Source organism: Paenibacillus sp. AD87 (assembly GCF_001659845.1).
Taxonomy (GTDB): Bacteria; Bacillota; Bacilli; order Paenibacillales; family Paenibacillaceae; genus Paenibacillus; species Paenibacillus marchantiae.
Genome location: NZ_LXQN01000007.1, coordinates 3,851,875 through 3,909,545 on the forward strand (window position 1 = coordinate 3,851,875; position 57,671 = coordinate 3,909,545).

At 47.3% G+C, this 57,671-nt stretch carries 54 protein-coding genes and 1 tRNA gene (2 of these 55 only partly in view); 17 read left to right on the forward strand and 38 right to left on the reverse strand.

Translation table 11 applies throughout. The features are described from left to right. Positions 1–169 carry the 3' portion of a site-specific integrase gene (locus tag gpAD87_RS16775; RefSeq protein WP_064639290.1) on the forward strand. It extends 959 nt beyond the left edge of the window, so the window shows 169 of its 1,128 coding nt (coding positions 960–1,128); its start codon lies beyond the left edge, outside the window; it ends in the stop codon at positions 167–169. Between the two features lie 191 nt (positions 170–360). Here the strand turns inward: gpAD87_RS16775 and gpAD87_RS16780 are convergent. Then, a tRNA-Ala gene (locus tag gpAD87_RS16780) sits at positions 361–433 on the reverse strand. Positions 434–617: 184 nt separating this feature from the next. Beyond that, positions 618–1,085, reverse strand: a complete 468-nt coding sequence (gene nrdR / locus gpAD87_RS16785) for a transcriptional regulator NrdR (RefSeq protein ID WP_064639292.1) — start codon at positions 1,083–1,085, stop codon at positions 618–620. A 115-nt stretch (positions 1,086–1,200) separates the two neighbouring features. Here nrdR and gpAD87_RS16790 point away from each other — a divergent pair, with 115 nt between their 5' ends. After that, positions 1,201–1,422 (forward strand): alpha/beta-type small acid-soluble spore protein, encoded by a 222-nt coding sequence (locus gpAD87_RS16790; protein WP_053783555.1) that lies wholly within the window; start codon positions 1,201–1,203, stop codon positions 1,420–1,422. A gap of 107 nt (positions 1,423–1,529) precedes the next feature. Here the strand turns inward: gpAD87_RS16790 and gpAD87_RS16795 are convergent, their stop codons facing one another. The 12 genes from gpAD87_RS16795 to gpAD87_RS16850 all read right to left on the reverse strand — a co-directional run bounded on the left by gpAD87_RS16795 (position 1,530) and on the right by gpAD87_RS16850 (position 14,682). Beyond that, on the reverse strand, positions 1,530–2,093 hold the full coding sequence (locus gpAD87_RS16795) for a lytic transglycosylase domain-containing protein (protein WP_064639294.1): 564 nt from the start codon (positions 2,091–2,093) through the stop codon (positions 1,530–1,532). Beyond that, a complete protein-coding gene (gene coaE / locus gpAD87_RS16800; RefSeq protein ID WP_064639296.1) occupies positions 2,090–2,686 on the reverse strand; it encodes a dephospho-CoA kinase in 597 nt (198 codons plus the stop codon). The genes gpAD87_RS16795 and coaE overlap by 4 nt, the downstream gene beginning before the upstream one ends. A gap of 9 nt (positions 2,687–2,695) precedes the next feature. Continuing rightward, on the reverse strand, positions 2,696–3,469 hold the full coding sequence (locus tag gpAD87_RS16805) for a manganese efflux pump (RefSeq protein ID WP_064639298.1): 774 nt from the start codon (positions 3,467–3,469) through the stop codon (positions 2,696–2,698). A gap of 154 nt (positions 3,470–3,623) precedes the next feature. Then, a complete protein-coding gene (gene mutM / locus gpAD87_RS16810; RefSeq protein ID WP_064639300.1) occupies positions 3,624–4,454 on the reverse strand; it encodes a DNA-formamidopyrimidine glycosylase in 831 nt (276 codons plus the stop codon). 116 nt (positions 4,455–4,570) lie between these two features. After that, positions 4,571–7,225, reverse strand: a complete 2,655-nt coding sequence (gene polA, locus gpAD87_RS16815; RefSeq protein WP_064639302.1) for a DNA polymerase I — start codon at positions 7,223–7,225, stop codon at positions 4,571–4,573. A gap of 220 nt (positions 7,226–7,445) precedes the next feature. Beyond that, entirely contained in the window at positions 7,446–8,105 is a 660-nt protein-coding gene (phoU, locus tag gpAD87_RS16820; protein ID WP_063568102.1) for a phosphate signaling complex protein PhoU, read from the reverse strand. A 63-nt stretch (positions 8,106–8,168) separates the two neighbouring features. After that, positions 8,169–8,924, reverse strand: coding sequence for a phosphate ABC transporter ATP-binding protein PstB (gene pstB / locus gpAD87_RS16825; protein WP_063568101.1), 756 nt, complete (start codon positions 8,922–8,924; stop codon positions 8,169–8,171). Positions 8,925–9,142: 218 nt separating this feature from the next. After that, a complete protein-coding gene (locus gpAD87_RS16830; protein WP_064639304.1) occupies positions 9,143–10,336 on the reverse strand; it encodes a methyl-accepting chemotaxis protein in 1,194 nt (397 codons plus the stop codon). Positions 10,337–10,487: 151 nt separating this feature from the next. Then, positions 10,488–11,216: a response regulator transcription factor gene (locus gpAD87_RS16835; protein ID WP_053783546.1), complete on the reverse strand. Its 729-nt coding sequence runs from the start codon at positions 11,214–11,216 to the stop codon at positions 10,488–10,490. 115 nt (positions 11,217–11,331) lie between these two features. Further along, positions 11,332–13,161, reverse strand: a complete 1,830-nt coding sequence (gene pnpS / locus gpAD87_RS16840) for a two-component system histidine kinase PnpS (protein WP_064639306.1) — start codon at positions 13,159–13,161, stop codon at positions 11,332–11,334. A 30-nt stretch (positions 13,162–13,191) separates the two neighbouring features. Beyond that, positions 13,192–13,536: a cupin domain-containing protein gene (locus gpAD87_RS16845; protein ID WP_064639308.1), complete on the reverse strand. Its 345-nt coding sequence runs from the start codon at positions 13,534–13,536 to the stop codon at positions 13,192–13,194. A gap of 276 nt (positions 13,537–13,812) precedes the next feature. Then, positions 13,813–14,682: an SDR family oxidoreductase gene (locus tag gpAD87_RS16850; RefSeq protein WP_063568097.1), complete on the reverse strand. Its 870-nt coding sequence runs from the start codon at positions 14,680–14,682 to the stop codon at positions 13,813–13,815. A 447-nt stretch (positions 14,683–15,129) separates the two neighbouring features. Between gpAD87_RS16850 and gpAD87_RS16855 the strand changes: the two genes are divergently transcribed. Beyond that, a complete protein-coding gene (locus tag gpAD87_RS16855; protein ID WP_064639310.1) occupies positions 15,130–16,689 on the forward strand; it encodes a histidine kinase N-terminal 7TM domain-containing diguanylate cyclase in 1,560 nt (519 codons plus the stop codon). 226 nt (positions 16,690–16,915) lie between these two features. Here the strand turns inward: gpAD87_RS16855 and gpAD87_RS16860 are convergent, their stop codons facing one another. From gpAD87_RS16860 to citZ, 4 genes are all read right to left on the reverse strand, one after another. Then, complete coding sequence (locus gpAD87_RS16860) at positions 16,916–17,341, reverse strand: hypothetical protein (RefSeq protein ID WP_231952601.1); 426 nt, start codon at positions 17,339–17,341, stop codon at positions 16,916–16,918. A gap of 138 nt (positions 17,342–17,479) precedes the next feature. After that, positions 17,480–18,421: a malate dehydrogenase gene (gene mdh, locus gpAD87_RS16865; protein ID WP_064639311.1), complete on the reverse strand. Its 942-nt coding sequence runs from the start codon at positions 18,419–18,421 to the stop codon at positions 17,480–17,482. A gap of 15 nt (positions 18,422–18,436) precedes the next feature. Next, positions 18,437–19,729, reverse strand: coding sequence for an NADP-dependent isocitrate dehydrogenase (gene icd, locus gpAD87_RS16870; protein WP_063568094.1), 1,293 nt, complete (start codon positions 19,727–19,729; stop codon positions 18,437–18,439). Positions 19,730–19,878: 149 nt separating this feature from the next. Continuing rightward, positions 19,879–20,991 carry a citrate synthase gene (citZ, locus tag gpAD87_RS16875; RefSeq protein ID WP_063568093.1) on the reverse strand — a complete coding sequence of 371 codons (1,113 nt, stop codon included), beginning with the start codon at positions 20,989–20,991 and terminating at the stop codon, positions 19,879–19,881. A gap of 478 nt (positions 20,992–21,469) precedes the next feature. Here citZ and ytvI point away from each other — a divergent pair, with 478 nt between their 5' ends. Then, complete coding sequence (gene ytvI, locus gpAD87_RS16880) at positions 21,470–22,588, forward strand: sporulation integral membrane protein YtvI (RefSeq protein WP_063568092.1); 1,119 nt, start codon at positions 21,470–21,472, stop codon at positions 22,586–22,588. 111 nt (positions 22,589–22,699) lie between these two features. On the opposite strand, the gene gpAD87_RS16885 is transcribed toward ytvI, so the two are convergent. The 8 genes from gpAD87_RS16885 to gpAD87_RS32590 form a co-directional block, all read right to left on the reverse strand. After that, complete coding sequence (locus gpAD87_RS16885; RefSeq protein WP_063568091.1) at positions 22,700–23,101, reverse strand: FxsA family protein; 402 nt, start codon at positions 23,099–23,101, stop codon at positions 22,700–22,702. A 6-nt stretch (positions 23,102–23,107) separates the two neighbouring features. Next, the gene (locus gpAD87_RS16890) at positions 23,108–23,614 is read right to left on the reverse strand and encodes an acyl-CoA thioesterase (RefSeq protein ID WP_064639314.1); all 507 of its coding nucleotides are present in this window, start codon (positions 23,612–23,614) and stop codon (positions 23,108–23,110) included. 130 nt (positions 23,615–23,744) lie between these two features. Then, positions 23,745–25,172, reverse strand: a complete 1,428-nt coding sequence (gene pyk, locus gpAD87_RS16895) for a pyruvate kinase (protein ID WP_064639316.1) — start codon at positions 25,170–25,172, stop codon at positions 23,745–23,747. 105 nt (positions 25,173–25,277) lie between these two features. After that, positions 25,278–26,309 carry an acetyl-CoA carboxylase carboxyltransferase subunit alpha gene (locus gpAD87_RS16900; protein ID WP_064639318.1) on the reverse strand — a complete coding sequence of 344 codons (1,032 nt, stop codon included), beginning with the start codon at positions 26,307–26,309 and terminating at the stop codon, positions 25,278–25,280. Then, positions 26,310–27,203: an acetyl-CoA carboxylase, carboxyltransferase subunit beta gene (gene accD, locus gpAD87_RS16905; RefSeq protein WP_063568087.1), complete on the reverse strand. Its 894-nt coding sequence runs from the start codon at positions 27,201–27,203 to the stop codon at positions 26,310–26,312. A gap of 406 nt (positions 27,204–27,609) precedes the next feature. Next, positions 27,610–27,798 carry a hypothetical protein gene (locus gpAD87_RS16910; protein WP_017689496.1) on the reverse strand — a complete coding sequence of 63 codons (189 nt, stop codon included), beginning with the start codon at positions 27,796–27,798 and terminating at the stop codon, positions 27,610–27,612. 285 nt (positions 27,799–28,083) lie between these two features. Further along, on the reverse strand, positions 28,084–28,575 hold the full coding sequence (locus gpAD87_RS16915; protein WP_024629130.1) for a phosphatidylglycerophosphatase A family protein: 492 nt from the start codon (positions 28,573–28,575) through the stop codon (positions 28,084–28,086). Between the two features lie 562 nt (positions 28,576–29,137). After that, positions 29,138–33,235, reverse strand: coding sequence for a DNA polymerase III subunit alpha (locus tag gpAD87_RS32590; protein ID WP_082935150.1), 4,098 nt, complete (start codon positions 33,233–33,235; stop codon positions 29,138–29,140). Between the two features lie 306 nt (positions 33,236–33,541). On the opposite strand from gpAD87_RS32590, the gene gpAD87_RS16925 reads away from it, so the two are divergent. The 3 genes from gpAD87_RS16925 (at position 33,542) to gpAD87_RS16935 (ending at position 34,821) form a co-directional block, all read left to right on the forward strand. After that, positions 33,542–33,871: a YtrH family sporulation protein gene (locus gpAD87_RS16925; protein WP_024629128.1), complete on the forward strand. Its 330-nt coding sequence runs from the start codon at positions 33,542–33,544 to the stop codon at positions 33,869–33,871. Between the two features lie 21 nt (positions 33,872–33,892). After that, positions 33,893–34,381 carry a hypothetical protein gene (locus tag gpAD87_RS16930; RefSeq protein ID WP_063564310.1) on the forward strand — a complete coding sequence of 163 codons (489 nt, stop codon included), beginning with the start codon at positions 33,893–33,895 and terminating at the stop codon, positions 34,379–34,381. A 98-nt stretch (positions 34,382–34,479) separates the two neighbouring features. Further along, on the forward strand, positions 34,480–34,821 hold the full coding sequence (locus tag gpAD87_RS16935) for a YtpI family protein (RefSeq protein WP_179132321.1): 342 nt from the start codon (positions 34,480–34,482) through the stop codon (positions 34,819–34,821). 123 nt (positions 34,822–34,944) lie between these two features. On the opposite strand, the gene gpAD87_RS16940 is transcribed toward gpAD87_RS16935, so the two are convergent. From gpAD87_RS16940 to gpAD87_RS16950, 3 genes are all read right to left on the reverse strand, one after another. Beyond that, on the reverse strand, positions 34,945–36,279 hold the full coding sequence (locus gpAD87_RS16940; RefSeq protein WP_064639320.1) for a DRTGG domain-containing protein: 1,335 nt from the start codon (positions 36,277–36,279) through the stop codon (positions 34,945–34,947). 237 nt (positions 36,280–36,516) lie between these two features. Further along, positions 36,517–36,804 (reverse strand): hypothetical protein, encoded by a 288-nt coding sequence (locus tag gpAD87_RS16945; RefSeq protein ID WP_064639322.1) that lies wholly within the window; start codon positions 36,802–36,804, stop codon positions 36,517–36,519. Positions 36,805–36,906: 102 nt separating this feature from the next. Next, a complete protein-coding gene (locus gpAD87_RS16950) occupies positions 36,907–37,254 on the reverse strand; it encodes a YlbF family regulator (RefSeq protein WP_024629123.1) in 348 nt (115 codons plus the stop codon). A gap of 280 nt (positions 37,255–37,534) precedes the next feature. Between gpAD87_RS16950 and gpAD87_RS16955 the strand changes: the two genes are divergently transcribed. The 5 genes from gpAD87_RS16955 to gpAD87_RS16975 all read left to right on the forward strand — a co-directional run bounded on the left by gpAD87_RS16955 (position 37,535) and on the right by gpAD87_RS16975 (position 43,896). After that, a complete protein-coding gene (locus tag gpAD87_RS16955) occupies positions 37,535–38,902 on the forward strand; it encodes a YheC/YheD family endospore coat-associated protein (RefSeq protein ID WP_064639324.1) in 1,368 nt (455 codons plus the stop codon). A gap of 30 nt (positions 38,903–38,932) precedes the next feature. Next, positions 38,933–40,123 (forward strand): YheC/YheD family endospore coat-associated protein, encoded by a 1,191-nt coding sequence (locus gpAD87_RS16960; protein ID WP_064639326.1) that lies wholly within the window; start codon positions 38,933–38,935, stop codon positions 40,121–40,123. Between the two features lie 61 nt (positions 40,124–40,184). Continuing rightward, complete coding sequence (locus gpAD87_RS16965; protein ID WP_064639328.1) at positions 40,185–41,558, forward strand: YheC/YheD family endospore coat-associated protein; 1,374 nt, start codon at positions 40,185–40,187, stop codon at positions 41,556–41,558. Further along, entirely contained in the window at positions 41,558–42,664 is a 1,107-nt protein-coding gene (locus gpAD87_RS16970; RefSeq protein WP_064639330.1) for a YheC/YheD family endospore coat-associated protein, read from the forward strand. Before gpAD87_RS16965 ends, gpAD87_RS16970 begins: the two co-directional genes overlap by 1 nt. Before the next feature lie 35 nt (positions 42,665–42,699). Next, positions 42,700–43,896 carry a YheC/YheD family endospore coat-associated protein gene (locus gpAD87_RS16975; protein ID WP_064639332.1) on the forward strand — a complete coding sequence of 399 codons (1,197 nt, stop codon included), beginning with the start codon at positions 42,700–42,702 and terminating at the stop codon, positions 43,894–43,896. A 93-nt stretch (positions 43,897–43,989) separates the two neighbouring features. Here the strand turns inward: gpAD87_RS16975 and gpAD87_RS16980 are convergent, their stop codons facing one another. Further along, positions 43,990–44,676 carry an HAD hydrolase-like protein gene (locus gpAD87_RS16980; protein ID WP_064640984.1) on the reverse strand — a complete coding sequence of 229 codons (687 nt, stop codon included), beginning with the start codon at positions 44,674–44,676 and terminating at the stop codon, positions 43,990–43,992. Between the two features lie 289 nt (positions 44,677–44,965). On the opposite strand from gpAD87_RS16980, the gene gpAD87_RS16985 reads away from it, so the two are divergent. Beyond that, complete coding sequence (locus gpAD87_RS16985) at positions 44,966–46,684, forward strand: methyl-accepting chemotaxis protein (RefSeq protein WP_064639334.1); 1,719 nt, start codon at positions 44,966–44,968, stop codon at positions 46,682–46,684. A gap of 122 nt (positions 46,685–46,806) precedes the next feature. On the opposite strand, the gene gpAD87_RS16990 is transcribed toward gpAD87_RS16985, so the two are convergent. Beyond that, entirely contained in the window at positions 46,807–47,778 is a 972-nt protein-coding gene (locus gpAD87_RS16990) for a Gfo/Idh/MocA family protein (protein WP_064639336.1), read from the reverse strand. A gap of 406 nt (positions 47,779–48,184) precedes the next feature. Between gpAD87_RS16990 and gpAD87_RS16995 the strand changes: the two genes are divergently transcribed. The 4 genes from gpAD87_RS16995 (at position 48,185) to gpAD87_RS17010 (ending at position 51,781) form a co-directional block, all read left to right on the forward strand. Beyond that, entirely contained in the window at positions 48,185–49,816 is a 1,632-nt protein-coding gene (locus gpAD87_RS16995; protein ID WP_064639338.1) for a thiamine pyrophosphate-binding protein, read from the forward strand. 12 nt (positions 49,817–49,828) lie between these two features. Beyond that, a complete protein-coding gene (locus tag gpAD87_RS17000; protein WP_024629113.1) occupies positions 49,829–50,197 on the forward strand; it encodes a carboxymuconolactone decarboxylase family protein in 369 nt (122 codons plus the stop codon). A 186-nt stretch (positions 50,198–50,383) separates the two neighbouring features. Further along, on the forward strand, positions 50,384–50,734 hold the full coding sequence (locus gpAD87_RS17005; RefSeq protein WP_063564300.1) for a hypothetical protein: 351 nt from the start codon (positions 50,384–50,386) through the stop codon (positions 50,732–50,734). Positions 50,735–50,788: 54 nt separating this feature from the next. After that, positions 50,789–51,781 carry a 3-oxoacyl-[acyl-carrier-protein] synthase III C-terminal domain-containing protein gene (locus tag gpAD87_RS17010; RefSeq protein WP_064639340.1) on the forward strand — a complete coding sequence of 331 codons (993 nt, stop codon included), beginning with the start codon at positions 50,789–50,791 and terminating at the stop codon, positions 51,779–51,781. Positions 51,782–51,999: 218 nt separating this feature from the next. Here gpAD87_RS17010 and gpAD87_RS17015 read toward each other — a convergent pair whose 3' ends face one another. The 7 genes from gpAD87_RS17015 to gpAD87_RS17045 form a co-directional block, all read right to left on the reverse strand. Beyond that, positions 52,000–52,569, reverse strand: a complete 570-nt coding sequence (locus gpAD87_RS17015) for a manganese catalase family protein (RefSeq protein ID WP_063564298.1) — start codon at positions 52,567–52,569, stop codon at positions 52,000–52,002. Between the two features lie 95 nt (positions 52,570–52,664). Further along, complete coding sequence (locus tag gpAD87_RS17020; protein WP_063564297.1) at positions 52,665–52,940, reverse strand: spore coat protein CotJB; 276 nt, start codon at positions 52,938–52,940, stop codon at positions 52,665–52,667. Beyond that, a complete protein-coding gene (locus tag gpAD87_RS17025) occupies positions 52,930–53,169 on the reverse strand; it encodes a spore coat associated protein CotJA (protein ID WP_063564296.1) in 240 nt (79 codons plus the stop codon). The genes gpAD87_RS17020 and gpAD87_RS17025 overlap by 11 nt, the downstream gene beginning before the upstream one ends. A 222-nt stretch (positions 53,170–53,391) precedes the next feature. After that, complete coding sequence (locus gpAD87_RS17030; protein ID WP_442950740.1) at positions 53,392–54,780, reverse strand: hemolysin family protein; 1,389 nt, start codon at positions 54,778–54,780, stop codon at positions 53,392–53,394. A gap of 52 nt (positions 54,781–54,832) precedes the next feature. After that, complete coding sequence (gene yfkAB, locus gpAD87_RS17035; protein ID WP_090808721.1) at positions 54,833–55,969, reverse strand: radical SAM/CxCxxxxC motif protein YfkAB; 1,137 nt, start codon at positions 55,967–55,969, stop codon at positions 54,833–54,835. A gap of 223 nt (positions 55,970–56,192) precedes the next feature. Continuing rightward, positions 56,193–57,311 (reverse strand): HD-GYP domain-containing protein, encoded by a 1,119-nt coding sequence (locus gpAD87_RS17040; protein ID WP_063564294.1) that lies wholly within the window; start codon positions 57,309–57,311, stop codon positions 56,193–56,195. Between the two features lie 69 nt (positions 57,312–57,380). Beyond that, positions 57,381–57,671: the final stretch of a bifunctional metallophosphatase/5'-nucleotidase gene (locus gpAD87_RS17045; protein WP_064639344.1), read on the reverse strand. It continues 1,140 nt past the right edge of the window; 291 of the gene's 1,431 nt are visible here — the last part of the coding sequence; its start codon lies beyond the right edge, outside the window; its stop codon occupies positions 57,381–57,383.

Below are 57,671 nucleotides of genomic sequence, written 5' to 3' on the forward strand. Positions count from 1 at the left end.
CACTGTCGCCTCCCTCATGCTTGCCCGGAACATTAACCCTAAAATTGTAAAAGAAATCCTCGGACATTCAGACATAAGAGTAACGTTGGATACGTACTCTCATGTCTTACCTATCGTCCATAAACAGACCGCTTCGCAATATGGGGAAATGTTATTCGGTTCTGAATAATAGTTCGCAACATGTTTCCGTAACTCTGGACAATATTATGCGCTACATTGGAGTCACTGAATCAAAAAAACAAAAAAAAAATCTTCACTGTGACCATTCGTGTGACCACAACCGTAAAAGCAAATCAATTTCTCATAGCAAAAACCCGCCAAACACTCGGAATTCCTTGTGTTTAGCGGGTTCTTTAGTTATGGAGCCTAGGGGGATCGAACCCCTGACCTCATCGCTGCCAGCGATGCGCTCTCCCAGCTGAGCTAAGGCCCCAGAATATATGAATGTAACATGTCCAACTCTGCAAAGCTCCGCAGGCGACTCCTATATCATATAAAATACAGCTTTTGCTGTCAACAACTTTTTCTTGAAGCTAAAGTGATTGGAGAAGAACAACCTTTTTACTGGAACACACAGATGGTAACCCCAGAATGCTCTTCCCCTTTTACCCGTTTCACTAATCCTCGTTATCGTCTTTGGACAATAAAGATTTCAGTTCTTTCATGAACATATTGATGTCTTTGAATTGACGGTATACCGAAGCAAAGCGCACATAGGCTACTTCATCCACTGGAAACAGCTGTTCCATCAGCAGTTCGCCAATCTGACGGCTCTCTACTTCTGCATCGGCTGTATTTCGCAGAGACTTCTCTACCTCAGATACCATCATTTCCAGTGTCTCCACAGAGACCGGACGTTTCTCACAAGCCCGAATCAGGCCACGGAGAATCTTGTCCCGGCTAAATTCCTCACGACTGCCATCTTTCTTGATGACGATCAGCGGTGTTTCTTCCACCATTTCAAAAGTTGTAAATCGACGGCTACATTGCTCACACTCACGACGACGACGAATCGATTTCGATTCATTGGCCGGCCTTGAATCAAGCACCTTTGTGCCCAGGTAGGCGCAATAAGGACATTTCAAATCAGATCACTTCCCATGTTTTACTTTTTACCAGAAATTGCCTGCATGCATTTAGTTATGAAAATCGTATTGCCGACACATAATACTTTTACCAACCGCGAGGAGGTGAACAGCAATGGCACAAAGCAATGGTAACTCCAACAACCTGGTGGTAACTAAAGCTTCCGCAGCTCTCGAACAACTGAAATATGAAGTTGCTCAAGAACTCGGAATCAGCATCCCACAAGACGGATACCAAGGTAACATGACTTCTTACGAGAACGGTTCGATCGGTGGATACATCACGAAGCGTCTGGTAACAATTGCAGAACAGCAATTGGCAGGTCAATACCAATAATATCTGCATCGTAATACGGTACACAGAGGAGCATGGAGCGGCCGGTGAATAACCGGCCTGCTCGGTGCTTCTACTTATTTTAGACTATGAATCCAGAGTATCTCATCTTAGAACGTATTATAGATCTTTACATACTGATTATAATAATAAATGACGCGTTGTACATAGTGCCGGGTTTCTCCAAACGGAATATCTTTGACCGCCTCGAACGAACCGTCCCATACGCCATCCCTTAACCATGAGTTCACTTTACCTGGACCTGCATTGTAAGCAGCAATCATAGCCGCTTCATTCCCGTCAAATTGATCTGACAGATTACGTAGATACCAGGTGCCCAGCTGGATATTCCTTTCAGGCTCGTGCTTCAATTCTTCCAATGAGGTGCCCGGAATTTTGGCTTGCTCCATAATCCAGTTCGCGGTGTCAGGCATCAGCTGCATCAATCCGATGGCACCTCTCTTGGATTCCTTGCTTGTCTTAAAATTGGTCTCCACCTTGATGATGGAAGCGATGAGAAACGGATCAACCTCATAACTCAGAGACTGGGCCCGAATCTCTTCCTTATAATGAATCGGATAGAACCATGACATCCAATTGGTATTCAGGAACAGCACCAATACAAAAGACACAAACATCAACAACAGTACCCGTTTCTTACGCAGCAATCTCATATTATGCCCTTACGATGCAAAAATGAAATGAGTTGCTGCTCCGTCTCTGACCACAAGCCGCTGTTATTGATAACCACGTCAGCACGCTGCTTCTTATCTTCAATATCCATCTGCACGTCTATACGGGCATCTGCCTGTTCCGCCGTCATTCCATCCCGGCTCATCAGTCGTTCCCGCTGCACAGACCTCGGAACATATACAACCATCACTTCTTCGAAGCCATCCTCCAGCCCTGACTCGTACAACAATGGAATATCCGATACGACCAGCTTCTCCGGATGTTCAAGCTCATACAGAGCAGCGCGCTCGCGCATCTCCTTGCGGATCGCTGGATGTGTAATAGCCTCAAGTGCCTTACGTTCCTCTGGATTCTGAAAAACAATACTGCCAAGCTTTTTCCGATCCAGTGTTCCGTCCTCATTCAATATGGCTTGTCCGAACCGCTGAACAGCCGCAGCCAAAACGGGATGCCCGGGCAGCATTACTTCCCGGGCAATAACATCTGCATCAATGAGCAACGCTCCCTTACTGGCGAGAAAGGCGGACACGCTGCTTTTGCCTGTCGCGATCCCGCCGGTTAAGCCAATATTCATTATTTCACCTCACAACAACTTCATTATTCCCATAAACATTAATAAAAGCGCAGGTAACACAGATAATCTTCGCATCCAACGCAGAGCAGCAAAGCGTAATCCAACCTTCATGCCCAGTGACAGAAATGCCCCGCTAAACAACGCAATAACTAATGCTGTCCACAAAGTCGGGAATCCCAATAATGCTGCCCCTAATCCTGCACCAAAAGCATCCAGAGAAAGGGCTATACCCAGCCACATCGCTTCTTGGACGGATATACTGCCCGAGTTATCCATATCCGCCTTCGAGGGACTACGCAGGATCTGAATAACCACACCCAGCTTCCGCAGCTCAAGTGTAAAGACCATTCGTTCCAGAGATCCTCCAGAAGCAGATGGCTCAAGCTCAAGCGCGAGCACCTGATTCCTGCCCTTCGACTGAGCTTCTGGTGAGGCTTGCGTACTACTGCGGATTGTTCCTGCTCCTGTTCCCTCACCCACTCCATTGTCCGTTTCCAGCTGTTCCTTGCCCCGTTTTCGAATGAGTTGCAGCAACGACCATGCGCCAATACCGATCAGAATAACCGCTCCAACAATTGAAGCTACGTCCGGAGATACGACATGAGACAGCAGCACACCTACTTGCATCGATAATGCAATAACCAGACCCGAACAGATGGAAATGACGACAATGGATAACAGCGGAATTTTAGTTCTCCGCAGCCCATATGTAATCCCGACTCCAAAACCATCTAAACTAAGCGCCAAAGCAAGCGCCAGTAATGAAATAAAATGATGCAGCACCCCGGATTCCTCCCCTGTGCGGAACTCGTTCCAACTGGCGGCAGCCAGTATGGGTATACGCCCGCTTATTTCTGCCATATCAGTATATGGAGGGAGGAATCCAAGGGTGCTACAATTTGACGATTTCGTTCATGCTGCCAAACCCATCAACGATTTAGAGCAGCGGTTGACAATTCGGACAGTAGTGCGTGCCCCTACCGCCTACTACACTCTTCTCGATTAATGTGCCACACGTTGCACAGGGCTCAGACTTGCGTCCATATATTTTCAACTGATGCTGGAACATTCCCATCTCGCCCTGTCCATTGACATAGGACTTAATGGAGGAACCACCTGCATCCACCGCATCCTGCAGCGTAACCACGATCGCTTCATGCAGCACGGTTAACTGGGCTTCGGTCAATGTCTTGGCAATGGTCTCGGGATGAATGCCTGCGCGAAATAGAGCCTCGTCCACATAAATATTCCCGATGCCAACCACATATGCCTGATTTAACAACACGGCTTTGATTTTGGTCGTGCGTTTGCCAACAGCATCACGAAATGCAGCTACGGTAAACGCAGGATCAAGCGGCTCCAGCCCCAGCTTTAACAAAGGTTTGGATACCAGTTCCTCCCCTGCATTAAAGAGATGCATTGTACCGAATTGACGGACATCCTTGTAACGCAATTCTGTACCATCGGTAAAGTGAAAGATAACATGGGTATGCTTCTCCACTTCCTCATGCTGTTGGTACACCCCGTACCTGCCTTCCATCCGCAGATGGGAGACAAGCACCAGCCCGTCCAGCAAAATACGCAAAAACTTGCCTCTGCGCTCCACACCGATCACGGTATGTCCCTTAAGTTCCATTGCAAATGCATCTATGTCGTCCGGCCGCTGAATAATCCGCGGCAAGCTAACGGTAACGGAGTCAATGGTCTTGCCAACAACAAGTTGATTCAATGTTCTTCTGACTGTTTCGACTTCCGGTAATTCCGGCATGATGTTCTCACCTCCCCTATATTATAACGGAAGATGGCTCTCAGCGGGACCCCCTGTTGTGTCGAAAACAGTTGAAAAATATTTTGTAAAATAACGAAAAACCCGTTTGGTATCTATTATTTAGCCTCGTACCAGTTTTCTCCATAGCTAACTTCCGCTTTTAGCGGTACCGACAGCTCCAATGCTTTTTCCATCACCGAAGGAACCAGCTCTTTCATCAGTTCCAACTCGTCCGCAGGCACTTCGAATACAAGTTCATCGTGCACCTGTAACAGCATACGGCTCTTCAACTTGCGTTCACGCAGTGCTTCATCCATCTGTACCATGGCAAGCTTGATGATATCTGCCGCAGTTCCCTGGATCGGTGTATTCATCGCTGTCCGTTCCGCGAAGGAACGCAGATTAAAGTTGCTTGCATTGATTTCTGGCAGATAACGACGGCGTTCCAGCAATGTTTTGACATAACCATCCTGACGGGCTTCCTTCACAATATCATCCATATATCGGCGAACACCCTGGAATACTTCGAAGTATTGATCAATGAACTGTGCCGCCTCCTTACGCGTGATGTGCAGGTTCTGCGAAAGGCCGTAATCGCTGATGCCATATACAATCCCGAAGTTAACCGCCTTGGCAGAACGACGCATGTCTCCATCCACCTCTTCTGGCTTCACACCAAACACATCTGAGGCCGTCTTCGTATGGATATCCATGTCCTGGACAAAAGCTTCCTTCAGCCGCTCATCATCTGAAATATGTGCAAGGACGCGCAGTTCAATCTGCGAATAGTCTGCTGCCAAAATGGACCAGCCCGGCTCGGAAGGAACAAATACCTTCCTGATTTTACGACCTTCCTCCATCCGAATCGGAATGTTCTGCAAGTTCGGGAACTGGCTGCTCAGACGTCCAGTAGCCGCGATCGTCTGACGGTAATACGTATGCACCTTGCCATCCTTATTTGAAATCTCTTTGAGCAGTCCTTCTACATATGTGGACTGCAACTTGGCAAGTTGACGATATTGCAGAATATGCTTGACCACATCATTATAGGGTGCCAGCTTTTCTAATACTTCGGCATCCGTAGAGTATCCTGTTTTTGTTTTCTTCACTACAGGCAGACCGAGTTTATCGAATAAAATCTCACCCAGCTGCTTCGGTGAATTCAGATTGAATTCCGTGCCGGAAAGCTTGTAGATTTCCGCCATCAACCTGCTGATATTTTCTTCGAACTCACTACCCAATGCCTGCAAATCTGCCGTATTAGCCTTAATGCCCTGTTTCTCCATATCTGCAAGAATACGTGACAACGGCATCTCCAGTTCATGGAAAAGAGCGTTCATCTCATTGCTCTCCAGCGCCTGCTCCTGGAGTGGAATAATGGCTGCTACTGCCGCCGCTTTGCGACACAGAAAATCGCCCAGTATATCCGCCTCAGGCACCCTGTATTTTGCACCTTTGCCCATAACCGTATCGTCCTCCACAAGGGAAGGCAGACCATACTTCGTGGTCAGGCCACTTATCGTCTGATTTGATTCGGTCGGATCAAGCAAATAGGCAGCCAGCTGCACATCAAAGGACGCTCCAGCAAACTCAATTCCATGCGCATGCAGTGCCAGATCAACACGATGCAGATCATAACCGCGCTTGGGTTGTTCTGTATTGCCAAGCCATTCTCGTACTGGGGCAGCTACATCAGACTGAAGCAATTCGGGAGACAGGAATGTATAGGTTCCGGCTGAACCAACAGCAAGTCCAATTAGTTTCGCCTGATGGGGGTTATCACCATGTGTCTCCACATGCAGCACATCAATGGATTCGAGTGAGCCGAATAGTTCACTAATCGTTTCTTCTGTTGCAATGGAGGATTCTACCGCGGCAGCTGGAACGGCTTCCTGTTCAGAAACTACACTTGCGCGGAATGACAGGCGTTCAAGCAAAGACTTGAATTCTAGCTTGGCCAAAGCTGGGCCTGCCAGCTCCTCTTTTAACCCGGCGAACTGCATATCTTCCCAAGTTTGTTCCAATGGAACTTCACGGTGGATCGTGGCAAGCTGCTTGCTCATACGTGCGTCTTCGGCGTGAGCCTCAATCTTTTCTTTCATTTTGCCCTTTAGCTCACCTGTGCCGTTAAGAACTTCCTCAACCGAACCGAACTGGTGCAGCAGCTTCAGAGCCGTTTTCTCTCCAACACCAGGAATGCCCGGAATATTGTCGGACGCATCGCCCATCAGACCTTTGAGGTCAATGATTTGCAGCGGGGTCAGACCATAGCGCTCCTTAATCTGAGCGGGATCGTATAACTCAATCTCGGTTACCCCTTTGCGCGTAAGCCCGATATGCACATGCTCAGAGGCAAGCTGCAGCATATCTTTGTCACCTGACACAACGAGAACCTGTCTTCCGGCTTCATCCGCACGTTTCGTTAATGTTCCGATAATGTCATCTGCTTCGAATCCTGCAAGCTCAAACTGGGCAATCCCGAAGCCCTGAAGCAGCTCCTTCAACAGCGGAAATTGCTCAGACAACTCCGGTGGTGTTTTCTCCCGACCACCCTTATACTCCTGGTAACCTTCGTGTCGGAACGTAACTTTGCCTGCATCAAATGCCACCATCACATGTGTCGGTTTATGCTCTTCCAGCAAGCGCAGCAGCATCGTGGTGAAGCCGTACACCGCATTGGTGTGCAAGCCTTTCGAGTTAGTTAGCGGTGGCATTGCAAAAAACGCCCTGTAAATAATGCTATTTCCATCTATAAGAATAAACTTGTCCATTCCAGCACCTCGCGTATCGTATGGTCAATCCTTCAATCACATCTACTCTCATGATACCATACACACCTGTTACAACAAAAAAATTAGTCATCTTTATAGGCCATGATCTGGCCTGCAAAAAAAGGAACTCCCTCCGCGGATGACCTGTTCACAGGCCGCCCGAGAGAAAGTCCCTTCATTTCGCTACGAATAATACCCCAATTCCACTAAAAACGGTTACCTATTGATTCAAATCAGGGCGTTTTCCTGTTACCAGATACACCGTGCTCTCACCAATGTTTGTTGCGTGGTCACCAATCCGTTCGATATAACGTCCTACCAACATCAAGAGCATCGCTTGGGAAGCCTTATTTGGATGGTCTGTCATAAACGAGTAGAGGTCACTGATCATATGACTGTACAATTGGTCAACCTGATCATCGGTCTGAGCCATTTTGTAGGCCAGATCCGTATTTTCTTTCAGGAAGGATTCAATGGATTCCTCAATCATGGACTTCACGATTTCCGCCATTCTTGGAATATCCACAAGCGGTTTAATGAGCTCCTGCCCATCCATACGAAGGGTCACTTTGGCCACATCCAGCGCAAGGTCACCCATACGCTCCAAGTCACTTGAGATTTTGAAGGCAACAATAATGCGTCGCAAATCCTTCGCTACCGGCTGTTGTGTAATGATGAGCTTGGAACCCAGTTCCATAATCTTGTCTTCCAGGGCATTCAGATTCGCATCATTCTTGATGATGACCTGAGCTTTCTCGGCATCCATCGTCTGTAAACTTTCAATAGCACCATCCAACGCTGTGCCAACATGCTCACCCATTTGCCGAAGCAGTGTGCGCAGTTCCTCAAGCTCCTGATCAAATTCTCTTCTGCGAATCATAGATTCCATGTCCTCCTTATCCATCATCTCCGGACACGCCGGGATCGTTCGAACTCAGCTAGCTTATCCGAACCGTCCGGATATATAATCCTCGGTTCTGGAATCTTGCGGTGTGGAGAACAACGTTTCTGTATCCGCTGCCTCCACCACTTCTCCGTTCAGGAAAAATACCGTACGACCCGATACACGAGCAGCTTGGTGCATGTTGTGGGTTACCATTACAATTGTGTATTTGTGGTGCAATTCCTTGACCAGTTCCTCAATTTTGAGCGTTGAGATTGGATCAAGTGCAGACGTTGCTTCATCCATCAACAGTACGTCAGGCTGCACGGCCAGAGCACGTGCAATACAGAGGCGCTGTTGTTGTCCACCAGAGAGACTGAGTGCCGATTTTTTGAGCACATCCTTTACTTCATCCCACAGTGCAGCATGAACAAGACTCTGCTCAACCAAACGATCCAGTTCGGCTTTTTGCGTCACCCCGTGAAGTCGTGGTCCGTAGGCCACGTTATCGTAGATCGATTTTGGAAAAGGGTTAGGCTGCTGAAATACCATTCCGACCCGCTTGCGCAGCGTCTCTACTTCAATCTCATTACTATAAATGTCGGAACCGTCCAACATAACTTGTCCTTCCACACGTACGCCTGGAATCATGTCATTCATCCGATTCAATGTACGAAGCAAGGTCGATTTACCACAGCCCGACGGACCGATAAACGCGGTAACTGTCTTCTCCGGCAGGTCCATCGATATATTTTTAAGCGCGTGATGCGTATCATAGTATAAATTAAGTCCTTCAATGTGAATGAGGTCCTTCATGGATGTTCACTTCTCCTTCGCGGCAGGGACAACCAGATTCCCTTACGTAGACCGATGCCAATGATTGAACTTGGCTCTCGGTCATCTATAATATCCTACCCTCTCATTGTAAAAACAGTATCACTTTCATGTTAACGGAATGTAAAAAGAGACATCTTTCACACCCACGACCCTCCTATCCGATCATTGTGTATGAATGATGTCCATCCTACCTTCATTTAGTCATCCGCCTGGACCATATCTTCCAGTCTCTCCCGAATGTGGTCTGCCAATTCACCAGCCGTTTTGCCTTCCATCGCAATATCCTCTGCGATATGGGACAGGCCCGCTACAGCCGTGTTCAGCTGTGTGAATGCAGCCCCTCCTTCGTTTACATGAACGGAGCTGCTGTTGATCTCTGCTGCGCTTGCTCTCACCAATTCTACCGTCTGCTTGGTCAAACCTCCGATATCATCCAACAAAGAGGACATCGTTCCCGCAACCTCACGGGTCTGTTTGGCCAGGGCGCGAATCTCACCAGCAACAACCTGGAACCCTCGTCCGTACTCCCCGGCATGTGCCGCTTCAATGGAAGCATTCATAGCCAGCAGGCCGCTTTGGTCAGCCAATGAACGAATGGAACGTGCCATCCCTGAACCCATATCGATGGAGCGAAGCATGTCATCCGCATGCTTCTGCTGACCCTCCATATGCTGATATACACGGTTATAGGAAGCATCAACCTGACTGAGACTGCTCGCTCCCCGTCCGGACAACTGCATGATCTGAGACGCTTCTTCCCCCGTTTTTCGAGCTGCTTGAACGAGTTTGGTGACGGAGTCGTTGATTCTCGTTATTTCCTGTCTGCTCTGTGTAATAATATGTACACGTTCTTCCGAAGCCACATGCTGCAGTTTACGGGAAAGGGACATAACATCCCTCATTGTCAACACACCCAGCAATCGGTCTTCTTCTGTAACGATCAAACAATCGTAGAAATATTGCTCACTGCGTGCAAGAGCGATGTCAATAATCGCGGTCGCTTCTGCATGCACATCGACAATAACAGGAGAAGAGTCCGCTGCGTGTACAACCGGCTTCCGATAAAAGAGATCTGCCGCGAAGCGTCCATTCAACATTCGGTATAAAGTCTCTCGCATCAACAAACCTAATGGCTGCATGTGATCATCACATAATACAATACACGGATATTCCTGATCCTGATTGAGAAGACTTGCCGCTTCCCCGCAGGTAGTGTGAACGTCAACTACAGGTATTTGACGGCAATAGTCCCGTAATGAGATTACATTCTCTTTGGTGACCCCAATTTCATCTTCATCTTTTTGTTCTCCCATGGGAGCTACAACTTGTTCCTGTTGCGTATTTATCATTTCTTCGGGCTGGTCGGGCTTCACTTCGAGCAACATGGGCATAAATGCGCAATCTCCTTTACGTATGAGCTCCGTCCTGAGGTGGGATTTATAGGTATAAAGTATCACTCAGACAGCTTCATCCTACTCCCTATACGTAAAGGAAAATAATTGTTTATGTTAACGGAATGTAAAAAAAACTCCCCGATCATTGTTAACTTGAATGATGGGGAGTTTTTCTTTTTACAACCAATTTATAACCTACACCGCGAATCGAATCAATATGAACCGATTCCGGGTCCAGCTCCAACTTTTTCCGCAATGAACTGACATGAACGTCCACCGTGCGCTGTCCTCCGATATAATCGAAGCCCCAGACCGCATTCATCAGGTCATCCCGTGTAAGCACAACACCTGGCTTCTTAGCCAGATAAAGCAGTACCTCGAACTCCTTGGGACGAAGACTGATGGATTGTCCACCCAGTGTCACTTCATACTTCAAAGGATAAATCTCAAGCTCTCCCAGAATAATACGGGAACCGTCTTTATCCTCTGGTTGCGGCAAATCTTCACCGTTCGAATAACGTCTTAACACTGCATCTACGCGAGCAAGCAATTCGGATACACCAAATGGCTTCGTAATATAATCATCGGCACCTGATTTTAAGCCTTGTACAACTTCGGCTTCACCGTTTTTGGCTGTGAGAATAATGACCGGAGTGCTAACACCCTGAATTCGTAACTTATTCAGAATATCCAGACCATTCATTCCAGGAAGCATCAGATCCAGCAGAATCAGATCAAACTCCTGGGACAACGCCCGATCATAACCTGAAGATCCGTGATCCTCAGCAATAACATCATAGCCCTCTTGTGTCAGGTTGTACGTAAGCAATCTTGATAATGTTGGTTCATCTTCAATAACGAGCAAACGCTGCGCCATGATACCCCTTCTCTCCTATAGGTTGTCTGTTGCCACAACACTTTCATTATCATAGCACCTAATTGTTAACTCTGTGTAAAACAGCACATTCCTTTTACATTTCACTTCCATCGCACTAGATTTCTTCATCCTGAATTAATGGAAGGATAACACGAAACGTAGTCCCCATGCCAAGTTCACTCTCTACAGACAGTTTGCCATGGTGCAATTCTACCAGATGTTTCACAATTGAAAGTCCAAGTCCAGTGCCTCCCGAGTTACGGGATCTGCCCTTGTCCACCCGATAGAAGCGTTCAAAAATCCGCGGCAAATCTTTCTTTGGAATACCAATTCCTGTGTCGGATACTGCAAATACAACTTCTTCTTCGTCCTCATTATGTTCAACCGACACTTGTAATTTTACCCGTCCGCCCTCAGGAGTGTAATTAATGCCGTTGGATAACAGATTAATAAAGATCTGCTTCATTTTATCCTCATCAGCTTCAATATACAATTCTTCGGGAACATTCATCTCCAGGCGAATCTCTTTCTTCTCCGCCACCTTGGACAGGGTACCTAGAACCATCTCGAAGAACGAATGCACATGCACAGGTGAACACTGCAGGGGAGCCCGTTTAGACTCAATTTTGGACAACTCCAGAATATCTCCGATTAATCGGTTCAATCTGTCGCCTTCATCATAGATAATCTGCAGGAATGAACGCTCCGTCTCTTTGTCCTGTACCCCGCCGCTGAGAAGTGTTTCGGCAAAACCTTTGACCGCAGCCACCGGCGTTTTGAGTTCATGAGATACATTCGCGACGAACTCACTGCGCATTGATTCCAGCCTGCGAATCGCCGTGACATCCTGCAGGAGGAAGAGCATCCCCCGATAAGCGCCGTCATCTTCGGACATCGGTACTCCATCAATCCGAATTAATTTTTCGACCGGATTGAACACACTTACTTCTTCATGCATCGGTTCTCGTAATGCAACACTCTCTTCAATCGTGCGTGTCAGCTCATAATGCCGCTTTAATTCAATATACGGTTTGCCAGTAACCCGCTCTGCCTGAATGCCAAGCATACGCTCCGCTTCCCGATTGACCAGCGCAATAGATTGACCAGCATCAATCATAATAATGCCGCCCGTCATGTTGGCAAGCACACTTTGCAGCAGCGCTTCATTATCCCTGATCGTCTTCAGTTGCATCTGAAGGCTGTCTGCCATTCCGTTAATGGCAAGTCCCAGTTGACCGATCTCATCATTACGAGTTACATCCACTCTAGCATCATAATCCAGCTTGGTGATCCGGTGAGCCACCTTCGTAATATGCTCAATGGGCGATGTCAGTCCCCGCGCAACCCGGTAACTTACCAGAGCCACAATCAGGAACAGAAGGCCCAAGGTGAAGAACATCAAAATCCAGCCCTGCTGAAGACCCTGATCAACAGCTTCAAGACTCATGGATAGTCGAATGTAACCATCAAATTTCCCACTGGGTAACTCGATCATGTCGCTTTGATCCGAATTCACAGGTAGCGCCACATACAGCATATCCTGTCCAAGTGTTGCACTATAACGAATCGACTGACCATAATTTTGCCCAACTGCTTCTTTAATCTCCTGACGGTTCAAGTGGTTGTCCATTGAATTGGGATCGCTCTCCGAGTCGCCAATGACCGTTCCGTCTTTATTGATAAAAGTTACCCGTGAATCCGTCAGTCGATCCAGTTCTACCGCACGTTCTGAGTAATATTTCTGTGTTTCTGCATTTTTTGGATTGGTTGCATCATGGAACGGGAACGTTGCTTTTAGCAAGTTGATCTCACGCACCATCGTTTGCTCCAGTGCATTAATGTGAGTAGTCTTAAAAACTCTACCCATCGTATACCCCGCCACAATGACGGAAATACCGATCAGCACCATCATAATGATGGCAAGGCGAATTCGGAACGGTCTCATCTATCTCTTCCTTTGTTATAAAATTAATAATTACATATCCATTTCTATTCGATCACCACGAGTGGTGGGTTGTGAAATGACAAGAAATTCTACGTCTGCTTCGCCCCGATTCTGCATCTGATGTGGCATGCCCGACGCAATTTCTATCCCTTCATGGAGTTCAAGCACAAACTCTTCCCCGTTAAGTTCCATACAAGCCTCACCGCTAAGAATAAAGAAAAACTGACGACTTATCGAATGGTAGTGCCGGGTTTCAGAAGTTCCTGCAGGCATACGTTCATGAATAATGCTCAGTGTTTCATTTTGAACGAGATACCAACCATCGCACTGTCCACCCCATATATAGTGTGCCGCATTTTGTTTGCTAATCTTCATGTGACCGCCTCCGAAGCTTACTTGTTCGGTCTATATCATATCACAGATAGCATGGAGACCCTCTCATTTTTGATATGCTGCAAACCGGCGATTGTTCTAGAACTATCCCTAGGCAAGCCTAATGATAAAATATCATGGTTGTATCAACGCCGATCCTGACTTTTGTAAACCGGATCAAAATCATATCCATTCCGCTATATGCTCATTGAAAAAAAGACGTACCGACCAGTCATGCTGGTAACGATACGCCTTCATTTGAAATACGTCGTCAATGGATTATCCGTTGACCACTTCGCCGCCATTAACGTGCATCACCTGACCGCTCACGTAGGAAGAATCATCCGAAGCGAGATACACGTAGGCCGGCGCCAGTTCATCCGGTTGCCCTGGACGTTTCATCGGCTGAGTAGCACCAAATTCACTCACCTTTTTCTCATCAAATGTGGATGGAATGAGCGGGGTCCAAATCGGCCCTGGAGCGACAGCATTCACACGAATTCCCTTCTCCACAACGTTCATCGACAAAGAGCGTGTAAAAGAAGTGATAGCTCCTTTCGTAGATGAATAATCAATTAACGTCGGATTTCCGCGATATGCGGTAATGGAGGTTGTATTAATGATTGTACTGCCTTTCTTAAGATGTGGCAGAGCAGCCTGTGTAATATAAAACATGCCGAAAATATTTGTGCGGAACGTACGCTCCAGCTGTTCTGGAGTAATATCCTCCAGCTGCTGCTGGGGATGCTGCTCCGCTGCATTATTCACGACAATATCCAGCTTGCCTAGTTGATCCACCGTCTGCTGCACGGATTTCTTGGCAAAGGCATTGTCACCAATATCACCAGGAATCAATATGCATTTGCGTCCTTCCTGTTCGACCTGACGCTTGGTCTCTTCTGCATCCTCATGCTCACTCAGGTATACAATCGCTACATCCGCGCCTTCCTTCGCATATGTAACGGCAACAGCACGTCCAATTCCACTGTCTCCACCCGTGATCAGAGCAACCTTATCTAACAATTTACCGGCTGCTTTATATTCAGGTTTCTCAAACTCTGGTTTGGGGTGCATCTCCGATTCGATACCCGGGCGCTGATCCTGATGTTGGGCAGGCATCGTCTTTTTGTTTTGTGTGTCGGTTGACATCTGGCATTTCTCCTCTCAAAATGGAATTCCTGATTCAGATTCATTCTGTAGGATGGCATGAACAATACAGATTATTCCCTTTTCCAATGCTCATGCTCCAAAGTCACTGTCTCTTGCCTCGATACATACTTACCACTCGCTTTTGGCGGTTAAACAGAAAAATTCCCAATACTCTAATGGCTGTTTCTTTATCGTTTCTCGCAGACATGCTGTCAACTGAGGCAAAGCCGCATTGAATTCGACCTATTATGCCAATCATTCGAAAATTTTATCGAAATTGAACGGATTCACCAACCAAATTGTATTCCTATGCCGTATGGGCTGATGTACAATGTACAGTATACAGATAAGCTTTAAATAAAATTAATCCAGTTTGGATGAAGCGCGGTCATGCAGTCATGCTTCCCAACTAAGCAAATATTCTGATCTAATATGGAGACCAAACCCATGGAATCGCACATTAATTCTTATATAACACTTGTAGCAACTTCAGCTGTGCTGAATGTTTTTCTGTGTTTATATACTTATGTTAGAAGAGCAGAAATCCCCAGTTCGAAAATATTCATTCTCTATACAGCAGCTCTGTCGGTTTACACCTTCGGTTACGCGATTGAACTCGCCAGCAATACACTGGAGCAGATGAAATTCTGGACGGTCGTCGAATACATCGGTATGCCTTTCTCCGCCTCTCTTGGGCTGATGCTCATGATGCAATACACGGGTAAAACGTTATCCAAAAAAGCTTCTGCTGCACTGTTTGTAATCCCTTCCATTACCTTGTTCATGGTGGCAACAAATGATTTTCATCATCTTTTCTATAAAAGAGTATGGTTAAGAGAAGACAGTTCCGTCCCTCTAATGGATATTGCCGTAGGGCAATGGTACGTTGTTCATGGTGCATTCACCTTTTCCTGTCTGTTATGTGCCTGCCTTATTCTCGTCGGACAATGGAAACATACCAAAAAGATGTATCGTCGTCAGTTACTCACACTGATCACTTCACAGCTTATTCCCATGGTAGCGGCATTTGTGTATTTACTTGGTCTGACCCCAGGTGGTATGGATCCTGTTCCGGTTCTCATGTGCATTACATCTGCAATGTATATCTGGGCTATTCTATCCTCCCGACTGCTAACCATCGTACCTATCGCCAAAGATAGTATCTTTGAGAGCATGCGTGAAGGCGTTATTGTGCTGGATAGTTCCAATCGTCTCGTCGATTACAACAAATCTCTGCGTGATATGCTGCCAGAACTTGATTTCAGCATGGTGGGTCAACACCTTAACGATGTATGGCTGTCGCTTGCCGGTGAGACCTTTCCAGTGGAATATGGCCGAGAAGGTCTGCAAACCGATCTGTACTGGCAATTGAACGGAGAGACCGTCTGTTATCAGGTGAGAACCTCTTATGTGTATAACAAAGAAGGACAAGCCGTTGGCACACTGATTATGCTGATTGATATTACAGAGCAACGTTTCCTACAAGAACAATTGAAGCAACTGGCTTACTTCGATGGTCTCACCAAAATATATAACCGCACACAGTTCCTGCTTAGAGGTCGAGAGATACTGAGTGAAGCCCAGCTTAATCTGCGGCCGACGGCCTTTATATTATTTGACATTGATCATTTCAAACGAATTAATGACACCTATGGACATGACGTTGGGGATCAGGCCATCATTCATGTGGTCTCTGTATGTAATCGTTATCTGAATTCGGAGATGTTGTTTGCACGTTATGGAGGAGAGGAGTTTGTTATCGCGGTACCCAATGCCTCCCTCCAAGACGGTGAGCAGCTTGCTGAGAAGTTACGCGTGGCTTTGTTGAATGACCCGCTGGAGGTACAAGGTACTCGTATTCCACTGACTTCAAGCTTCGGAGTGGCACAATATAATGGAGGGTCCGATTCTCTGGAATCCTTGCTTCGTGATGCCGATACGGCACTATATGAGTCCAAGCGTAACGGCCGTAACACCGTATTTGCCCACGCTGTGAGCCTGAGTTAACTAAATGTAGCGTTTAACTACGTGAGCCATATATGCCGTTATTTCAACACTAGCACCTTGTTGGTTGTCAGACATCACCCCAGACGGAGCGAACAAAAATAGACAGCCTCTGGGCTGTCTATTTCAATACGGTTCAAGACCTTACTTTCTTATTCAGCTTGTCCCAACGTTTGAAGTGCAAACGCTTTAAGTTCAGCTCTCAAATAAAACTCGTTCGCAGCTATTGTTAGATCACTTGGTTGTTCACCATCAGATACACCATAATGAGCAGGAATACGGCAAGCAATGTGCTGAACATACGAATCTTACTTTGTTCTGCACTGACATCACGATTGCTTTTCACAGCCTCTGCTGCCAAGCGTAACGGTTTACCCATAATGCCACCGATTGCTGCAATAGCCAGCAACAGAACCACTACCACGCCCATCCACAGATAGGAATACTCACCCTTGGTCATCAAGTAACCACCCGTAAGAAGCTGAATTACAAGTCCGTACTGTGCGATACGGTTTAATGAACGGAGCGATGCAAATGCTCCCTCTTGAGCGGCAGCACTCAATGTACGGATTTTGCCCACAACGAATGGCAAGATCAGATAGAAGCCCATCGCCAGTGCTCCAATAATATGGAGCAAATACATAATCATTGTCAAAATGTCCATCCTCCTCAGAAATTTCAGTCAGTGTGCTATACATCACATCTCATTATACTGGGGAACTTATCCAAAGAAAAGAAAACCTCCGGATGATCCGAAGGTTTTCTGTCTGTTCCTGTCAAAAAGTTTTCAAACTTACAAGTTAACTACTGAAATGACGTTACGAACCGAATCCGCAGATTTGTCGAGTCCCGCTTTTTCTTCCGCAGTCAGTTCCAGTTCAAATATTTTCTCAATTCCGTTACCACCCAGAACGGTTGGCACACCAAGGAACAAGTCGTTGTAGCCATATTCCCCTTCAAGGTAAGCAATAACCGGAATGATTCGTTTTTTGTCTTTCAAAATGGCTTCGGTCATTTGCACCAATGAAGCTGCTGGTGCATAATATGCGCTGCCGTTTCCGAGCAGGTTAACGATCTCACCCCCGCCAACACGTGTGCGTTGTACGATGGCTTCAATGCGCTCTGCCGGGATGAGGGTATCGATTGGAATACCGCCAACGCTGGAATAACGAACGAGTGGTACCATATCGTCTCCGTGGCCGCCAAGAACGAATCCACGGATGTCTTCAACCGATACATTCAGCTCTTGTGCAATGAATGTGCAATAACGTGCAGTATCCAGAACACCGGACTGGCCGATTACGCGGTTTTTAGGGAAACCAAGCGTCTGATAAGCTGCATATGTCATTGCATCTACCGGGTTGCTTAGAATAATGACGATGGAATCAGGGCAATATTTTTTCACATTTTCACAAACAGACTTCACGATTCCTGCATTCGTGTTGACCAGATCATCACGGCTCATACCTGGTTTACGGGCAATACCTGCCGTAATAATAACAATCTCCGAACCTGCAGTATCCTCGTAGTTGGAAGTACCGACGATATTGCTGTCGAAGCCCTGAACAGGACTAGCTTCCCACATGTCGAGCGCTTTACCTTTAGTCGGGTTTTCCAATTGCGGAATATCAACCAGAATAACATCCCCGAGTTCTTTTTGGGCAAGCATCAAAGCCGTTGTAGCTCCGGTAAAACCGGCGCCGACTACTGTGATTTTTTTGCGCTGAATAGTCACGATTCACATCTCCCCTTACAGGTTTTTAATGATTTGATCAGCAAATTCAGAACATTTCACTTCAGTAGCGCCGTCCATCAGACGTGCAAAGTCATAAGTTACTGTTTTGTTGTTGATGGATGTTTCCATACCTTTGTAGATCAGGTTAGCCGCTTCTTGCCATCCCAGGTGCTCAAGCAACATTACGCCGGACAAAATAACGGAACCAGGGTTCACGACATCTTTGTCTGCATATTTAGGTGCAGTACCGTGAGTAGCTTCGAAGATAGCATGTCCTGTTACATAGTTGATGTTCGCTCCTGGAGCGATACCAATTCCGCCAACTTGTGCAGCCAGTGCATCGGACAGATAGTCACCGTTCAGGTTCAACGTTGCGATTACATCGAACTCACCTGGACGAGTCAATACTTGTTGCAGAGCGATATCGGCAATAGCATCTTTCACGATGATTTTGCCAGCATCTTCAGCTGCTTTTTGAGCTGCATTAGCTGCATCCGTACCGTCTTTTTCTTTAATGATATCGTATTGTGCCCAAGTGAACACTTTGTCAGCGAACTCGTCTTCAGCAACTTCATAACCCCAGTTTTTGAAGGCACCTTCTGTAAATTTCATGATATTGCCTTTGTGTACCAATGTAACGCTCTTACGGTTGTGATCGATGGCATATTGTACTGCTGCACGTACCAAACGTTTGGAACCTTCGGAGGAAACTGGCTTGATACCAATACCGGAAGTTTCAGGGAAGCGGATTTTGTTTGCACCCATCTCCTGTTGCAGGAATTGGATTACTTTTTTCACTTCTTCTGAACCTTCTGCGTATTCAATACCTGCATAGATATCTTCCGTATTCTCACGGAAAATGACCATGTCTACCAACTCAGGACGTTTAACCGGAGAAGGTACACCATCGAAATAACGAACAGGACGCAAGCAAGTGTACAGATCCAGTTCTTGACGAAGCGCTACGTTCAGGGAACGAATTCCGCCGCCGATTGGTGTAGTCAATGGTCCTTTGATCGCTACGATATACTCGCGAATAGCTTCAAGCGTATCGTTTGGTAGCCACTCCCCGTATGTATCGAATGCTTTTTGTCCAGCAAACACTTCATACCATGCGATTTTTTTGTTGCCGTCATATGCTTTTTCAACAGCTGCATCCAATACACGTTTGGAAGCTTTCCAGATGTCACGGCCTGTACCGTCACCTTCGATAAATGGAATGATCGGGTTATTAGGTACTTGCAGTGTACCGTTATCAATTTGAATTTTTTCGCCTTCAGTTGGGTGAGCAAATTTTTCTAATTTCATTAGTATAATTCCTCCTTGGGTTTCGTAGATGCAGTATGATAACACACCGCTTGTCTTATTGGAGGAAGGGTTATGAACGTGCTGCTAATTTGAGCCAACATGTTACACCCCTTCACCCCGTCCTTTTTATTATACTGGTTTTGATGCCATTAGCGAAGTTCGATTGAAACGTACTTCTGATCTGTTGGGCCTGTGTACTCGGCACGCGGACGAATAATACGGTTATCCGCAAGCTGTTCCAGAATATGAGCAGTCCAACCTGATACCCGGCTAATCGCAAAGATCGGTGTAAACAGGACCTCTTCAATACCTAATTGGGTATATACGGAAGCGGAATAGAAATCTACATTTGGTTTCAGACCTTTTTGTCCTGTCACCAGTTCTTCGATCTTCACTGACATATCGTACAGGCGTGTATCGTTGTTCATTTCACCCAGTTCCTTGGACATCTTTTGCAGATGTTTCGCACGTGGGTCTCCATTTTTGTAGACACGGTGTCCAAAGCCCATGATCTTCTCACGGTTGTTCAATTTTTCTTGAATAGCTGCTTCCAGACGATCAGGTGTTCCAATCTCATTCAGCATTTTCATAACGGCTTCATTTGCACCGCCATGCAATGGCCCCTTCAATGCGCCAATCGCAGAAGTTACTCCCGAATAGATGTCGGAAAGCGTAGCTACTGTTACACGTGCTGCAAATGTAGAAGCGTTCAACTCGTGATCCGCATGCAGGACAAGCGCTTGATCAAGGGCTTTAACAGCGGTCTCGGCTGGTTGTTCTCCAGTCATCATATATAAAAAGTTTTCTGCGATGGAAGCGCCTTCTTTTGGAGCCACAGGTTCTTTGCCCTGACGGATACGGGCTATGGCTGCCACAATGGTTGGCAACTGCGCTTGCAGCTTAACCGCTTTGTTCTCGTTCGCTTCCGCTGTCATCTCGTCAGCCTGCTCATCGTACAGAGCCAGTGCGGATACCGCGGAACGCAGTGCTGCCATGGTACTCATGTTTTTCGGATACAATTGGATTTGTGCAATCAACTCGCTCGGAATCGGCGCGTAATCGCTCAGGCTTTTGCGAAGGGATTTCAGTTCATCCGTAGTTGGCAATTTACCAAACCACAGTAAATAGGCAACTTCTTCAAAGCTTGCATGTTCTGCCAGATCGTCAATATCGTAACCACGGTATGTAAGCACACCGTCTACAATGGAGCTGATCGAAGAGGTTGTTGCAACGATGCCTTCCAGACCTTTGGTAGCTGTCATATTACATCTCTCCTTTAATAAACGAAATCAAGAACCCATCCAGAGTGTCATCTACGTGCTCAAACGCACTCGTCCTTCTTTTGTAACCATTTACATTTTAAAATTAATAAATACCTCAATATCCGGTTTTCATATCTGTCAATCGGTATTTCCTTATCTCATCATACTGGATTTTGTCGTTTATGTGAACATGATGCGAGGTCATCCGCACATCAAACTTCTTTATCGGACCGATAAAGCATTTTTGAAAACCTTTACAAAAACAAGGTTGACATTTTATTCTTTTTATATAAATCCGTGCTATAAATCAAGTTTTTATTGCTATATTTTGTGAATATGAGGCATACTCTAGGCAAAAGAAAAGATATAATTCGACGACATCCTGGCGTTTCAAATCAGTGTATTTGCTCTATATTAACTAGATAGCTTCCTATGCTTCCTTCATGGTAGCTTGAAATGGAATAAGGAGAGTTGATGCTTGGATAGAATCATAATGAAACGCCTGTTGCGCGGCTTATGGGTGATTATCGCGACCATACTCATTGCCGTTGCCATATACCTGCTGTTCCCGCTGTTATATCCTTTTGCCATCGCCTGGATTATCGCTTATGCGATGAACCCTCTGGTGAAGTTGCTTCAATACAAGGCCCGATTTCCCCGCTGGCTGGCTGTAACCTTATCACTAATCATTTATTTCGGGGCCATTGTCGTCGTATTGTCTGCTGCGGTAACCCGTATGGTAAAAGAAGTCATTTCACTAACGACGAGCTTCGACCTTCATGTTGATGAGATTAAGGCTACGTTCATCCGCTGGACCCAGAATGACACAATTCAGAGTTTAATTGGACAGATCAATGAATTTTACAAGGAAAATCCCAACTATCAGGAGACCATTAACAGCAATATTAGCAAAACAACCGAAACGGTAGGTACAGCTGTAACGGATCTGGTGACCGGATTTTTCAACATGATCCTGAACCTGCTCACTTCTCTACCCAATATGGGAGCCGTATTAATCGTGGTTCTGCTGTCAACTTTCTTTATTAGCAAAAGTTGGACCAGACACAGCATTACCGTATCAGGCTGGGTACCCTCATCCATTCGCAAACCGATTACCGACATATGGAATGATCTCAAAAAAGCACTGTTCGGTTATGCACGAGCCCAGTTGATCATGATCTCCATCACCGCATTATTTGTCATGATTGGATTGCTTGTGCTCCAGGTTAAGTCTGCCTTCACGATCGCTTTGCTCATCGGTCTGGTGGATCTGCTTCCTTATCTCGGGGTTGGCCTGGTGATGGTTCCCTGGGCAGCATACCTGCTTATGAATGGAGATCTGTACCTGGGGATCGGCATCAGTATTGTATATCTCATTGTGCTGATTGCCCGCCAAATCATTGAACCCAAAGTGCTTGCCAGCAGTGTCGGATTGGACCCTCTCGCCACATTGGTTGGCATGTTTGTCGGATTGAAACTGTTCGGTGTACTCGGTTTGATCATCGGCCCTGTCAGCCTTGTTATCCTTGATGCATTTAATCGAGCGAACGTGTTCCGTGATCTCCGAACATATATTATTAACGGACGTGTCCGATGAAATCATGATTTCCGTTTTCTGTCATCCGTATATAATCAAGATTAAAAAAGGCACCGCTCATCAGACTGAATCTGGTGGTGGGTGCCTTTCTTTAACTGATGCTGGTATATCCTATTTTTTCGGACCACGATAAAACTTAATACTTCCGTTTCTCATTTTTTTCTCCAGCCAGCCCAGGAAGAATAGACGGTACACTGAACGTGTTACTGGGAACAACAGTGTAAAACCGATCAGATCTGTGATAAATCCCGGGATCAACAGTAGAAAACCACCGACAAAAATAAAAAGTCCATCTACCATTTTCCTTCCGGGCACCTTACCGCGCTCCATCTCGGATTTGGCATCAATAAGTACTTTTCGTCCTTCAAACTGCAACATTGCTATACCGATCAAGGACGTGAGAATCATGAGAAGCAATGTCTTTCCGGCTCCAATCCAGTCACTCATAAGAATGAAACCAAACAGTTCAATCACCGGAATGATTAATAGCAGGGCCCACATCCATCTTCGCATTACGTATTACCCCTTTCCTGAAAGCCACACTTTCTCAAGCGCGCTGTAGAGCTCAGAAGCTGCCTTATCCAGCCTGACTGGCTTCCAGTCCCCATTGACCCATACATGCTGGGTAGAGCCTGTAACCAATCGTTCACCAGGAAGGGACTCCTCAGATGACCATACTCGTTGCCCGCTGCCTAACTGCTCATTAAGGTCTGGAGTCATGCGCCTTATGTCATACTCATAGTTCAGTCGCAGACCACTAAATGCAGTAATACGGGTGAAAATGATGATGTCATCATCATACCGGGCAGGTTTATGATATTTTACATCCAGTCCGGTTACCGGAAGCAGTAACCCCTGTTCCTCCATATTACGATATGTATACCCCATTTGGCGAATCATCTCGGTTCGACCGATTTCAAACCAATTCAAATAGTTGGCGTGATAGACCACACCCATCTGATCACTTTCTTGATAACGCACGCGAAGGCGTGCCGTGTACCAATTGCCATTGCTTTGTTGTTGCATGTTACCGGCCTCCTTCGATATACCAATTCTTACGTATCTTGCGGCGCTAAAGTGTCATAAAGATGGAAAAAAAGCAACGGGACGCAAACGCCCCATTGCTTCATTCCTGTTGCTTCTCGTCCAAACACAATTATACGTTGTTTGGAATTTGGCTTACTTTGATCAGGTTAGTGGAACCGGAACGACCCAAAGGTACACCCGCTGTAATAACAACAAGGTCTCCTTCTTTTACAAGTCCGGATTTCACGCCGCCTTCAATAGCATTTTCAAACAAAGCGTCAGTGGAATCAACAAGTCTTCCTTTGACTGGTGTTACACCCCAAGCCAGTGCAAGACGACGGGAAGTTCTGTCTTCCGTTGTCACCGCGATGATTGGAGATTCTGGACGATATTTAGAAATCATGCGTGCTGTATGACCGGATTCAGTCGAAGTAATGATCGCTTTAGCGTTCAGATCTTGAGCTGACAGGGCAACAGATTGGCTGATTGCTTCAGTAACTGTTGTTTGTTGAGCAACACGTTGTTTCAAATACAGCTCTTGGTAAGGCAGAGCGGATTCTGCTTTTTCGGCAATACGGGACATTGTCAGAACGGATTCAACTGGGTATTTACCAGCAGCTGTTTCACCAGACAACATGATTGCATCTGTACCGTCGAAGATCGCATTAGCCACGTCACTTGCTTCTGCACGTGTTGGACGCGGGTTGCGTTGCATGGAATCCAGCATTTGTGTAGCTGTGATAACCGGTTTGCCTGCAACGTTACATTTTTCGATCATGCGTTTTTGTACCAATGGTACTTCTTCCGCAGGAATCTCTACACCCAGGTCTCCACGAGCAACCATCAGGCCATCGGACACTTCAAGGATTTCATCCAGGTTGTCCACACCTTGTTGGTTCTCAATTTTGGAGATGATTTGGATATGTCCAGCATTGTGTTTTTCAAGCAATTCACGAATCTCAAGGACGTCGCTTGCTTTACGAACAAATGAAGCCGCGATGAAATCGACACCTTGCTCGATACCAAATACGATATCATTAGCATCTTTTTCAGTAATACCCGGCAGAGAAATGGCAACGCCCGGAACGTTAACACCTTTTTTGCTTTTGATCGTACCGCCGTTAACGATACGGCATTTGATCTCGGTGCCTTGTACTTCCACCACAGTCAGTCCGATCAGACCGTCGTCGATCAGAATTGTAGATCCCGGTTCAACATCACTCGGAAGATCTGCATACGTAATGGAGAGACGTTCTTTGGTGCCCAGAATTTCTTCTGTTGTCAAAGTGATGTACTCGTCTTGAACCAATTCGATTGGCTCCACTTCGAGTTTACCTGTCCGAATTTCCGGTCCTTTGGTGTCCAGCAAGATCGCTACTGTCTTGTTCAGCTCTTCGCATGCTTGGCGAATTGCTGTGATCCGTCCGCCGTGCTCATCGAAATCACCGTGGGAGAAGTTCAAACGGGCCACATTCATACCGGCCATAATCAATTTTTTGGTATTCTCCAATGATTCACTGGATGGACCAATCGTACATACAATCTTTGTTTTGCGCATTTTGGGTTTCCTCCGATTTTAAAGGTCTATCTTTTTATCTCTTTTTCTTTTTCCAACTATTAAATTTACTATACTTTTGCTCATTTGTATAGGAAATTCGTCACATCATTCAGCATTTCCCGACAAATTACCTGCTGGATCGACTTCAACAGGCACTTGAGGGGCTTCAATTTGCACCTCAGGTTCAAACGTGACTGATCCAATCTTACGGAATTTCTCATACCGATCCTGCTTCAATTGGTCACCAGTCCAGCCTTTCATCTCGTCCAGATGACGAACCAAAGCCTCGCTAATTGCAGCCGCAGATTCTTCATAATCCCGATGAGCACCGCCGCGTGGCTCAGGGATTATTTCTTCAATGACCTCCATCTCCAGAAGGTCTTTGGCCGTTATTTTCATCGCTTCGGCCGCCTGATCTGCCTTGGATGCATCTTTCCAAAGAATGGATGCAGCACCATTCGGAGAGATCGCAGAGTAAATCGCATGCTCCAGCATCAACACACGATTACCCACAGCCATAGCCAGGGCCCCGCCGCTTCCGCCTTCGCCGATGACCACTATAATAACAGGCACCGAGAGCTTCGCCATTTCCAGCAGGTTACGAGCAATAGCTTCCGATTGACCTCTCTCTTCAGCAGTATTACCCGGATACGCCCCTTTAGTATCAACGAATGTAATAATTGGACGACCAAATTTGTTCGCTTGCTTCATGAGACGCAGCCCTTTTCGGAATCCTTCTGGATGTGCGCTCCCAAAAAAACGGGCGATATTATCTTTCGTATCTTTCCCCCGCTGTTGGCCGATGACCGTTACTGTTTTTCCGTTCAGCTTCGCCAGTCCGCCAACAACCGCCAGATCGTCTCCGAACATGCGATCGCCATGCAACTCAATGAAATCGGTAAATATCAATTGGATTAAATCCAGTGCCGTCGGACGCTGCTGATGCCGCGCCAGATGCATTTTCTGGGCAGCCGTTATACCGGTATAAATCTCTTCTTCGAGTCTATGATAACGTTCTTCCAGGCGGGCAATTTCGTCAGTGAAGTCGATGCCTTTTTCCTGTCCAAACTGTACGAGCTCTTCGATCTTTTTGCGCATCTCAACCAGAGGCGCTTCATATGGCAACTCACCCGCCATTTAGACCCCTCCTTTTTCACTATGCATGTCTAGAAGCTTGCCAAGGGTGGCTCGAAGTTCTTTACGATGGACCACCATGTCCAGCTGACCGTGCTGCAAATTAAATTCTGCCGTCTGGAAATCATCAGGCAGTTTCTGACGGATCGTCTGCTCAATGACGATTCTACCGGCGAAGCCAAATACAGCTCCCGGCTCGGCGATGATGATATCACCAAGGCTCGCAAAACTGGCCGAAACTCCACCTGTCGTAGGATCGGTAATGACCGAAATATACAATCCGCCCTGTTCATCCAAACGGGACAAAGCCGCACTAGTTTTCGCCATTTGCATAAGGCTAAGAATACTCTCTTGCATCCGGGCACCCCCAGATGTTGAGAAAATGATCAAAGGTAAGCGTTTCTCTGTTGCATGTTCAATCGCACGGGTAATTTTCTCCCCTACAACCGAACCCATACTACCTGTGAAGAAGTCGAAGCTCATGACAGCAACAACCACAGGCAAACCTTCTAAAGTTCCCTCACCCGTAATGACAGCTTCCTTCAGTCCTGACTTCAGGCGCTGTTGTTCCAGTTTGTTACTATATCCAGGGAATTCAAGTGGATCAACTGATACCATATCAGCGTCATACTCCACAAACCCTTGCTCATCTAGAACCATGGCGATACGTTCCATTGCGTTCAAACGCATATGGTAGCCGCAAGCCGGACATACTTTCAGGTTTTTTTCCAATTCCTTGCTATATTGAATCGTGCCGCATTTGCTGCACTTGTTCATAAGTCCTTCAGGTATTTCCCGTTTTGGACGTTCTCCAGCTTCCTGACCTTCGCCACGAAGCGCACGCTCGGAAGGTATGGTGGCGTACTTCCGTTTTTTCTGGAATATATCTTTGAACACAACTACACCTCTCCAGCCGTTGATTTGATGGCCGCAACCTGCAGTCCGTTGCATGTAGCAACTTCATCCGCGCGCTGCGGTAAACCGCTTACGACCCATACGCTGCCATGGGCCTTGTCCAGCATTCACAACAAAAAAATCCGCCGGTATAAGGCAAGGATCAGCGGCTTCTGTCAGCACGATTGATGTTACCTGCAATAACCGAAAGATTGTTGCGCTGATGTTTGAATCTGTCTTGGTAGGGTCTCTGGGAGCAATCTGGTCAGTCCTTGTCCTAACAAAAAAAGAAGGAAGGACAGCAGCATACAATACATGCAAGTCGATTCCTCTTTCCGCTTACGCGGTCAGTCCCTTATGTACCATTGGTACTTCTTCATCTGCCAAGGCACGTCTGATATCGAATGAATCAGGAATGCAGAATCGAATTCAGCACTTCCTGAACCTCTTCCAATTCCCCTGAAGGGACGCGAATCTCAAATTGCTGCTTGGATAAACTGATGGGACGGGTCTGTACCAGAAAACCTTCTTCCGAAAGCTTGGTCTTAATCTTGTCCGCAACCTTTGCTGTCGGTGCAATGTAAATCACCGTCCACATGCCATGTCCGCCCCCTAAGCTAATGTTCAGAGCCCGTATATTGGACTAATGATAACATACCTCACTTTTTTTCTGCAAGGAAGGGTTCGGGACCTTTGGGGAGAAAACGAGATCTAGAGGGACATTTGTCCCGCGAGGATAACCGATATGGTTGATGCAATGTTCCTAAGACTTTCTTTATCAAAAAGGAATTTCAGGCCGCTCAGGGCAGCAACAGCCACCCTGGATGACCTTCCATTGTACAAACAAAAGATACCAAATGAATGAAAACACAAATGAAGAAAATCAGATATCCGATGGATATTTCTTGGCTTTAATATTTTTGTGAGCAATTCGGGCAGAAGCAGCGGCGGCGAGCCCGGCAACCAGGTCGTCCAGAAAAACATGTATAGCTGGTCCTGCTTCGTTCAGATCATGAATGACACCAATCTTTTCTTTATCCAGATAACCAAAACTGGTTAAACCGATCATACCATACACATGGGTAATGCCAAGAGCAAGAGTCTCGTCCACTCCATACAGGGATTCATCCGCCTCCATAATTGCCTGCAAAGGTTGCGGCAAAAGGCGTTTCTCAGCAAGCTCGTCGAGGGCTATACCTGTGTACAGCGTATATTGCACCTCACGTTTCTGCAGTACCGATTTTACACTCGTGACACAGTCATCCATAGTCAGTTCCGGGTGGTACCCTTTTTGCAGACGATATACAATTTCCGCGATTGCATCAATCTGTACACCCCGCCGGGCCAGCATGGCTTCTACGATTTCATATGACATATCTCGACCTCCCGCATCGCTCCCCCGAGGACCCCCAGGTCCTTCGGTGTTCTCAAGTGTATGCGGCAAACTCGCAAAATGTTCATAAAAAATGCGGAATACGCATTCGCTTTGGCAGTCAGCTTATCCTATAAATTATGTAAAAAGATTCACATATTACATTCTTGCTTGCGTTCAATATCTCCTTCGCCTGCATACCTGATGGAATTGGTAAAATAAATACAAAAAAACCTGCTCGGCAGTTGGCCGAACAGGTTTCATCATTGGAAATAAGAGAGGTGTCCCAAAAGTCATGAACATGGCTTGAGACACCTTTCAAGTTTTATTCGATTAGGACCTAACGAATCCAGCGCACGTTATTAGCTCCAATTTCCACAGAACTGCGGTTTAACGAATCACAGAGATGTTATTTCGTCATTCTATAAAGTTGTGCCGCAGTTTTGTACCGGAGTACCGTCACTAAAGTTCGTTAAATTTTGCATTTTACGATCATCCGCCTTTTAAGGCGCGGTAGATTCGTTAGCGCTTTGAATCGAGAAACAATCACTTGCGTGACAGCCTATTATTTTATTTTGACCGTGCCCTCACCCAGCATTTTCTCCATCTCGGAGAACAAAGAGGGCGAAGGTTTAATCCGGTAGGCATCACTCAATGCGAGCAGCTTCTGCTGCTGTTCATAGAAGAGCACCGTCGCCACCGGGCCCGAATGCTGCTGAAGCAACTTTTTCAGTCGGGCCAGAAGCTCGGGCTTCTCCGCCTGCGGGGTGATCTTCACAAACACCCGCTGCTCCACCACTCGTGGCCCACGACTCTGCTCCGTGCCGCCAGCGGCCTCAGGGGACCGACGAGCCACGGAAGCGGCCCCATTCGCATCGGCCGCCCCAGATCCCCCCCCAGCGCTGTGCGACGCTGCCGGACCCTGGCCTCCGCTGCTGGTCTGAGCTCCAGCATTCACGCCTGCGCTGCTGCGCTGAGCTCCGGCTCCCGCCCCGCTCGCCTGCCGTGGCGGAGCCGCCGGGCGCGAAGCACTGCCGCCGCCGGGCTTACCGCGCCGCTCGCGGCTGCGCAGCTGCTGTTCCAGTGCCGCCGGTGACAACGGCGCCACTTCCTCAGCCAGCAGCTTGAACCCTTCGTCCTGCTGCTGCACCTTGGCACGCACGACGAGCAGTTCACCTTTCCCGACATGCTGCTGGCTGCGCCGCCATACTTCGGGAAATAGAACCACTTCACAGCGTTCGATCTGGTCTTCCAGCTCCATGAACGCCATAGCCTTGCCCTGTTTCGTCGTAATCGACTTCACAGACACGACCATCCCGGCTGCGACGGCCATCGTATCGTCAGCCGCTTCCGTCAGCTCCATAATGCGATCTGCGCCGCTGGATTCAAGCACATCTTCATAGTCATCTAATGGATGACCAGATAGATACAAACCTAACAGCTCACGTTCCAGCTCCAACTGCTGACTCCCCGAATAAGGCGGAATTTCGGGATATTCAATCTCCCAGTTCGGCGTCTCGACAAAATCAAACAATTGAATTTGCAGATCCTCGCGTTCCTTGCGCCATTTCAGAGCGGCTTCCACAGTCTCATCCAGCATAGCAAGTAATTGGGCACGGTGCCCGGGCAATGTGTCAAAAGCTCCCGCCTGAATAAGCGATTCAATTACACGTTTGTTGCATACCCGCAAATCGACGCGACGACAAAAATCGAGCAAACTGTCGAACGGTCTTTCCTGCCGTACAATCATAATACTTTCCATCGCCTGGGTACCTACATTTTTCACCGCAGCCAGACCGAAACGTATCGCCCCGGTTGCAGTATCTGCATCAGAGTTCTGATTCGACAATCCATCTTGCTCCTGTACAGCAGACATTTCATGCTGTTCAGAATGCGAGGACTCCTCTTCCCCAGTCCCATGCAGACGTTCTGCTGTAGAAACAGTCACTACGCCCGAATTAATCCGATCCTCGGACTTCTCTGGCATAGCCGTTGCTGCCTGCCACTCATAGGCACTACCGTCTTCGTCTGGTGCGGGACCCGGGTCATCTGGTAGAGGTGCATTACCGTACTCCGCTTGTCCGGAATAATGATCATCAACATGTATGGCATGTTCCATCGTAGAACTTGCTGTACCGTCCTCCCCATGTTCTCCCCCTAAACGTTTGGTTTCCGCCGCTTGTCCAGCCTTTGTTCTGTTGGATGATGCAAGCACAGGTGTAAACAGAATGCCGCTCTCATTCACATCCGGTGGAAGTACTTCAATATCCATGCGACGGCATTCCACAACGTACTCCGCTACTTTGCGGTGACTGCCCATAACGGCTGTTAACATCGATGCCATAAAATGAATGGGATAATGTGCTTTCAGATAAGCCGTCTGGAAAGCAAGCACGCCATACGCAGCGGCATGAGCACGCGGGAAACCGTAGTTGGCAAACTTGACGATCATGTCATAGACCAGGTCTGCCTCCGCTTCACTGTATCCTTGCTTAAGACTGCCCTGAACAAAATGTCCACGTTCGAGATCCAGTACTTCCCGTTTCTTCTTGGAAACCGCTCTACGGAGCAAATCCGCTTCGCCGAGAGAGAAGCCCGCCATCCGGGAAGCAATCTGCATAATTTGTTCCTGATATACAATGATGCCGTACGTATCCTTGAGGATGGACTCCAGATCCACATGCGGGTAATCCACTTCGATCTGTCCATGTTTGCCCTGAATGTATTTGGAGATGAATTCCATTGGGCCCGGACGATACAAGGCCAGCACGGAAATAATATCTTCAAATACACTTGGCTTCAGCTCCTTCAGGACACGACGCACTCCTGCGGATTCGAGCTGGAATATCCCCATCGTGTCGCCTCGACCAAGCATCTCATATGTGAGTGCGTCGTCATCCGGAATATGACGAAAATCCGGAATTTCGCCATCTTCCCCAATCCAGCGCAGACAGCGTTCAATAATTGAAAGGGTACGCAGACCGAGGAAGTCCATTTTGAGCAGTCCAATAGACTCCAGGTTTTCCATGGAATATTGCGTTAAGGCCGTTCCCTCACTGCCCTCCTGAAGCGGAACAGCATCCGTCAGCGGATCACGGGAGATGACAACCCCCGCCGCATGTGTGGAAGCATGACGAGGCATACCTTCCACCTTCATGGCCATATCGAGCAATTCACGTGTTTTCGGCTTGGTCTCATACAAAGCCTTTAGTTCAGGGGTGGCTTCCATTGCCCGCTGAATGTTAATACCAAGCTGTGCAGGAATCAGCTTCGCTGCCTTGTCCACCTCGCCGTAAGGCACATTCAGTGCACGTCCGACGTCCCGAACGGCTGCACGGGCAGCCATCGTACCAAAAGTAATGATTTGGGCGACATGGGCTTTGCCATATTTTTTCGCCACATATTCAATGACTTCGTCCCTACGTTCATCGCTGAAGTCGATATCAATATCCGGCATGGAGATCCGTTCCGGATTCAAAAACCGCTCGAAGAGCAGGTTATACTTCATGGGATCAACGTCTGTAATACGCAAGGTATAGGCAACCAGACTACCTGCCGAGGAGCCACGTCCCGGGCCAGTAACAATTCCCTGCCTGTGAGAATAGGCGATAAAATCCCACACGATCAAGAAATAATCCGAGAATCCCATACTGTCTATAACCCGGAGCTCATAATCCAGCCGCTGTTCAAGTTCGGCTCTGAGCTCCGAGTCCGTCCAACGTGATGATTCACTATAGCGTTCTTCCATTCCCTCTTCGCACAACTGACGCAGATAGGCAGAAGGACTTTTCCCTTCAGGAAGCGGTCTGTACTCCGGCAAAATAGATTTGCCGAATTCGAGCTGCAACTCACATGACTCCGCGATGCGAACTGTATTCTCCAAAGCCTCGGGCACATGTGGGAACAAACGCGCCATTTCTTGTTCACTCTTGAGATAGAGCTGATTGGTTCCGATGCGCAGCCGATTCTCGTCATCTACCGTTTTCCCTGTTCCGATGCAGATCAACACATCCTGAAGCTCAGCGTCCTCTTCGGACAGATAATGCGCATCATTAGTCGCCACCAATGGAATATCCAGTTCTGCTGCCAGACGAATCAGCTGAGGGTTCACTCTTTTTTGCTCAGATAGCCCGTGATCCTGCAGTTCCAGATAGAAATCGGCACCAAAAATATTTTTGTAACGCAGCGCCGCACGCTTTGCCTCTTCCTCTCGTCCATGCAGCAGATGCTGGGGAACCTCTCCTCCCAGACATGCACTTAAACAGATGATACCCTCGTGATGGGCAGCCAGACTCTCCATATCAATACGTGGTTTGTAATGGAAGCCTTCCAAATGTCCGATGGAGCATAGTTTCATCAGATTTTGATAACCCGTCATATTTTTGGCCAGTAAAATCAGATGATGGATCGGCTGATCCTTGCGGCTTCCCCGCTCTTTGCGAGACCCGGCAGTCATATAAGCCTCACATCCAATGATCGGCTTAATTCCCCGCTCGACGCATGCTTTATAGAAAGGAATAGCACCATACATTACACCGTGGTCGGTCAATGCCAGCGTAGTCATTCCGAGATCCGCGGCTTTATTCACGAGATCCGGTATACGCGCAGCGCCGTCCAGCAAACTATATTCACTGTGAACGTGCAAATGCACAAAAGAACTCATGTTTTTTTCTTCCTTTCGCCATGGACAGTCGCATCAACCTTTTTGCATCAGGTTATTGCACTGTCTTCTTCTATCCGTATTTTTCATCCTTCGGTTCAGACCGAAAGTCGTTTTCTGTATTCATGTAAAATGCTCTATTAATGAAATGAATGAAATATAAGGATTCATCCTAATGGAGCGCGTTTTATTATTCTATTTTATCATAACGTTCGGGGGCACGCCCATACAATAGAAGTACAAGCCGCTCCCCCTGTTACGGACCGAAGACAGGAGGTGTGCTGCTGGGTCTGAAAGGGGTGTTGCCGGATGAGCACATTTTTGTCCAAAGCTATTCTTGATTTCTTCATTGCGTTTGGGATCGTGCTGGGCGGCGCGATGATTGGAGGTATAGGAGCGGTGGTCTCTCTCCAGCCTCCGACACAGACGATGCTTGATGTCGCTGGGAAAATTAAAATTTGGGCGCTCGCAGCGGCCGTTGGCGGTACAATCGATCCGATGCGGGTGATCGAAAGCAACGTGCTGGACGGCAATCTGTCTCCGGCAGTCAAACAAATTTTGTACCTGATATCCGCCTTTATGGGCGCCCACATGGGTACTGAACTGGTGAAATGGGTTTGCGGTGGAGGACGGGGTTAGCATGACTCCAGGACAGCGCCCATGAGAATCCCGCCTTTTTCACGTTACCGCCCGCTTATGCGCATGACTGCTGTCTTTGTTCTGGGAATGATCGCCGGTTGTGTCGTGTACAACGGTGTATTTCACCTGAGTTACAACGAGTTGTGGCTCAACAATCAGGAGTTGCAGCTTCAGCTGCATCAGAATGAGGAGGACATTAAAACGCTGAAAAAATACAGTAAACGCCAAACCGTCATCAAGGAAATCAAGGTCCGTGCAGAAGACTCTGACAAAGGTCCGGACGAGGCCTCCCTGAAAGTGATGTTGCAGAAACTGGGGGATGAACTTGAGGTGCTCCGGGGTCGCGACGTCTTCAATATCGATGAGTACAGCAAAATGACGCGGATTATGCTGAACCAAAAAGTGTATACGGTCAGAGAAAAGGAATATACCGTCCAGGTGAAAACGATGCTGGTGATGGAAGGTGTGCTGCAAGTTTGGGTACAGATTCGGATGCACGTTCCGGCTTAGGAAATGGATGAAAGCCCCGGAAAAAAACTGCCCTTGCCCTCTGCCTGCATGGTACAATAAGGGCAGTAAATGCTTTCCAGAAAAGGAGCTGCGTCTTTGTGTTCATCGATGTACTCAAATATGCCCTAATCGCCATCTTTGCCCTGGCCATGGTCTGTTCAGCTCTGAACAGCATTCGTTCGCGCAGGACGACTGATCCCATCGCCATAGGTCTTTATCGCTCATGGACCAACATCTGGATGGGTAGCATGCTGATTATTCTTTCCCTCATTCTGATGTTTGTGTTTACTGGTTCTACGCTATCCGTTGTTGTGGAAGCGCTATTTCTGATTATGGGAGCGTACAATTTATTTGCCGGATTACGTAACCGCAGTTACTATGCCCGTCTTCAGCAGCATGCAGACGGTGGAACTGGCAAGACATCCGGACAATCTGCCTGATGCACTTAGCACGATGTCATTGCTTTTTGCCAAAAAGAGAGTATCCTCATCTATCGAACAAGCCTGAACCACGCCGATTTCGGGGTACAGTTCGCTCTTTCGATAAGAGGATACTCTCTTTTTCTAGGCATGGTCAATGGATTGTAGGGTCATTACCGCTTTGCATACAACATTCCCATCACGGGAAATGACAATATCCATTTTGCAGGTCCGACGACTTGTCTCCAGAATAATGGGACGAACCAGAATCTGATCTTCAATCTGTACCGGACGAACAAAATACGTTGTTACATTATCCACCACATGGTCGTTTCCTGTAACATCCCAGGCTGCGCGCCGTCCCGCCTGTGTCATCACATTCAGCAGAACACCTTCCGAGATAGTACCGAGGTCTGTCGCCATCTGCGGAATGATGAAACCGTGGAAAAACAATTCGTTCTGCTCTCCACGCTCTTCCGCAAACCCGTTCCAGATCAGATGATCGAACGTCTCTCCAAGCTGTGGCTGCTTCTGTGCATCACGCATCGCTTGCAATACTTCCTTACGTGTGACGGATGCAATCAGTTTACGGTTCCGATCTACAATCGGCAGGAAGTCAATGCCTTCCCACGTCATAATCTGTGCAGCCGAAGCCAGTGAGGTTTGCAGCGAAGCTGTGATTGGGCGGCGTACGACACACTTCTCAATACTCTGATCCTCTTTTAACTCGCTCACATCTTTCAGACTCACAATACCGATAACACGGTTCCATTCATCTACTACCGGGAAGCGATGCTCTCCCGTTTCGGAAACCAGCAGATGAAAATCCGCGGCTGAACTGGTCACCTTTAGCACCTGAAGGCGGGGTTTCTGACCGATGATATCCTCTACCAACATAATCTTTTTCTTAATCAGTCGATCAAAGATCGCACGGTTAATCATTGAAGCCACTGTGAACGTATCATGTCGGGAGGAAATGATGGGCAGACCCAACTCATCAGCCATCACTCTCACTTCACGGCTTGTACCGAAGCCACCTGTAATTAAAACACCTGCGCCCTGTTCGAGGGCAAGGGAGTGTGCATTATCCCGGTTACCAACAATCAACAGGCTTCCCGCGTCAATGTAACGGGCCATGGCCTGCTCTTTCATCGCACCGATCACGTACTTGTGAAGCGGTTTGGCAAGACCGTCACTTCCACCCAGCACATGACCTTCGACGATGGTTACCACATCGGCAAAAGTCAGCTGCTCGGTCATACCGCGAGGTCTTTTCTCGATCCGCACCGTTCCAATTCGTTCCTTGGTCACGACCAGGCCGAAGTTCTCTGCCTCTTTTACCGCACGATATGCTGTTCCTTCGCTTACGCCCAGCTCCCGTGCCAGTCCGCGCACCGATATTTTACTGCCTACCTTCAGTTGTTCAATATGTTGAAGCAATTGTTCGTGCTTCGTCACGTTTTCTTCCTGTCCGTCCATCTGTACCACCCCCGAAGATGCATCTGTACTATTCTGTATCTATTATAACACGACCTTAGGAAAATAACCCCATTCTACGTACCTTTCTCCTAAAGAACCGCGCTAAATGGATCTGAATAATCGGAACAGCAAATTACGGGCATAAAAAAAGACCGGCCCCTTTTATACCAAAGGGAATCCGGCCTTACTTATACAGATAGAACCATCTCTATTACCATGTCGTATGTGAACCAAACCTTATACAGATTTGCTCTGCTCCTGCTTGTCCACTAGTTTCATCTCCCATTGCCGCAGCTTTGCCCGCCGAACAGCTTCCAGTGCACGCTTCTTCTCTTCATCCACACCAAGAATAAAATGCAGATGTGCACCAATGATTAATAACGAGAACAGCACCCATACGATGCCAAAAATATTAACCCAGGCCATTCCACCAGCAAAGGAAATGCGCGGCAACGCAATAACCAGCATCGACAATGCGATAACCAGATAGATCACATGTTTTGCTTTCTTTAACCTTTTCACCATTCACAGCTCCTTCGTTCTTGATCGACTCTATATGTCTAGTCTATGAACGATAAGAAGCTAATATGAGAGGTTCAGGCAAAAAAACGGGACAAGGTTTTAGGTTTAGGCTTCAGCGCCACCGTACAGATGACCCAGGCTGTCTGCAATAATTTTGTTCACGTCTTCGATAATGACACTCAGGCGACGTTCAGCGTCAAACAGCCGACGGATATTCAGGTTCAGGCTCAGTACCTCGAACAGTTTCTCCATTTTCTCCATTTCGTCCGGTGCAGGCATATCCCCACTCATCATACGTTGTTGCAATTCCATCTGTTGATCACGGAAATTATCCAACATAGCCTTTGCTTCCGGGTCTACTTCGATCAGCTTCATCGCAGAAGTAATTTCTTCCACCTCGCTGCTTTCTCTCAGTGCTTTGGCCAAATCATTGGCTTTGTCATAAATGTTCACTATAATTCCTCCTCAAATTAGGTTGTTCTTCTGTTATACATTCGTATTCATTCACATTCTCATCGCAACGTTCACCCGTGTTAATACACGTATTTCACTTCCGTCAAACAAAGGTTGCGGAAACATGCCATCCATTACCTAGCGAGCATCAAATGCATTTAATCCAAATGGGTCAATCACCAAGGGTTATATGTCCTCATATGATGAAGCACATGCCATGTTCAGATGCCGTTCAACTTCGAGATCAGACATCAAGTTGCCGCCCGGAAGGAGATCCGCGATGTCCACTAAAAAAGTAACGATTCAGGTTACCGGCTCGGGCATCCTGCAGGACGACGTCATCATGCTGGGCGAAGGGGTGCTCAAGGCGCTTAAAATCCCTTCGGGAAGGCCGCTTCAGCTGCAATTCGGCTCTTTCCGCCGTGAAGTCACTGTCATTCCTGTTCCCAGGTATGACGGTCTGCGCATCAATCAAACGGTAGCCAGCAAAACCGGCCTTGTTCCCCGTTCGGTCCTGAGCATATCTTATCGTTCAGCCAGCCGTACTTTGCGTCTTGGACCCTACATCAGTGTATTGGTCAGCCAGGATTACCCCGATCAGCCCGATCGGCCCTTTGGCTCCATCACGATGTTCTGTCAAGAACTGGTGAACGCTTGCCGGAAGAAGGGCGCCTATGTATCCTTTTTCACACCGGAGGATATTGGAGCGGTGACGGGTTATATGAAAGGCTGGGTGTATGATGACGGCTGGAAAAAGACCGTTCTGCCTATAGCAGACGTCGTCAATAACCGGCTGACGTCCCGTAAGCTTGAGAACAAACCTAGCGTACAGCATTTTATGAAAGAAGTAAAATCGCTCTACGGTACACAAACCTTCAACGAAAAGTTTCTGGACAAAAATGAAGTGTTCGATGCCTTGAAGTCCGTTTCAACACTGAAGAGGGTATTACCCGAATCCCATTTACTCAAAGCTTCCGCCACGCTCAAAACCATGTGCAACCGATATCCGGTTGTCTTTCTGAAGCCAGTTCGCGGATCGCTTGGCAAAGGTATTATCCGGGTCTCTCGTCAAAGCGACGGCAGCTTCCTCACCCTCGCTACAAGCGTTGGGGGTACCCGAAAACAAACGTATGCTTCACTGGATAAACTGTATGCCAGTCTGTCTGGGAAAATGAAAACAACGCGCTACCAGATCCAACAGGGTCTTTCCCTTATTGATAATAGCGGCAGACCCGTAGATTTCCGCGCGCTTGTGCAAAAAAACCGTACGGGCAAATGGAGTGTCACTTCCATCGTCGCACGTATTGCAGGCGGCAGTCACTATGTATCCAACCTGGCACGAGGTGGAAGTCTCAGCACCGTTAAGGAAGCTGTAGCCAAAACCCAATTGTCCGGATCAGCCAAAGCTTCTGCGTATGCAGGATTGCATACGGCGGCGCTGGATATCGCCAAAGGCATTGAAGGCGCCATCCCCGCCCATTTCGGTGAACTCGGCATCGATCTGGCCTTGGACACCAGCGGAAGGGTATGGCTACTTGAAGTGAACTCCAAACCATCCAAGAACGATAATACGCCACTTAGCGAGAGTAAAATCCGGCCTTCGGTCAAAGCGATGCTGGAATACTCCTCCTATTTGGCCGGATTCTGAAGAGTCATCCATTAGAGGAGGTGCAGCGAAATGTTCCTACAACATCAGACAAACACAGTAGCCATCTTGGTTCGGGCAACAGAAGGCTCGCCTCCTTTCGTAGATGAACTCTTCTGTCGTCGTCTCAGTTTGGAAAGCCACCGTTACGGCCTAAATATCATTGTGCTGGCCGTCGCGAATAACTCCATGTCATCCCGGCTCACACAGGGCTATGCATTCGGCAGAGGAGAATGGAATATCGTACCTCTTCCTGCTGTGGACCTAATCATGGACCGCTGTCTGCTACCGCTTCCCAGAACATTCAAACAGCAACTTCAGCAGCTAGTTTCCTCAGGCGACGGACACCATGCCCGTTACTGGTCTGCTTCTTTGCCTGGTAAATGGAAGGTATATCGCGCCTTGTCTACTGATATAAGACTACGTGCTCTTCTTGCGCCTACGACACTTCTTCAGTCGGATACCTTATGGGAGCAATGGCTGGAGCGCTGGCCGAAAGGTATTTTCTTCAAACCTGTATCGGGCACCCATGGTAAAAATACGTTTCGCCTTTATTGCGAAGATCACCACCCCCCCTGGATTATGGAGGGCAGAAATACTCGCAATGAATTGATACACCGTACATTTGAGCATCGCCAGGATGTCTCTGCCTGGCTGGATTCACACAAGGCCGGTAAAAAGATGATCTTACAGCCGTATCTGGAACTAAGTCATCATGAACGCCCGTTCGACATTAGGGCCTTGGTGCAAAAAAATGGGCGAGGACACTGGTCTCTAACCGGATGTATGGTACGGGAAGGACCGGCTGGCTCACTCACTTCCAATTTGCATGGAGGGGGAAAAGCATACCCCGTGCATCCTTATCTACTGGAACGATATGGGAGCAAGCAATCCAGCGCTCTGCTCGAGACGATCAGGCAGGCTGCTGCCCGCATCCCTACCCTGTTGGAGAGCCGATTTGGCAGACTGGCCGAACTGGGCCTTGATTTTGGAGCAGATGTTGAGGGTCGCCTTTGGCTGCTTGAAGTGAACTCCAGGCCGGGACGCTCCTCATTCGCAGAGGCGGGTGACTCCCGTATGCACAGTCTGACCTACGCCCGGCCGCTTGCCTATGCCCGTTATTTGCTGCAACAACATGTTCTCACGGACGTGAAGCGTCCAACGAAAATGCCGAATACATCCAGCACAGCTGGCCTGAAACCCATCCCGATTCACGGCGGTTGAGGCACGCAGCGCCCCGCTTGCCATGGAGCCGAAGGATCTTTTCAGGATAGGAGGATAAATCATGAGTTTGACCTTTTGCAATCTGCATTTCACACAGCAGCCGGATAAAGTGGTTTATGTATCCAACGCATTAATGAAAAGCCTAAATCTATCCGGCAAAAAAACGATTCATCTGCGGTTTGGCCGTGACCGGGTGCCCGCAACCATCAAACCAATCAAAAAGGCTGGCAAACATCTCTATCTCGCTTCGGGCATACGTAATCTGATGAACGTTCCGAAACGGGGCAGCATCTACCTCCGCAACTTGCAGAACGATGAAGTCCAGTTGGGTCCACTGATCGGCGTGCTGTCTGACGGACCTTCTTCTGGCTCCAACCCGTTTGGTTCCCGTACCGGTTTTATCAAACAACTGCTCCGAGAAGGCAGCCGTAAATCCTATATTTATGCGTTCACTCCAAGAGATATCAACTGGCAGAACGAAACAGTATCCGGTTTTTTCCTTAATGACAATGGAAGCTTCAGTCGCAAAACTGTACCTCTGCCAGACGTCGTGTATAACCGATTACCCAGCCGTCGCTCTGACTTCTCACCAGCGATCAACCAGCTGCGGGAGCGATTCATCCGACGCAAGATCCCTTTCTTCAATTGGAGTTTCTTCAACAAGTCAGATATTTATAAACTGCTGGAGAACGACCCAGCGGCAGGACGTTATATTCCTGAATCCATCACCAACCCGACGGTAGAACAGATGAAAGAAATGCTGGAACGCCATCAGTTTGTCTATTACAAACCAACAGCAGGAAGTCTGGGCAACGGGATCTATCGATTGACCTATTCGCCCAAACGTGGATATTTCGCCCGTTATCGTAAAAAAGGCGGCAACGCCCTGCTTCGTTTTGGTTCATTCAACAGCCTAATGCGCATGCTTCAAGGCAGACACGGCAAACAACTTCGCGGTTATGTCGTTCAACAAGGTATAAGGCTCATTGAGATTGACGAATGTCCGATTGATTTTCGTTTTCACATGCATAAAAATGGAAACAACCAATGGGTCGTCGTTGGCATCGGCGCCAAAAAAGCTGGTCGCGGCAGTGTAACCACCCATATTAAAAACGGCGGCTCCCTGATGACACCCGAGCAGGCTCTCAAGCGGAACTTTGGTGACCGCTCTGGAGAAGTGCTTCAGCATGCCAAATCTGTCGCAATAACACTGGCCCAGGCGATTGAAACCCAGCACCAGCATCTAATTGGTGAGATTGGCTTTGATCTGGGCATTGATCAGGAGGAACATGTATGGATGTTCGAAGCGAACGCCAAACCCGGCCGCTCCATTTTCCGTCACCCTTCGCTGCGGCTGGAAGGAAAATCATCGGTGGAGCACATCCTGGAACATTGCCTGTATTTGAGCAAATTCCGGAAGAAAGACGGCATTTGATGAGCTTGCAGGATGATTTTAGACCCGTTATTGCTGTCTTGACCATGCATGATGATCGTCGGATGTTCAGAGGAAACCAGCAAAACTTCTTAGATATTGTACAAACGGGCGAAAATATGGGATATGTGGTGTACGTCGTGACTGTACGAGATTTGAATGTGAGCGGCCCCACTGTGAAAGGGTACACGTACAACAATGGGATTGGGAGATGGACTTCACAGTCCTTCCCCCTTCCCCATGTACTCTACAATCGGATTCCCAATCGGGAAGATGAACGCAAACCTTCAGTACAGCGAAAAATTGAAGAGTGCATGCATTCCGGAATCGAACTATACAACCCGTTTTTCTTCAATAAATGGAATTTGTTCGAATGGCTTAAGAAATCCAAGTCTACCCAGCAGCTGATTCCCTATACTCGCCGAATGCGAACAGCAACCGCTTTGGGGACGGTGCTTCGATCGTATCCTTATCTATATCTGAAACCAGAAAGCGGCAAAGCCGGCAAAGGAATCATGATGCTCAAGTTTCAGGAAAAAGAACGTCTCCCTTACCGGCTTAAAATACAGAGTACCCGAAAAAGCACCACGTACAAAGCCGCTACCCTTTCCAAATTATGGGCAAGAATTCGTAAGGAGACCGGACACACGCCTTATATCATGCAACAGGGTATTGAGCTGGCTTCGTCCCGGAAGCGTCCATTCGATCTACGTGTACTTGTGCAGAAAAACGGCAAAGGACAATGGAGCGTAACAGGGATCGGGGCCCGGCTCGCCGGCTCTCGAAGCATTACGACCCATGTGCCGCGCGGCGGCAGTGTAGAGGACCCGGAAAAGCTGCTTACCGACCTTTTCGGAGAAGAAATGTCGAATACATTGATGAAGCGGGTGAAATCCACTTCATTGTTGATCGCGCGTCAAGTGGAACGAGGTTCAGGGCATACGCTTGGTGAAATGTCCATGGACCTGGGCATTGACGATCTGGGCGAGATCTGGTTCTTCGAAGCGAATGCGAAGCCGATGAAGTTCGATGAACCGCAGATTCGACGCAGGTCATTGGAACGTATTTTTCAGTACAGCGCCTACCTTGCCCGCCAATCGAAACGATGATGAACAGGAATAACAGCAAAAGAAGGTGATTGTTTGTGTCCTCACCTGTTCTGGGCATTATGACGTTGTACTTAAATGAACATCGCGCTCTGGAAGAACGGAGCATATACCGCAGAATGATCCTTGAAGGGCGCAAGCGGGGACTCGATATCTATGTGTTCACACCTGCCGATGTACACTCAGGAGGCAAACAGATTGAGGCTATGGTCTTTCATTCGGAAAAAGGCTGGTCCCGGGAATGGCGTTCATTCCCGGACATGATCTTCGATCGCTGCCGTATACAGCGCAATCGCAGATTCCAGCAACTGCTTGCCTTTCGAGAAAAGTATGGGCATCTGCTCTTTCTAAACCGTCCACTGCGCAATAAATGGACCATTCATCAAACGCTCTCGGCGAAATCAGCCTTCCGTGAACATCTGCCAGATACCGTTCTGTTTCAGGATATGTCCGATGTGAATCGTATGCTGAAAGCCTCCTCGCTCATCTATCTGAAACCCATTAATGGAACCGGAGGGCGCGGAATCCTTCGCATCGAACGCAGTGGCAGCGAGGCCAATACGGTTCTTGTACAGGGACGGGACCAGAAGCGACGGATCATCACCCCACGCAAAGTCCATCTGTCACGCTTGGGTTCACTGCTACAGCATTGGAATATGAAAGATAAATACCTTGTTCAGCAGGGCATTCAGCTTCAGCTTCCGAATGGCCGGGTTCATGATTATCGAATGCTGGTCCAGAAGAATGGTGAAGGACAGTGGGAATTAACTGGATGCGCTGGACGTATGGGTGCAGAGAAAAGTGTTACCTCTAATCTGCATGGCGGTGGCCAGGCCATTGCGATGCACAAATTGATGAAACAGTGGATTACCGATGAGAAGGAACGGGCTGAGATCAACACCACTGCCGAGAAATTTGGGATTGACGTTGCTTCATTTCTGGAAAGTACCTATGGCACCTTGTGTGAATTGGCTCTGGATCTGGCGATTGACAAGAGTGGACGTATCTATCTGCTCGAAGTAAATCCGAAACCTGCACGTGAAGTATTTGCCCGCATTGGAGAGAAAGATACTTATTCCAAGGCAATCACTCAACCACTGGAGTACGCCTTATGGGTGTACCACAACCATCCAAGTGCGACTCGTCCCCCTCGTGGCGTGAAGGTAACGAAACCAGTCAAACGCGTAAAAGGTAAGTCTGCCACCCTCAAAAGGACCAGAAGATCCCGGTTATGACCGTCAGACTTCAATAGGTAGTGAACCAAATTCTCCTTGAACCAAAAAAATGACCATCCAACATCCGAATGGATGTAGGGTGGTCATTTTTTTCTATTCGGCTTCCCGATATAAACGAAGCAGTTCCGTAAAATCAGAGATTAGTACATCGGATCCTGCAAGTTCTTCATCTCGTCCGAACCCTGCATAGGCACAGCCGATGACAGTCTGGTTGTTCATTTTACCTGCTTCCACATCCGAAGAGCGGTCCCCGACCATCCATGCATCCTGAATCCGATGCTTCTCAAGCAGAATCTGAACCAAGTTAACTTTGGAAGGGGTCTTGTACTGTCCTGCACTATACACGCCTTCAAAGAGCGGCATGATCTCATGGGCAAAGGCAACGCCTTTGACATAGTCCTCCAGCCCGTTGCTGGCGACAAACAACCGCACACCCTGTTCTTTCAACGCTTTCAGCGTCTCTTTTACTTGTGGGTACAGCTGTGAGCTTCCCCCATCCAACCCTTCAATCTCCAACTGAAGCAGCAATTCGTCTGCACGCCGATGGGCCGCAACTGAAGCTTCAGGCATAACCACTTTCCATATATCTTCTAGCAACATCCCCAGGCTTCCCAGCATTCGTTCTTCAGGAGGAGTCTCTCCCTCAAAATGCCCTTCGGCCCGCAATGTATCAAACAGCTGATGATAGGCTGGTAACAACAGAGTTTCCGTCTGAAACAAAGTACCATCCATATCAAAAATCATTGCTTCCGGTTTACGCAATACCGTCTCTTTTGTCATGTCCAATGTTCCTTTCGGATTGGGATATGTATTCGGAATCGTTCCCCTTCCATGATAAACATAAACGTTTGGCAGTGTAAACCGCGCAATGTAAAACATCTGTATCGTCAACGCCATACAATATCCACAAACGTTATACATAAATTAATCAAACTATGTACATTAATACTTTCTTTAAGTATAATACTGAAAAAATAGTTCTTTAGACACCACACCTAAAGAACTAAAAAAATCTATTATTCAAGTTTATTCGACAAATACATATACCCCAAGGAGAGGCATAACAAACATGAAAAAGCACAGGACCTTCAAAATTTTTTATAAGATTGGTTTGGGCTATTTGCTCGTACTCGCTGTTTTGGCAGGTTGCATTCTTTTGATCCAGAACAGTACCAGTAAACTTCAAAGCGAATTGGATTTTCTCGTAGATCACGATATGAATGTACACGCCCTGACTTATGAGATTGAAAAGAACATGGTGGATATGGAAACAGGCCAACGGGGTTACGTTATTACAGGGCAGGAAAATTACCTTGACCCGTATACCCATGGAAAAGAACAGATGGTTGCACTCAAGGATCAGCTCGCTACCTTGATCTCGGACAACCCATCACAGCTAAAGCTGCTGGAAGATATACATAATACTATGGAACACTGGATTCAAATCGCGGGAGAACCGATTGTTGCACTGCGCCAGGCCAATGACCTTCCTTCGATCCGACAATTTTTCACGACAGATCCCGGTAAACAGGATATGGACCAAATTCGGCAATCACTGAATACGTTCCGAACCAATGAACTGGCTTTGACTGAAACCCGTACAGAAGAACTGAAACAGAAAAACAAGGTGCTCAACTGGGAGTTGTACGGAGCATTGTTCCTTGTTGCCCTAATCTCAGTCATCGCTGCCTTAGTCCTGTCCCGGTCCATTGTAAGGAACATCCGTGCAGTGACACATGCACTGAATGATATTGGCTCCTCCAATGGGGATCTGACCTTGCGGATTGCAACTCCGATGAAAGATGAAACACGGGAATTGGCCGAGGCTGCCAATATCATGCTCTTGGGTCTGCAGCAAATGATGCTCGACATTCAAAACAATGCTACCATTCTGAGCACAGCCTCCGATCGACTAGGTAAAAGCGTTTCTGACAATCACATCGCAGGAAAAGAGGTGGCCACGGCCATGGAGCGAGTCGCTGAAGGTGCCGATGAACAAGTTGCCCTTACTCAGACCATGGTCGCTGCGATGGAACAATCGCTCATCGGACTTAATCGGGTAGCGGCTTCAACTGCCGACGTGGCTGAACGTGCCGTACGCACCGAATCCATTGCCGTTGATGGACAACAGCGTATCGATAATGCCGTAGGGAAAATAACGTTCATTGAACAATCCTTCTTATCTGTACAGGAAGCCATTAACGAAATCTCCGAAATGTCTGATCAAGTTATCAACATTGCCGATTCCATGTCAGGGATCGCAAGACAAACGAACCTGCTCGCACTCAATGCCGGAATTGAAGCAGCTCGCGCAGGAGAACATGGACGTGGATTTGCTGTCGTTGCCTCTGAAATCCGCAATCTGGCAGATCAAAGTGCCACGTCAGCGAAAGAAATTACAAGTATACTGGAAACCGTTGTATCCGGAGTTCAAAATACAGCGCAGGTTGTGGACGAAAGTACACTCCATGTCAACGAAGGACTACGGACGATTGAAGATGCAGGGCATGCATTCACAAATATTACCCAGCACATTCATGATCTCAGCGGTGAAGTTCAGGACGTATCCGCTGTTGTGGAACAACTGACATCCGGCAGCGAAACGGTAATGAAGTCCATTAACGAAGTATCCGCCGTAGTTGAGGATACCGCATCAGCCACGGAAGAGGTATCCGCTATGACCGAAGAACAACTTGCTTCCCTACAGGAAATGACAGACACCTCCCAGCAATTAAATGAAATGTCAGATGCGCTCGATCAATTGGTTAACCGATTCAAGCTGTCTTGACCCTATTGTTCAGTCCCAGATAACACAAAGAAGCAGGCCCTACTCCATAGGGATCTGCTTCTTTTTTTCAAAATGAAAGAACATTTAACACGAATCCTTTTCTAGCTCAGTACCTTTTTCGATCAGGCTTGACCCGGATTACGCAGCGCTTCAAGGACAAGCTGTGCATGATAGCCATCGTTGAAATCGTATATTTTGGCAGGTTGGCCTTGAATACGGGCAATGACGTGTTTAAGTACAGGCAGCTGGCTTAAGGATTCATCTACTTCGACGGGAACAAGCGGCTCTCCGATGCCCCCACTCCATAGTTGGTCCCAGTTTTCCAAAGCAATCGTTCCTTCTGTACCGTAAACCACCATGGATACACGCTCTTCACCTGCAAAATGAGCAATCCCATTTAACTGAATTCGGGTTCCATCCTCCAGCTCCATCGCGGCCTGAACTTCATGTTCACATTCACCTGTATTTTGAGGAAATTGAACCTCACTGTTAATCACACGGATAGCACCAAACACATTTTGGATCATATGAATCCAGTGGATTCCCACTTCAAGAATGAATCCGCCCTGCTCGCGGCTTGTAATCCAGGCATTTTGCTGCCACGCTCGTGGCCACTGAGGGAATTGCAGAATCAGATCGATTTTGCGAATCTCACCAATCGTTTCCTGACGAATCAGCTCTTGCAATTTCTCTACTGATGGTTCATGCGGCATCGAGAAATGAATTGCATTTACTACATCAGCCTTCTCGGCTGCCTCGAACATTGCTCTAGCTTCCTCCACGCTATTGGCCAGTGGCTTCTCACAGAATACATGAATCTTGCGCTTTAATGCCTCCATAACGACTGGATAATGATATTTAGGCGGAACTGCAATGTACAGCAGATCAATCGGGTGTGTGTCGAGCAATTGCTTGAAATCCGTATACGTCTTCGTCTCAGGATGCGAGGAAGCAAACGATGTCAAATTTTCCTCACTGGAATCGCACACTGCTACAATCTCTACTTTTTCGGATAGTTCTGCCTCTGTTGCCTGATGTATCATATGTATTCCCATTTTGCCCAGACCAATTACGGCCATTTTTATCGTTGTCATTCAACTCACTCCCATCGAATTTCAGTATAACAGAAAGCATAATATTGCCAATCCTTGCACGGATACGAAATGGAAAGCATACGCTTCTAATTTGATCTACACAAAAAAATACATCATATTATATATTATTTTACATTTAATTCTATAAATCTTGTTTATAGGTAATTCGTTGCAGGAATATATAACCAATTTATTTTCTCATATGGGACAAGACATTAAGCGTTTCCAACCTACGAATCAGGAACTTATACTCATAAAAGCGGTTGACAAAAAACCACAAAAAAAGCTACTCTTCCTATTAACAAGGGTTTATTTCCTTTTACAACCTTAGACAACGACATACACTCCAAAAATGGAACTTGACCTGTGGGTCCAAAAACCTATTTTGTGAAGCGAGGTGTCCCGCATGAGAACAGTTGCGGACTATTTGGCAGAAGCTCTGCGTAATTTAGGCGTTACTCATGTCTTTGGTATTATCGGAAAATCCATCTGTCCTGCTGCCCTGAAAATGGTCGATTACGGTTTGGAATTCATTCCAGGTCGCCATGAATCCAGTTCAGGCTTTGCCGCATCGGGCTATGCCCTCCAAACAGGGAAACTGGGTGTGGCCTTCGCCACTTCTGGTCCGGGCGGAACCAACTTGCTCACCGCCGCAGCCCATGCCAAGGCCAATAATTTGCCCGTCCTGTTTATTACGGGTCATCAATCCATTCAGGAATTGGGACTTCCGCAATGTCAGGACTCCTCTTCCTACTTGGCTGATCTGGCGGAGATGTTCCGTCCTGCCACGCTATTCAGCAAGCTTGTGGAGCGCGGCGATCATTTCAGCACCATATTAAATCATGCCCTTTCCATTGCACTCGGTCCCAACAAAGGTCCGGTCCATCTCTGTCTTCCGTTTGATGTACAAACCGAACAGCTCGCTGACTTCCGGGTTGTAATCCCGGAGCCAGAACCCCTGATTAGCGTATCCAACCTGAATCGTATCCTTCCCTTACTTCAACAGTCCAGTCATCCTTTAATTATTGCAGGCAAAGGCGTCATTCGCGCCAGAGCCCATGATGAATTGCTCCATTTTGCCGAACATTTCAATATTCCTGTCATTACTTCTCCTGGAGGTAAAGGTGCCATTGCCTGGGATCATCCCCTTTATCATGGGCCCTGCGGTGTCGGCGGCTTCCCTCATGCAGATGAACTGCTGAATCAAAGTGATCTCTATATCGTACTCGGTTCACGTCTGAGTGATATGACGATCTGTAATTTGAAACCTGAAAACCATCCTACACATCTGATTCAATTTGACGCTGATCCTACATTCGTTGGTAAAATACTTAACGCTCAAACCTTACATATCACCGGCGACTTGAAGGATAATCTACAGTTTTTGCTCGGTACACTGACAGAACAACCTATTGTTCCAAAAGAAACGACAACTGTGGATTACACCGTACCTCTCCCGGATCTGCCGAACCTGTCCCTGGCTTCCGTGCTGGAAGAAATGAGTGAACTGCTTCCATATGATCATAAGCTGTTTGTAGATGATGGGAGTCATGGTTTTCATGCGGTTCAACGATATAAAGTCAAGAAACCCGGCAGCTTTGTGTTTGACGCCTACTTTGCCTGCATGGGTAATGCCATCGGCATGGCTATTGGGGCCAAGACTGCTGCACCGGAAGAAACCATCGTATGCATTACAGGTGACGGATGCTTCATGATGCTTGGAACCGAGATTAACACCGCTGTATGCAACAATCTGCCTGTCATCTTCATCGTCGTGAACAATAAACAGCTGGATATGGCACTGAAAGGCATGGAAAAAACAACAGGTCGAATAGATGGCACTTTATTTGAGGTTCCTGTGGATGCAGCAAAGTTTGCTGAATCTCTCGGCGCTGTTGCTTTTCGGGCAGAAACACGGGCCGAATTCACCTCTGCTCTCCAGACCGCGCAGCAGCTGAACCAAGTTACTGTAATTGAGCTTCTTACCGATCGCGACGAGATTCCACCCACGGCTCACCGTACCGTGACTTTGAATTAGGAGGAACATAGCATGAGTGAACAAGTGACTCAAGGATTGGAGCGTTTTGCAAAGCTTTCGGGTGAATATGGTGCAAAAGCATTGGCACCGATTAAGGATCAGTTCCCTGAGCTCGCCGAGTTTATTATGGGAACGGCTTACGGGGATATTTTTCAACGTACAACCATTACCGATCAATGGAAGGAAGTTGCGATTATCTCCTCACTGATCTCACAGGGGCAGTATGAGCAGTTGGGGGTTCATTATACGATGGCGCTAAGTGTCGGTGTAACCGTAGATCAACTCAAAGGAATTTTGCTGCATCTGGCACCTTGTGTTGGCGCACCGCGGATCATCAGTGCTTTTAATATATTGCTCGCTACACTGGATGAAATCCAATAATTCACTCTTCTACATTTTTATACACGATTCGACTTTTTTATTGATCTTATTACATCTCTACCTTTATAATATGGTTAAATTATCCTTCGAATCCGCCTACATCTCAGAAGCATTCAGCGAGGGCCTCAAGGCCTATGTCTTGGTGAGCGGGATAGCCTTAACTCATTTAAAGGAGAGATAACAATCATGGGAAGTTTTATACTGAATACTGACGTTCCGAACAAGGTGTTGAACATTGAACTGGAGGGCTCTTTCTCTCAAGAAGACGGTTTACGTTCCATCTCGGCATATCAGGACACGATCGCTCCGATTAACACCAAGGAGTATGAGCTGAATATTGATTGCAAAAAGTTGAATGTTACCGCTCCGGAAATTGTGCCTCTTCTCGAGGGCTGCCTGCAGATGTTCAAAAAAGATGAATATAAAAAAGTGGTGTTGACGCTTGAGAATAATGCCATTCTGAAAATGCAGCTGTCCCGTCTTGGACGGTCTGTCGGACTGGAAAATCTTGAGATCATCTCCACGGTTACGACCTAATAAACCAGGCGGACAAGCTGAGGGTTCACCCATCCGCTCAGGAGGAGAATGAAGATGGCTGGAATTCGTATTGTAGATATCGATATCTATCATCCAACGAACAAGGTGGGCAATGACTTTTATATTGAGCATTTTGATGCAAGAGGTGTAGATATTCGGGGATTGTTAAAGGCACTTGGGCGTGATACACGTTACAAAATTGACAACGATGATGAGAACTCACTAAGCATGGCCTTTGAGGCCGCCAGTAATTTGCTCGAAAAGACCGGACTCACCGGTGCCGATATCGATCTGATTGCTTATGCAAGTCAAACGCCGGAATACATCTTTCCTACGAATTCCTTAATGATTCATCGCCTGATTAACGGGGCATCCCATACGATCTGCATTGATAGCAATGCCAACTGTGCGGGCATGACCGCAGCCTTTGAACAAGTTAGCCGTCAGATGCTGGGCAATCCCAGAATTCGTCGTGCTTTGATTATTGGCTCGGATTACATCGCGCCTCACGCCAGTCCAGATGATCCTGTGTACTTCGCGAACTTTGGGGACGCAGCAGCAGCTGTTATTGTTGAACGGGACGAGCAGGCAGTCGGTTTTATTGACTCGATCTACCAGACTGATACCTGTGTGTACGGCAATTCTCTCTTCCCGGCACAAGGTCTTGCAAAACTAGGCCAAACCGGTGTTGACGCAGGTGCCTTCCATGTAAAATTCATACCGTTTGATGATTCCATCTGTGTAGGCGCTGCCTCTGATTCGATTCGAACTTTGCTAAGTCGTAATGAAATCGGAGCAGATGAGATCAAAGCCGCTTGTTTCTCCCAATTATCCATTGGCAATATACGTGCTGTATCCGAAAACATTGGCATTGACGAAGATATTGCCGTCTACATCGGAGACGAGTTCGGGTACACCTCAACCAGCAGTCCGTTTATTGCATTGCATCGAGCCATTACATCCGGCCAAATTCAGCGTGGTGATAAAGTGCTGTTCTGGACCGTCGGAGCTGGGTGGCAAAATGTTGCCATGGTCGTTGAATACTGAGAGCTTGACACGGAACCCCAAAAAGCAGGGCAGCCTTTTTTAACAAAAAAAGGATGGTCCTGTTTTTTATTATTTTATATTTGAAATGATAACTTACATCGGATAACATATCATCCCCAGTACTCAAAACCAACGAGGAGCATGCTCTAAACGTTCCTTCCATCGCAAAAACCGCTCCCTTGGCAGAGAACGGCAATGAGAATGATATGTTGTCCTCATCAGAAAATCTTCTTTGTCTCCCGATCATCCTTAAGAATCTCGACTGCCTCACGAAAACGCAAGGAATGCACAATCTCCCGTTCTCTCAGAAACTTGAGACTGTCCTGTAGATCCACGTCATCCGTCAGATCGATCAACCACTGATATGTAGCCCGAGCCTTCTCTTCCGCTGCAATATCCTCGTACAAATCTGCGATTGGATCCCCTTTCGAAGCAATGTAGGCTGCTGTAAATGGTACACCGGAAGAATTCGTATAGAACAAAGCAGAATCACGCTGTGCATAGTTCGGCCCAAGCCCCGCTGCTTCCAGTTGCTCCACAGTCGCATCTTTTGTCAATTTATATATCATTGTTGCAATCATTTCTAGATGAGCGAATTCCTCCGTGCCTATATCATTCAACAGCCCGATAATCTTGTCCGGAATTGTATACCGCTGGTTCAAATACCGCAGGGCAGCCGCCAGTTCTCCGTCTGCGCCTCCATACTGTTCCGCCAGCAATTTCGCCATATGAGGATCACATTTGCTAACCCGAACGGGATATTGCAATTTTTTCTCATACACCCACATGCAGACGCCTCCTTTTTCAAATCAAATCCAACCTGTTACGATCCCTCGAGCTCCCGGCCTGGAACACTGCTGCAAGGAAACCCGAGGCTGTTATCTCACACTTGCCAAGGCCATGGCGTCTGGGACCATTCCCACGGATATTTGGAGAAAGCATGCCCAAAGTTCATCAGCGGTCCGTACAATTGCTGAAACTCATGCGCCACCCTCATCCGCTCCTGGCTGAATTTGTTGTATTGCTCGATGCTTTGATAGTCGCCCGGGTGGGTGTCCAGATACAGATTCAGCTCAACCAATACAAAATCCAGGGCCTGAAGTTCCTCCAGCAGCTCATAGTATTTTGCATCACAGGCTTTGGGTGCTTCAGGTTCCATCTGCTTCCACCTTCCTTCCCTTCGAGCTCGCAGGTGTATAAGGACTGTATAAAGCAGGCCACAACGTTCCAATTCTTAAGGCTTCTGCGGGACTGTACTGCGGCCAGCCCATCGGCTGAAATGGGATAAACAATTGCGGAGGAACCAGGTACGTCCGAATCGTCTTCGGTGGACATGGATCAAACGGCCCCACAAAAGGGGCGTAAGCACGAAGCTGCGGATCTGACACAGAACAACGCCTCCTTCATCACTGATTTGGTACATTCGACATCCCTACATTACAAGCTTTCATTTCCCGTCTCTATAACCATATGTCGCTGTCCCCCAAGTTAATCCCATATTTAGCGGAACGCAAAAAAAGACCTTCGAACAACTTACCCCGCTGGGCAGTGTCCAAAGGTCACTTCATTTGATATGGCGGCATATGCATCAATGATTATTTCATCAATACTCAGTCCCTGTTACGTTCACGATCAGCATCCTGCATCGAACCTGGCTCCTGTTCTCCCATTTCCACTTTATCTTCTTCGGGATCGGGTCGCTTATATACTTTCACTCGCGTAATTCGGAGACGGGTGGACTCTTCCACTTCAAAGACATAACCGTTTTGCTCCCGTGTTTTACCTTTGACCGCGCTGCCTTCCAATTCCTTGAACAACCAGCCACCAATCGTATCGACTTCCTCATCCTCAATGACAGCTCCGGTCCATTCATGGACCTCTTCAATCAGGGAACGACCATCGATGGAAAAGGCTTCTCCACTGCGCTCCATATGCGGACGTTCGTCTTCGAACTCATCATACAGATCACCAACGATCTCTTCCAGAATCTCTTCAGCAGTCAGCAAGCCGGCTGTACCGCCATATTCGTCGACCACCAGTGTCATCTGGGAGTGCTTTTTCTGCATCAGACGAAGTACATGACTGATCTCCATCGATTCAGGAACATTCAGAATTGGTCGAACAAGGGCAGCCAGATCATGCTGCTGGGCTGGTTCAGCGAGAAGCAGATCGGTAATGTGGATAAATCCGATAATTTCATCCTTATCCTCAACAGCCACAGGGTAACGGGAATGCTTCGTTGCATTAATGATTTTCAGGTTTTCTTCCAGCGACATATGAGTGTACAGACAGTCCATATCCGTACGCGGCAGCATAATTTCACGTGCCAGCATATCGGAGAAATCAAAGATGTTATCCATCAGTTTGATTTCATCCTTGTCGATGACACCACTCTTCGCGCTCTGCTTCATCAAAATGCGAAGCTCATCTTCCGAATGAGCCTCCCCTTCGCTGGCGGGTTCTATGCCTGCCAAACGCAGTAGTGCATTGGCTGATGCGTTCAGTACCCAGATGAATGGGAAGAAAATTTTATAAAATAGCAGCAACGGTGCGGATAGCAGCAAAGCCACTCCGTCTGTTTTTTGAATCGCCAGAGATTTGGGCGCAAGCTCACCCAGCACAATGTGCAAAAACGTAATGATACAGAAACCGATGATAACCGATACCGTGGATATAAGTCCTGTATCCGCTACACCAAGCTTGAACATTAGAGGTTCGACTAGCAATTCGGAAATTGCCGGTTCACCTAGCCAACCAAGCCCCAGCGATGTCAGCGTGATTCCGAACTGGGTTGCCGATAGATAGGCATCCAATTTACCATTCACCTTCAGTGCATAACCAGCCAACTTATTCCCTTCACTCTGTAATTGAGTGAGGCGTGTTTGTCTAACTTTGACCAGAGAAAATTCCGCTGCGACAAATACACCATTCAAAAATACGAGCAGAAACACACAGACCAGATTAAAAACCAACTGCCCAAGATGAAATTCGGTATGAATACCCAAGTCGAAACTCCCCTTTTCTCTCTATTTCAGGAATACACCTGGAATATCAACGTGTAATTGCTTTTCTTGATTTGAAATCCACACCTTTATAATACATATCTGCCACCAGCAGATTCGGACCGCAGCAAGAAGCAGCATCACAATGACAGTTCACTGTCTGATTCAAAGGATGTTCCGCCGACCACTCATGGAATACGTCATCCAGCTTCCGGTCACGAATGTTGCCAAACGCCGGGATGTCGGCAAAATCGGTAACATACACGTTCCCAGTGAACATGTTCACGTTAACGCGGTTACGACCATCGGGATCATTACGAACCGTCACTTTAGGCTCGCTATACAGGCGGTTGATCAGTTCGCGATCCTGCTCTGCTGCACTGCATGCGAAGAACGGAAGTGTACCAAACAGCATCCACATATCCTTGTCACGCACATCTAACAAACGATGAATTGCTGCTCTCATATGATCAAGGGAAAGCACCGGCAGCGAAGAAGCAAAATTCGAATTATACATCGGATGTACTTCATGACGGACACAGCCCATCTCACGGATCAATTGATGAATGCCCTCAAGCTTGTCATGAGTACGGAAATTAATCATGGACTCCGCAGAGATAAACATGCCCGCTTCACTGAGTTTTTGGGAATTTTCAATCATTTTCTCATACATCTTCACCGCGACTTCCCGTTTTACAGGTCTACCACTGTTGGCAAACCCGACTTGGTGAAAGTCATCGGCATTCAGATAATTGAATGAGATATGCATAACGTCCAGATAAGGCAGAAGCTGCTCGTACCGACGGTAATCCAGCGTCAGATTGGAGTTGATCTGGGTACGAATGCCCCGTTCCTTGGCATATTTGAGGAGCGGAATGATCATCTCATCCACGGTCTTCTGGCTGAAGCTCGGCTCACCACCCGTCAGACTGATCGTCTGAAGGTGCTCAACCTCATCCAGCCTTTTAAGCATCAAAGGTAGCGGAAGCGCAGGTGCTTCGCGCATCGTTAACATATCTCCTACCGCACAATGCTCGCAGCGCATATTGCACAGATGAGTCACGGTCATTTCTACACTGGTCAGCACATGGCGTCCATATGTACGCAAAGAGCCGATCGGATCCCAAGGATCATTAGTCGGCGATAAAGGCATCGGTTCTACCGATCCTGAGTTTAGCATGGTCATTGTTCTTCACCTTATTCCTTTTATTAACCTAAAAAGTTTTATTTACAACATACCCCGTCTGCAACTTTTGGAGTTATCTTTAATCATAGCACAATTTCCTGTGCTCTGGCATGAGCATGCTCTGTCCATCACATGACAAAAAACGCCCGCGTAATATCAAGGCCTTGCTGGCCCGGATATTACGAAATGAGCGTTGACCCATTCTCCATTTGACGTCAGGATATCAAAATAATTCGCCACGCGCTGAAGCTGGCGTAGCGTCTTCCACACCCTCAACACCTGTAATCATAACAGACAACGCTGTAGACAGATCGATCTCGTAGGGTGCACTTAATGTCTGTCCGTCTGCATCCTTGAGAACACGAATACGTGGTCGTTGCGGAATGCGCGTATGGATGTCTGCAACAACCCCGACCTCCCCTGTACTCAGCGTGACGGAGATACCTAAGGGATAAATGGCTACGCAGTCACGGAACTTCTCCAGCATTCGCTGTTCATATAAAGTTCCTGAACCCGTGTATAATACTTCCACAGCTTGATGTGGCAGCAAAGCTTGTTTATATACCCGATTGGTTGTCATCGCATCATACGAATCGGCAAGAGCCAGCCATTTGGCGTACTCATGAATCTCTTTGTCTTTCAAACCAAAAGGATAGCCGCTGCCATCAATCCGTTCATGGTGTTGTAATGCGCAATGGGCAGCAAGGAGCGGTATACCCGGTTCGTCTTTGAGAATACGATGTCCATATGTAGTATGCTGCTGTATGATTTTAAATTCCTCATCGCTCAATTTGGCAGGCTTGTGCAGAATTTCTGGAGCAATCTGTGTTTTTCCAATATCATGTAACAAGGCACCCAGACCAATCTCCATTAATTGCTGGCGGGTATAACCCGATGCCACACCAAGAACCAGCGTATACACACATACATTAAGAGAATGATTATACAGGTCAAAATCACTGGCGTTCATATCCATCAGCATAATCATTGCTTCCTTCTGACTGCCGATGTCCTCCAGAATCGTATTCATTAACCCGCTAAGTGCTTTTCCGAAGTGTGGGATTCGGCTTTTGGTTTTGAGACCCGACATACTTTGAAACTGCTGTTTGATCTCAACCAACGCTCTGCGCCTGGTCTCTTCCTGCAGCATATCCGGAATGATGATATCCTCTGTTGCTGCATCCGAAATATACACATATCCAATCCCCAGGTCCTTCAGACGTCCAATCAACCGACTGGTCAGTTCCACTCCCTCACTAAGCAGAACCAAACCCTCTTCACTATAAATTCGTTTCCCCAGCTTCATGCCAGGCTGCAATAGGTTTATATGTACTAAACGCACAGCCTATCCTCTCCCGCTCCGTAGATGTAATTTCCACTAGCCGCCGCTTCAGCAGAAGGCAAGTACTTGTTAGATTTTATGCCAACGGGATCGCAGGCTGTCATCCAGCGCCCCAGGCCTTTTCAATTCCGTTTCGAGCAGGTCACGTATGAATTCAGGAAGTCGATACGATATATCCGTTCCAAAAGCAAGGGACGGATAACCCACGTTAAAGGTAAACATGTCGAGTGTTCCTACCACATATTCATGTTCATCATGAATCGGCTCGCCCTCAATATATATGGCACGGATTTTCTCATATGGAGGCGAATGGGGGTCATACTCCACATCCATACCATCCATGCACAATGTTCCTAAAAT

What these genes read in the sequence shown, in the direction of transcription:
- gpAD87_RS16790 (WP_053783555.1), top strand. Translation starts at nt 1,201, where the DNA reads ATGGCACAAAGCAATGGTAACTCCAACAACCTGGTGGTAACTAAAGCT.
- gpAD87_RS16795 (WP_064639294.1), bottom strand. Translation starts at nt 2,093, where the DNA reads ATGAGATTGCTGCGTAAGAAACGGGTACTGTTGTTGATGTTTGTGTCT.
- coaE (WP_064639296.1), bottom strand. Translation starts at nt 2,686, where the DNA reads ATGAATATTGGCTTAACCGGCGGGATCGCGACAGGCAAAAGCAGCGTG.
- mutM (WP_064639300.1), bottom strand. Translation starts at nt 4,454, where the DNA reads ATGCCGGAATTACCGGAAGTCGAAACAGTCAGAAGAACATTGAATCAA.
- polA (WP_064639302.1), bottom strand. Translation starts at nt 7,225, where the DNA reads ATGGACAAGTTTATTCTTATAGATGGAAATAGCATTATTTACAGGGCG.
- phoU (WP_063568102.1), bottom strand. Translation starts at nt 8,105, where the DNA reads ATGATTCGCAGAAGAGAATTTGATCAGGAGCTTGAGGAACTGCGCACA.
- pstB (WP_063568101.1), bottom strand. Translation starts at nt 8,924, where the DNA reads ATGAAGGACCTCATTCACATTGAAGGACTTAATTTATACTATGATACG.
- gpAD87_RS16830 (WP_064639304.1), bottom strand. Translation starts at nt 10,336, where the DNA reads ATGCCCATGTTGCTCGAAGTGAAGCCCGACCAGCCCGAAGAAATGATA.
- gpAD87_RS16835 (WP_053783546.1), bottom strand. Translation starts at nt 11,216, where the DNA reads ATGGCGCAGCGTTTGCTCGTTATTGAAGATGAACCAACATTATCAAGA.
- pnpS (WP_064639306.1), bottom strand. Translation starts at nt 13,161, where the DNA reads ATGAGACCGTTCCGAATTCGCCTTGCCATCATTATGATGGTGCTGATC.
- gpAD87_RS16845 (WP_064639308.1), bottom strand. Translation starts at nt 13,536, where the DNA reads ATGAAGATTAGCAAACAAAATGCGGCACACTATATATGGGGTGGACAG.
- gpAD87_RS16850 (WP_063568097.1), bottom strand. Translation starts at nt 14,682, where the DNA reads ATGTCAACCGACACACAAAACAAAAAGACGATGCCTGCCCAACATCAG.
- gpAD87_RS16855 (WP_064639310.1), top strand. Translation starts at nt 15,130, where the DNA reads ATGGAATCGCACATTAATTCTTATATAACACTTGTAGCAACTTCAGCT.
- icd (WP_063568094.1), bottom strand. Translation starts at nt 19,729, where the DNA reads ATGAAATTAGAAAAATTTGCTCACCCAACTGAAGGCGAAAAAATTCAA.
- citZ (WP_063568093.1), bottom strand. Translation starts at nt 20,991, where the DNA reads ATGACAGCTACCAAAGGTCTGGAAGGCATCGTTGCAACAACCTCTTCG.
- gpAD87_RS16885 (WP_063568091.1), bottom strand. Translation starts at nt 23,101, where the DNA reads ATGCGAAGATGGATGTGGGCCCTGCTATTAATCATTCCGGTGATTGAA.
- gpAD87_RS16890 (WP_064639314.1), bottom strand. Translation starts at nt 23,614, where the DNA reads ATGCAACAACAAAGCAATGGCAATTGGTACACGGCACGCCTTCGCGTG.
- pyk (WP_064639316.1), bottom strand. Translation starts at nt 25,172, where the DNA reads ATGCGCAAAACAAAGATTGTATGTACGATTGGTCCATCCAGTGAATCA.
- gpAD87_RS16900 (WP_064639318.1), bottom strand. Translation starts at nt 26,309, where the DNA reads ATGGCGGGTGAGTTGCCATATGAAGCGCCTCTGGTTGAGATGCGCAAA.
- gpAD87_RS16910 (WP_017689496.1), bottom strand. Translation starts at nt 27,798, where the DNA reads ATGTGGACGGTGATTTACATTGCACCGACAGCAAAGGTTGCGGACAAG.
- gpAD87_RS16915 (WP_024629130.1), bottom strand. Translation starts at nt 28,575, where the DNA reads ATGTCATATGAAATCGTAGAAGCCATGCTGGCCCGGCGGGGTGTACAG.
- gpAD87_RS32590 (WP_082935150.1), bottom strand. Translation starts at nt 33,235, where the DNA reads ATGAGTTCTTTTGTGCATTTGCACGTTCACAGTGAATATAGTTTGCTG.
- gpAD87_RS16925 (WP_024629128.1), top strand. Translation starts at nt 33,542, where the DNA reads ATGAGCACATTTTTGTCCAAAGCTATTCTTGATTTCTTCATTGCGTTT.
- gpAD87_RS16930 (WP_063564310.1), top strand. Translation starts at nt 33,893, where the DNA reads ATGAGAATCCCGCCTTTTTCACGTTACCGCCCGCTTATGCGCATGACT.
- gpAD87_RS16940 (WP_064639320.1), bottom strand. Translation starts at nt 36,279, where the DNA reads ATGGACGGACAGGAAGAAAACGTGACGAAGCACGAACAATTGCTTCAA.
- gpAD87_RS16945 (WP_064639322.1), bottom strand. Translation starts at nt 36,804, where the DNA reads ATGGTGAAAAGGTTAAAGAAAGCAAAACATGTGATCTATCTGGTTATC.
- gpAD87_RS16955 (WP_064639324.1), top strand. Translation starts at nt 37,535, where the DNA reads ATGTCCACTAAAAAAGTAACGATTCAGGTTACCGGCTCGGGCATCCTG.
- gpAD87_RS16960 (WP_064639326.1), top strand. Translation starts at nt 38,933, where the DNA reads ATGTTCCTACAACATCAGACAAACACAGTAGCCATCTTGGTTCGGGCA.
- gpAD87_RS16965 (WP_064639328.1), top strand. Translation starts at nt 40,185, where the DNA reads ATGAGTTTGACCTTTTGCAATCTGCATTTCACACAGCAGCCGGATAAA.
- gpAD87_RS16970 (WP_064639330.1), top strand. Translation starts at nt 41,558, where the DNA reads ATGAGCTTGCAGGATGATTTTAGACCCGTTATTGCTGTCTTGACCATG.
- gpAD87_RS16980 (WP_064640984.1), bottom strand. Translation starts at nt 44,676, where the DNA reads ATGACAAAAGAGACGGTATTGCGTAAACCGGAAGCAATGATTTTTGAT.
- gpAD87_RS16985 (WP_064639334.1), top strand. Translation starts at nt 44,966, where the DNA reads ATGAAAAAGCACAGGACCTTCAAAATTTTTTATAAGATTGGTTTGGGC.
- gpAD87_RS16990 (WP_064639336.1), bottom strand. Translation starts at nt 47,778, where the DNA reads ATGACAACGATAAAAATGGCCGTAATTGGTCTGGGCAAAATGGGAATA.
- gpAD87_RS16995 (WP_064639338.1), top strand. Translation starts at nt 48,185, where the DNA reads ATGAGAACAGTTGCGGACTATTTGGCAGAAGCTCTGCGTAATTTAGGC.
- gpAD87_RS17000 (WP_024629113.1), top strand. Translation starts at nt 49,829, where the DNA reads ATGAGTGAACAAGTGACTCAAGGATTGGAGCGTTTTGCAAAGCTTTCG.
- gpAD87_RS17005 (WP_063564300.1), top strand. Translation starts at nt 50,384, where the DNA reads ATGGGAAGTTTTATACTGAATACTGACGTTCCGAACAAGGTGTTGAAC.
- gpAD87_RS17010 (WP_064639340.1), top strand. Translation starts at nt 50,789, where the DNA reads ATGGCTGGAATTCGTATTGTAGATATCGATATCTATCATCCAACGAAC.
- gpAD87_RS17015 (WP_063564298.1), bottom strand. Translation starts at nt 52,569, where the DNA reads ATGTGGGTGTATGAGAAAAAATTGCAATATCCCGTTCGGGTTAGCAAA.
- gpAD87_RS17020 (WP_063564297.1), bottom strand. Translation starts at nt 52,940, where the DNA reads ATGGAACCTGAAGCACCCAAAGCCTGTGATGCAAAATACTATGAGCTG.
- yfkAB (WP_090808721.1), bottom strand. Translation starts at nt 55,969, where the DNA reads ATGACCATGCTAAACTCAGGATCGGTAGAACCGATGCCTTTATCGCCG.